The organism is Streptomyces sp. JJ36 (assembly GCF_021696945.1).
GTDB lineage: Bacteria > Actinomycetota > Actinomycetes > Streptomycetales > Streptomycetaceae > Streptomyces.
In genome coordinates this window covers 56864-114534 of sequence record NZ_JACYHE010000001.1, presented here as the reverse complement: position 1 = coordinate 114534, position 57671 = coordinate 56864, and the positions used below count along the sequence as shown (strand labels likewise).

Annotated in this window: 41 protein-coding genes and 1 tRNA gene (2 of these 42 running past the window's edge); 17 read left to right on the top strand and 25 right to left on the bottom strand. The window is 73.1% G+C overall.

Going from position 1 to position 57671, the window contains the following annotated elements; all coding sequences use genetic code 11:
• The 7 genes from HOY81_RS00450 to HOY81_RS00420 form a co-directional block, all read right to left on the bottom strand.
• A protein-coding gene (locus HOY81_RS00450; RefSeq protein WP_237316725.1) for an ABC transporter permease crosses the window boundary here: on the bottom strand, positions 1-200 show its beginning. It extends 766 nt beyond the left edge of the window; 200 of the gene's 966 nt are visible here — the first part of the coding sequence; the start codon lies at positions 198-200; its stop codon lies off the left edge, out of view.
• A gap of 189 nt (positions 201-389) precedes the next feature.
• Entirely contained in the window at positions 390-1850 is a 1461-nt protein-coding gene (locus HOY81_RS00445) for a cation acetate symporter (protein ID WP_237316723.1), read from the bottom strand.
• Positions 1847-2458, bottom strand: coding sequence for a hypothetical protein (locus tag HOY81_RS00440; RefSeq protein WP_237316721.1), 612 nt, complete (start codon positions 2456-2458; stop codon positions 1847-1849). Before HOY81_RS00440 ends, HOY81_RS00445 begins: the two co-directional genes overlap by 4 nt.
• Complete coding sequence (locus HOY81_RS00435; RefSeq protein ID WP_237316719.1) at positions 2455-3237, bottom strand: LytTR family DNA-binding domain-containing protein; 783 nt, start codon at positions 3235-3237, stop codon at positions 2455-2457. The genes HOY81_RS00440 and HOY81_RS00435 overlap by 4 nt, the downstream gene beginning before the upstream one ends.
• A complete protein-coding gene (locus tag HOY81_RS00430; RefSeq protein WP_237316718.1) occupies positions 3234-4328 on the bottom strand; it encodes a sensor histidine kinase in 1095 nt (364 codons plus the stop codon). Before HOY81_RS00430 ends, HOY81_RS00435 begins: the two co-directional genes overlap by 4 nt.
• 244 nt (positions 4329-4572) lie before the next feature.
• Positions 4573-6252: a cation acetate symporter gene (locus HOY81_RS00425; RefSeq protein WP_237316716.1), complete on the bottom strand. Its 1680-nt coding sequence runs from the start codon at positions 6250-6252 to the stop codon at positions 4573-4575.
• Complete coding sequence (locus tag HOY81_RS00420; RefSeq protein WP_237316714.1) at positions 6249-6623, bottom strand: DUF485 domain-containing protein; 375 nt, start codon at positions 6621-6623, stop codon at positions 6249-6251. The genes HOY81_RS00425 and HOY81_RS00420 overlap by 4 nt, the downstream gene beginning before the upstream one ends.
• Before the next feature lie 287 nt (positions 6624-6910).
• Between HOY81_RS00420 and HOY81_RS00415 the strand changes: the two genes are divergently transcribed.
• The 8 genes from HOY81_RS00415 to HOY81_RS00380 all read left to right on the top strand — a co-directional run bounded on the left by HOY81_RS00415 (position 6911) and on the right by HOY81_RS00380 (position 19638).
• Positions 6911-7663 (top strand): thioredoxin domain-containing protein, encoded by a 753-nt coding sequence (locus tag HOY81_RS00415; protein WP_237316712.1) that lies wholly within the window; start codon positions 6911-6913, stop codon positions 7661-7663.
• Between the two features lie 105 nt (positions 7664-7768).
• Positions 7769-8851 (top strand): prolipoprotein diacylglyceryl transferase, encoded by a 1083-nt coding sequence (lgt, locus tag HOY81_RS00410; protein WP_237316710.1) that lies wholly within the window; start codon positions 7769-7771, stop codon positions 8849-8851.
• Between the two features lie 554 nt (positions 8852-9405).
• Positions 9406-10137: a VIT1/CCC1 transporter family protein gene (locus HOY81_RS00405; protein WP_237316708.1), complete on the top strand. Its 732-nt coding sequence runs from the start codon at positions 9406-9408 to the stop codon at positions 10135-10137.
• A gap of 400 nt (positions 10138-10537) precedes the next feature.
• Positions 10538-15076 carry a glutamate synthase large subunit gene (gene gltB / locus HOY81_RS00400; RefSeq protein ID WP_237316908.1) on the top strand — a complete coding sequence of 1513 codons (4539 nt, stop codon included), beginning with the start codon at positions 10538-10540 and terminating at the stop codon, positions 15074-15076.
• Positions 15069-16529, top strand: a complete 1461-nt coding sequence (locus HOY81_RS00395) for a glutamate synthase subunit beta (protein WP_237316706.1) — start codon at positions 15069-15071, stop codon at positions 16527-16529. Before gltB ends, HOY81_RS00395 begins: the two co-directional genes overlap by 8 nt.
• Before the next feature lie 244 nt (positions 16530-16773).
• Positions 16774-17424 carry a sulfotransferase family protein gene (locus tag HOY81_RS00390; protein ID WP_237316703.1) on the top strand — a complete coding sequence of 217 codons (651 nt, stop codon included), beginning with the start codon at positions 16774-16776 and terminating at the stop codon, positions 17422-17424.
• Between the two features lie 293 nt (positions 17425-17717).
• Complete coding sequence (locus HOY81_RS00385) at positions 17718-18875, top strand: glutathione-independent formaldehyde dehydrogenase (RefSeq protein WP_237316701.1); 1158 nt, start codon at positions 17718-17720, stop codon at positions 18873-18875.
• A 355-nt stretch (positions 18876-19230) separates the two neighbouring features.
• Positions 19231-19638, top strand: coding sequence for a PPOX class F420-dependent oxidoreductase (locus tag HOY81_RS00380; RefSeq protein WP_237316699.1), 408 nt, complete (start codon positions 19231-19233; stop codon positions 19636-19638).
• A gap of 46 nt (positions 19639-19684) precedes the next feature.
• Here HOY81_RS00380 and HOY81_RS00375 read toward each other — a convergent pair whose 3' ends face one another.
• Positions 19685-20596 carry a hypothetical protein gene (locus tag HOY81_RS00375; RefSeq protein WP_237316697.1) on the bottom strand — a complete coding sequence of 304 codons (912 nt, stop codon included), beginning with the start codon at positions 20594-20596 and terminating at the stop codon, positions 19685-19687.
• 139 nt (positions 20597-20735) lie between these two features.
• Between HOY81_RS00375 and HOY81_RS00370 the strand changes: the two genes are divergently transcribed.
• Entirely contained in the window at positions 20736-21062 is a 327-nt protein-coding gene (locus HOY81_RS00370; protein ID WP_237316695.1) for a chorismate mutase, read from the top strand.
• Positions 21063-21146: 84 nt separating this feature from the next.
• Here HOY81_RS00370 and pyk read toward each other — a convergent pair whose 3' ends face one another.
• The 5 genes from pyk to HOY81_RS00345 all read right to left on the bottom strand — a co-directional run bounded on the left by pyk (position 21147) and on the right by HOY81_RS00345 (position 27312).
• Complete coding sequence (gene pyk / locus HOY81_RS00365; protein ID WP_237316693.1) at positions 21147-22574, bottom strand: pyruvate kinase; 1428 nt, start codon at positions 22572-22574, stop codon at positions 21147-21149.
• Positions 22575-22729: 155 nt separating this feature from the next.
• A complete protein-coding gene (locus tag HOY81_RS00360; protein ID WP_237316691.1) occupies positions 22730-23428 on the bottom strand; it encodes an SIMPL domain-containing protein in 699 nt (232 codons plus the stop codon).
• 256 nt (positions 23429-23684) lie between these two features.
• Positions 23685-26288 carry an aminopeptidase N gene (gene pepN, locus HOY81_RS00355; protein WP_237316906.1) on the bottom strand — a complete coding sequence of 868 codons (2604 nt, stop codon included), beginning with the start codon at positions 26286-26288 and terminating at the stop codon, positions 23685-23687.
• Between the two features lie 61 nt (positions 26289-26349).
• Positions 26350-27096, bottom strand: coding sequence for a helix-turn-helix domain-containing protein (locus tag HOY81_RS00350; RefSeq protein ID WP_237316904.1), 747 nt, complete (start codon positions 27094-27096; stop codon positions 26350-26352).
• Between the two features lie 141 nt (positions 27097-27237).
• Positions 27238-27312 (bottom strand) — tRNA-Leu (locus HOY81_RS00345).
• A gap of 93 nt (positions 27313-27405) precedes the next feature.
• On the opposite strand from HOY81_RS00345, the gene HOY81_RS00340 reads away from it, so the two are divergent.
• Positions 27406-28077, top strand: a complete 672-nt coding sequence (locus tag HOY81_RS00340) for an ANTAR domain-containing response regulator (protein ID WP_237316689.1) — start codon at positions 27406-27408, stop codon at positions 28075-28077.
• A 102-nt stretch (positions 28078-28179) separates the two neighbouring features.
• Here HOY81_RS00340 and HOY81_RS00335 read toward each other — a convergent pair whose 3' ends face one another.
• From HOY81_RS00335 to HOY81_RS00295, 9 genes are all read right to left on the bottom strand, one after another.
• Complete coding sequence (locus tag HOY81_RS00335; protein ID WP_237316687.1) at positions 28180-29400, bottom strand: LacI family DNA-binding transcriptional regulator; 1221 nt, start codon at positions 29398-29400, stop codon at positions 28180-28182.
• A 225-nt stretch (positions 29401-29625) separates the two neighbouring features.
• The gene (locus tag HOY81_RS00330; protein ID WP_237316685.1) at positions 29626-30342 is read right to left on the bottom strand and encodes an ABC transporter ATP-binding protein; all 717 of its coding nucleotides are present in this window, start codon (positions 30340-30342) and stop codon (positions 29626-29628) included.
• Positions 30339-31232 (bottom strand): ABC transporter ATP-binding protein, encoded by an 894-nt coding sequence (locus HOY81_RS00325; protein WP_237316683.1) that lies wholly within the window; start codon positions 31230-31232, stop codon positions 30339-30341. Before HOY81_RS00325 ends, HOY81_RS00330 begins: the two co-directional genes overlap by 4 nt.
• A gap of 5 nt (positions 31233-31237) precedes the next feature.
• Positions 31238-32992, bottom strand: coding sequence for a branched-chain amino acid ABC transporter permease (locus HOY81_RS00320; protein ID WP_237316681.1), 1755 nt, complete (start codon positions 32990-32992; stop codon positions 31238-31240).
• A gap of 5 nt (positions 32993-32997) precedes the next feature.
• Positions 32998-33927: a branched-chain amino acid ABC transporter permease gene (locus HOY81_RS00315; protein WP_237316679.1), complete on the bottom strand. Its 930-nt coding sequence runs from the start codon at positions 33925-33927 to the stop codon at positions 32998-33000.
• 105 nt (positions 33928-34032) lie between these two features.
• On the bottom strand, positions 34033-35271 hold the full coding sequence (locus tag HOY81_RS00310) for a branched-chain amino acid ABC transporter substrate-binding protein (RefSeq protein WP_237316676.1): 1239 nt from the start codon (positions 35269-35271) through the stop codon (positions 34033-34035).
• Between the two features lie 274 nt (positions 35272-35545).
• Entirely contained in the window at positions 35546-36169 is a 624-nt protein-coding gene (locus tag HOY81_RS00305) for a hypothetical protein (RefSeq protein WP_237316674.1), read from the bottom strand.
• Between the two features lie 58 nt (positions 36170-36227).
• Positions 36228-36692, bottom strand: a complete 465-nt coding sequence (locus HOY81_RS00300; RefSeq protein WP_237316672.1) for a PaaI family thioesterase — start codon at positions 36690-36692, stop codon at positions 36228-36230.
• 40 nt (positions 36693-36732) lie between these two features.
• On the bottom strand, positions 36733-39072 hold the full coding sequence (locus HOY81_RS00295) for an FdhF/YdeP family oxidoreductase (protein WP_237316670.1): 2340 nt from the start codon (positions 39070-39072) through the stop codon (positions 36733-36735).
• A gap of 145 nt (positions 39073-39217) precedes the next feature.
• Between HOY81_RS00295 and polA the strand changes: the two genes are divergently transcribed.
• Positions 39218-41878 carry a DNA polymerase I gene (polA, locus tag HOY81_RS00290; protein ID WP_237316902.1) on the top strand — a complete coding sequence of 887 codons (2661 nt, stop codon included), beginning with the start codon at positions 39218-39220 and terminating at the stop codon, positions 41876-41878.
• A gap of 238 nt (positions 41879-42116) precedes the next feature.
• The gene (locus HOY81_RS00285; RefSeq protein WP_308340936.1) at positions 42117-43895 is read left to right on the top strand and encodes a lytic transglycosylase domain-containing protein; all 1779 of its coding nucleotides are present in this window, start codon (positions 42117-42119) and stop codon (positions 43893-43895) included.
• Positions 43896-44105: 210 nt separating this feature from the next.
• On the opposite strand, the gene HOY81_RS00280 is transcribed toward HOY81_RS00285, so the two are convergent.
• Both HOY81_RS00280 and HOY81_RS00275 read right to left on the bottom strand, forming a co-directional pair.
• Positions 44106-46826, bottom strand: a complete 2721-nt coding sequence (locus tag HOY81_RS00280; RefSeq protein ID WP_237316900.1) for an ATP-dependent RNA helicase — start codon at positions 46824-46826, stop codon at positions 44106-44108.
• Between the two features lie 179 nt (positions 46827-47005).
• Positions 47006-47914, bottom strand: a complete 909-nt coding sequence (locus HOY81_RS00275; protein ID WP_237316666.1) for a class I SAM-dependent methyltransferase — start codon at positions 47912-47914, stop codon at positions 47006-47008.
• Positions 47915-48268: 354 nt separating this feature from the next.
• On the opposite strand from HOY81_RS00275, the gene rpsA reads away from it, so the two are divergent.
• From rpsA to HOY81_RS00250, 3 genes are all read left to right on the top strand, one after another.
• Positions 48269-49786, top strand: coding sequence for a 30S ribosomal protein S1 (rpsA, locus tag HOY81_RS00270; protein WP_237316664.1), 1518 nt, complete (start codon positions 48269-48271; stop codon positions 49784-49786).
• A 391-nt stretch (positions 49787-50177) separates the two neighbouring features.
• Positions 50178-55568, top strand: a complete 5391-nt coding sequence (locus HOY81_RS00255; protein WP_308340935.1) for a DUF6531 domain-containing protein — start codon at positions 50178-50180, stop codon at positions 55566-55568.
• Complete coding sequence (locus tag HOY81_RS00250; RefSeq protein WP_237316924.1) at positions 55565-55858, top strand: hypothetical protein; 294 nt, start codon at positions 55565-55567, stop codon at positions 55856-55858. The genes HOY81_RS00255 and HOY81_RS00250 overlap by 4 nt, the downstream gene beginning before the upstream one ends.
• A gap of 269 nt (positions 55859-56127) precedes the next feature.
• Here the strand turns inward: HOY81_RS00250 and HOY81_RS00245 are convergent, their stop codons facing one another.
• On the bottom strand, positions 56128-56568 hold the full coding sequence (locus tag HOY81_RS00245) for an ATP-binding protein (RefSeq protein ID WP_237316662.1): 441 nt from the start codon (positions 56566-56568) through the stop codon (positions 56128-56130).
• Between the two features lie 158 nt (positions 56569-56726).
• Here HOY81_RS00245 and HOY81_RS00240 point away from each other — a divergent pair, with 158 nt between their 5' ends.
• Both HOY81_RS00240 and HOY81_RS00235 read left to right on the top strand, forming a co-directional pair.
• Positions 56727-57557, top strand: a complete 831-nt coding sequence (locus HOY81_RS00240) for a helix-turn-helix transcriptional regulator (RefSeq protein WP_237316660.1) — start codon at positions 56727-56729, stop codon at positions 57555-57557.
• Positions 57554-57671: the start of a DUF397 domain-containing protein gene (locus tag HOY81_RS00235; protein ID WP_237316657.1), read on the top strand. It continues 125 nt past the right edge of the window; the window shows 118 of its 243 coding nt (coding positions 1-118); the start codon lies at positions 57554-57556; its stop codon lies off the right edge, out of view. Before HOY81_RS00240 ends, HOY81_RS00235 begins: the two co-directional genes overlap by 4 nt.

Genomic DNA, 57671 nt, shown 5'->3' with positions numbered 1-57671 from the left:
GTGGAGCGCACCGAGCGGATCTTGGTCCACTCGGAGGCGATGGCGTGGCCGAGGTGGGTACGGACCACCGGGATCGGCGAGGCGTAGCCGCCGCCGTCCCCCGGGCCGCCGGGCGGCCCCCACGCCTGCGGGGGCGGCGGCCCCTGCGGGGCGCCCGCCGCCGGCTGGGGTGGGCGGCCGGGCGGCCCGGTCCGGGGCACCCGGCTCCGGGGGTGACCCGGCCCGGGGCACGCGTCCCCCGGGCGGCGCCCCGGACCGTGGCACGGCGCGGTCGGGCCCGGTCCCGGGCACACGGCGCGGCGGGCAGAGCCGCCGCTGGTCCCAGGGGCCCGGCGCCGCCGGGCACGGCACCCGGCACCGCCCCGGGCGCGGACCGGGCCGGCCAGGGGTCAGGGAGCGTGCAGCCGCAGCGCTGCACGCTCCGCCCCCTCCGGGGGCACACCCCGCCGGGACACCACGATCATGGTGAGGAAGGCCAGCGGCACCGTCCAGGCGGCGGGCTGCGCCAGCAGCACGGTGAACACGCCGGAGTGCCAGTCGGTGGCCGCGGAGAGGAAGGCCGCGCCGGTCGCCGTCACCACGCCGGTCGCCAGCCCGCTCGCCGCCCCCGCCACCGTCAGCCGCGACCACCAGATGCCCAGCACCAGCAGCGGGCAGAAGGTGGACGCGGCCACCGCGAAGGCCCAGCCCACCAGGACGTTGATGTCCAGGTGCGAGGCGGGCAGCGAGAGCAGCACCGCCACCCCGGCGCCCGCGGCGACGGCCGCCCGCAGCCGGGACAGCCCGCTGCCGAACAGGTCGTGCGACAGACCGCCGGCCAGCGCCAGCAGCAGCCCCGAGGAGGTGGAGAGGAACGCCGCGAAGGCGCCCGCCGCCACCAGCGCCGTGAGCACGCTGCCCAGCACGCCCGGCACCGCCTGCCCGGGCAGCACCACCGTCACCGTGTCGGTGGCGTTGTCCCGCACCAGGTGCGGTGTGAGCACCCGGCCCAGCAGCCCGTAGACCACGGGGAAGAGATAGAAGACCCCCAGCAGCGCGATCACCCGCACCGCCACCCGCCGCGCGACCCGGGCACTGGAGCTGGTGTGGAAGCGCATGATCACGTGCGGCAGCCCGATGGCGCCCAGCGTCGTCGCCACCAGCACCGACCAGGTGGCCAGCAGTGGGTGACCCGCGCCGCCGATGTCCAGCAGCGGACGGCTCCACCCGTCCGGGGCGCTGACCGGCGTGAACGCCGCGGACCGGGTCTCCGCGCCGACGTGCACCATCAGATACACCGCGGGCACGGCGATGAACGCCAGCTTCACCAGGTAGTGGAACGCCTGCACATAGGTCGCCGACCGCATGCCGCCCAGCGCGATCGAGCCGCTGACGACCAGCCCGGCCAGCACCACCCCCACCCAGTAGGGCGTGCCGCTGACGAGCTGCAGCACCACCCCGGCGCCCTTGAACTGCGGCACCAGGTAGAGCCACATGATGACCAGCACGATCATCCCGCAGAGCCGGCGGATGCCCGGCGACCCCAGCCGGTACTCCGCGAAGTCCGGCACGGTGAACGCCCCGGAGCGCCGCATCGGCCCGGCGACCAGCGCCACCACGGCGACATAGCCCGCGGTGAACCCCACCGCGAACCACATGGTGCCGATCCCGTCCTTCAGCAGCAGCCCGGCCAGCCCCAGCACCGAGGCGGCCGAGACGTACTCCCCGGCGATGGCCATCGCGTTCCAGCCCGGCGCCACCCGGCGGGAGGCGACCAGGAAGTCCGGCGTGGTACGGGCGGCGCGCACCCCGTACAGGCCGATCGCCAGACTGACGGCCAGCAGGAACCCGATGGCCAGCAGGCCCGTCACCGCGCGCCGCCCCGCAGCCGCCCGCGTACCGGGACGGCCGCTCGCAGCCGGCCGGGTGCCCGGCCGGCGGCCCGCGCCCGGGAGGACAGCCGGGCCCGCAGCGGAGCACGCGACACCGCCGCCCGCCCGGTGCGCGCGGCCACCCCCGGCATCCGCTCCCGGCCCGGGACCGCCCCCGCGGGCGCCCCCGGGAACGCCCAGGGTCCGCCGGCCCGCTGCTCCGCGGCCGCGTCCTCCTCGCCGGGCCCGTCCCCGCCGCCCTCGGCCGCCTCCGTACGCTCCGCCGCCCGCACGTGCGCCACGGCGATCACCAGCAGCAGCGGATAGGTCGCGATGGCCAGCACCAGCCAGGACACCGGGACACCGCCCGCCGTGACCCGGTCCAGCACCGGGAGCGCCCCTATCACCCCGCTGGTACCGAGCAGCACCAGCGCGAGCAGCCCCATGGTGCGCAGCGCGGTGCGCCGCTGGGCCGCGAAGACCCGGCGCGCCCGCTCCGGGTCGCTGGGGCCGGGCAGCGGCAGCGGACGCGGCCGCACCCGGTGCCGGCGGGCCAGCGCGATCCGGGTCTGCGGGCTGGTCACCTTCACCCGGCGCGGGGCGGTCACTGTGCCGCCCGTCCCAGCCTGCCGCTGCGGGCCGCCTCCATCAGCTGCTCCCGCAGCGCACGGGCGTGCCGGCGACTGACCGGCACGTCACCGGCAGGGGTGCAGGCCACCAGCCCGGAGGAACTGGTGACGCGCAGGTCGTGCACCCAGCCCGCCGCCACCAGGTAGCCGCGGTGCGCCCGGACGAACCCGGCCGGCGCCCACACCTCCTCCAGGTAGGACAGCGACATCCGGATCAGGTGTGTGCCGTCCGCGGTGTGCAGCCGCACGTAGTCGCCCTGCGCCTCCGCGAACTGCACGTCGGCCCGGCGCACGAAGACGGTGCGCCGGCTGTGCTCGATCTGCACCACGTCCAGCCCGTCCGCCGGCGGCTCCTCCTCGGCCGCGCCCCGGCCCTGCCGCACGATGCGGGTGACCGATTCGGCCAGCCGTTCCGGGCGCACCGGCTTGAGCAGATAGTCGACGGCGCCGATGCCGAAAGCCTCGATGGCGTGCGACTCGGAGGCGGTGACGAAGACGATCGCGGGCGGCGCGGACAGCCTGCTCAGCACCCGGGCCAGATCCATCCCGTCCAGGCCGGGCATCGAGATGTCCAGGAACACGGCGTCGAACGCGGGCGTCCCCAGCAGCCGTACGGCGTCCTCGCCGCTCTCCGCCGACACCACCTCGGCGAGCTCCGGTATGCCGCCGAGCAGCGCGGCCAGCTCCTCGCGGGTGGAGGGCTCGTCCTCCACGACGAGGACCCGCAGGCCGGGGGACGCGTGGGTCGTGCCCGTCATTCCGCCACCACTCCTCGCTTGAACCGCGGCACCCGGACGACGACCCGGGTGCCGCTGCCGGGCGCGGTCTCGATGAGCAGGCCGTGCTCCGGCCCGTAGACCGCGCGCAGCCGCTGATCCACGTTGGCGAGGCCGACGCCGCGGGCCGGAGGTCCCGTACCGGCCAGGATCGCGCGGGCGAACTCTGGCTCCATGCCGACGCCGTCATCCTCGATCTCGATGACGCACAGCGGGCCCTCGCCGTAGCCGGAGACGCTGATGTGCCCCCGCCCCGAGCGGCGCTCCAGCCCGTGCCGCACGGCATTCTCCACGATGGGCTGCACCACCAGGAAGGGGATGGCGACGGGCAGGATCTCCGGGGCCATCCGCACGGTGATGTCGAAACGGTCGTCGAACCGGGCCCGTTGCAGCTCCAGATAGGTCTGGGTGGCCTGCAGCTCCGCGGCCACGGTCGCGTAGTCACCCTGGGTGGAGAAGCTGTAGCGCAGGTAGTCCGCGAAGTCGGTGAGCAGTCCCCGGGCCAGGTCCGGGTCGCTGTGCACGCGGGCCGCGATCACCGCCAGCGCGTTGTGCAGGAAGTGCGGCGAGATCTGGGCGCGCAGGGTGCGCAGGTCGGCGGCGGCGATCCGGGCCCGGGCGGTACGCAGCTCGGCGTGGTCCAGCGACTCCGCGACCAGCCCCGCGATCTCGGTGAGGTCCTCCTGGGCGACCTCGCCGGCGGCGAGCAGGCAGCCCGCGAGATCCCCGGCGACGAACAGCGGGGCCGCGGTCAGCGGCGGCCGGCGCAGTACCCGGCCCTCCTCGTACACCCGGGAGAGCAGCGCGTCCGGTTCGCTGCCCGGGGGCAGCGCGCCGTGCCGGGCGACCGGGCCGTCCAGATCCGCAAGCACCACCGCGTCGGCGTCCAGCAGCCGCCGCACCCGGCGGGCGGCGGCCGCCGTCCGTCCGCCGCGCAGGCCGTCCTGGAGATCGGTGCCGAGCAGCCGCACCTCGCGCAGCACACCCGTGGCCGCGGTGCGTGCCGCGGACGGCGCCGGTGCTCCCCGGCGGGTGGTGCGGCGGCCGAGGGCGGCCCAGGACGTCCTGTTCACGGGCTGACCGTAACGCAGTACGGGGCTCGCGGAACCGGTCCGGGAGGAAGGAACCCGCGGCGGGCCGGGCGGCCCGGCGCCTCCCGGCCGGCCGGCCGGGCGGGGCTCCCTGCGACGCACCGGACGCCGGGCCCGGACGTGAGAAGCCCGGGCCCGGCGGTGACCCGGCGCGCCGGCGTGGTGGGGGAGGCGCGGCCGGAGGGGGGCGTCACCGCCGGACCCGGGCGGGTCCGGGTGCGGTCCGTCAGTGGTCGGCGGCCCGCTCGGCTCCCGCGCCGGTGAGCGCCCGCACCTGGAGCTGGGCGTAGCGGCGCGGGTCGTTCTCCGGGGACATCAGGGTGCCGACGATCGCGCAGAGCAGGCCCAGCGGGATCGAGACCAGCCCCGGGTTGGACAGCGGGAACCAGCTGAAGTCGGCGCCCGTGACCAGTGCCTTCTCCGAGCCGGAGACCACCGGGGAGAAGACGACCAGCCCGACCGCGCTGATCAGGCCGCCGTAGATGCCGGCCACCGCGCCCTGGGTGTTGAACCGCTTCCAGAAGAGGCTCAGCAGCAGGGTGGGCAGGTTGGCCGAGGCCGCGATGGCGAACGCGAGGGCCACCAGGAAGGCCACGTTCAGGCTCTGCGCGAAGATCGCCAGCACGATCGCCGCGGCGCCCACGCCGAACGCGGCCAGCCGCGCCACCTTGACCTCCTCCTGGTCGCTCGCCTTACCCCCGCGGAGCACGCTGTTGTAGAAGTCGTGCGCCAGCGAGGACGAGGAGGCGATGGTCAGGCCGGCCACCGTGGAGAGGATCGCGGCGAAGGCCACCGCGGCGATCACCGCGAGCATCAGCGCGGCCAGCGCGGACCCGCCGAAGTGGTCGCCCGCCGCCTCGGCGAGTTGCGGGGCGGCCGTGTTGCCCGCCGGGTTCTGCGCGGTGATGGCGTCCTTGCCCACCATCGCCGCCGCGCCGAAGCCGAGCACCAGGGTCATCAGGTAGAAGGTGCCGATCAGGCCGATGCCCCAGTTCACGGACTTCCGCGCGGTCTTGGAGTCCGGCACCGTGTAGAAGCGGATGAGGATGTGCGGCAGGCCGGCGGTGCCCAGCACCAGGGCGAGGCCCAGGCTGATCATGTCCAGCTTGTTCCACATCGTCTGCCAGGCGTCCCCGGGCACCTCGGTGCCGAACCTGAGTCCCGGTTCCAGGAACGCCTGCCCGGAGCCGCTGGTGTTGGCCGCGTCGCTCATCAGCGAGCCGAAGTCGAAGTCGTAGACCGCCAGCACCATGAGCGTGAGCAGGAAGGCCCCGCCCATCAGCATTCCGGCCTTGATGATCTGCACCCAGGTGGTGCCCTTCATGCCGCCGAAGGTCACATAGACGATCATCAGGATGCCGACGATCACGATGCCCGCGATCTTGGCGGTGCCGGCGTCCATGCCGAGGTAGGTCTCGCCCTTCTGGATGCCCAGCAGCAGGGCGATCAGCGCGCCCGCGCCGACCATCTGGGCCAGCAGGTAGAAGACCGAGACCGTGATCGTGGAGACCGCGGCCGCCGTACGGACCGGGCGCTGCCGCATCCGGTACGAGAGCACGTCCGCCATGGTGAACCGGCCGGAGTTCCGCAGCAGCTCCGCCACCAGCAGCAGCGCCACCAGCCAGGCCACCAGGAAGCCGATCGAGTACAGGAAGCCGTCGTACCCGAAGAGCGCGATCATGCCGGCGATGCCCAGGAAGGACGCCGCGGACATGTAGTCGCTGCCGATGGCGAAGCCGTTCTGCATGCCGCTGAAGCCGCGGCCGCCGGAGTGGAAGTCGGTCGCCGAACGGGTCTGTCTGCTCGCCCACACCGTGACCCCCAGGGTCACGGCGATCATCGCGAGGAAGAGCACCACGGTCCAGGTGCGGCTGCTGGACTCGGCAGCCTGTGCGAGCACGTTCATTTGCGGACCTCCTCGCGGTCGCCGCCGGGACCGTCCAGCTCCGCACGCAGGCTGCCGGCCAGCGGGTCCAGCCGCCGGGCGGCGAAGCGCGAGTAGAGCACGGCGATGCCGAAGGTGGACACGAACTGCAGCAGCCCGAAGACCAGCGCCAGATTGACGCGGCCGAAGAGCTCGGTGGCCATGACGTCCCGCGCGTACGCGGACATCAGCACGTACAGCAGGTACCAGGCGAAGAAGGCGATGCTCATCGGGAAGACGAAGACCATCAGCCGGCGTTTGAGGTCCTGGAAGCGTGGATCGCCGTGCATCGCGACGGCGCGCTCCGCCGCATCCCCGGGGGAGTGCGAGGGAGCGGGGGGCTGGGTCGGCATGGACGTCTCCTCGTCGTCAATGGCCGGAATGGGCCCGTCGAATGGGGGAAACGTAGGCAGTGGCCTTCCCCCGGGAAAGCGGCACACCGGCTCGTGCGGCGAACGCGCCGGGTGCGCGGCGAACGGCCGGGGACCGTGCGACGGGCGGCCGGTTTTGTCGCTCAGCGGTCAACCGCGCAGGACGGGCGCACCCACTTTCGGGGGAAGGGCCCGGGCGGGGCCGCTGCACCGCGGCCTCCGGCTCGTTCCTGCAGGGCGTGACGAGTCAGACGGATCGCGAGAGTGTGATGAGCGACGACAGCCGCCCCGGCGTGCCCTCGGCACGCGAACGGCTACGTGTGGAACGGGAGCGGGACAGGCAGCGGGCCAAGCGGCTGCGCGCCCTGAAGGTCACCGGCGGTGCCGTCCTGGTGCTGGGCGTGGCCGCGCTGGTCGGGGTCGCCGTGGCCGTGACCGGCAAGGGCGGCAGCGAGTCCACCGACGCCCAGCCGGTGAGCACCGGGGCGTCGGACGCGCCCGTCACCATGACGGTCTACGAGGACTTCCGCTGCCCCGCGTGCGCGCAGTTCGAGAAGCAGTTCCGCGGCACGGTCAACGAGCTGCGGGACGCGGGCAAGCTCCGGGTCGACTACCACCTGGTCACCATCATCGACGGCAACCTCGGCGGCCAGGGCTCGGCCCGCGCGGCCGGGGCCGCGATGTGCGCCCACGACGAGAACGCGTTCGTGCCCTACCACGACGTGCTCTACGCCAACCAGCCGCCGGAGCAGAACGACGCCTTCGCCAGCAAGGACCGGCTGCTGAAGCTGGCCCGCGAGGTGCCCGGGCTGCGCACCGTGCAGTTCGAGAAGTGCGTGCGCGACGAGCTGAAGCGCGGCCGGGTCGAGCGCACCAACGCGGCCTTCCTCGACTCCGGCTACAACGCCACGCCGACCGTCCTGATCGACGGGAAGAACGTCTACGGCGACCAGAACGACCCCTTCACCCCGCAGGAGCTGCGGAAGCTGGTCGAGAGGAAGGCCGGGAACACGAGTGGCTGATGCGTGCCCGCATCCGCGGCGGCGGCAGGTGCCGCCCCGTTATGGAGCCGTAAGTCCGGGCGGAGTGCCCGGACGCCCGCCCGGCACGGTAGCGTCGGGGACGTCATGAACACCCTTGCCTTCATCCCCAGCCCCGCGGCCGGCGAGATCCACCTCGGTCCGGTGCCGCTGCGCGGTTACGCGTTCTGCATCATCATCGGCGTCTTCCTCGCCGTGTGGCTCGGCGGCCGCCGCTGGGTCGCCCGCGGGGGCCGGGTCGGCACCGTGGCCGACATCGCGGTCTGGGCGGTGCCCTTCGGACTGGTCGGCGGCCGGCTCTACCACGTGATCACCGACTACCAGCTCTACTTCGGCGAGGGGCGGAACTGGGTCGACGCCTTCCGGGTCTGGGACGGCGGGCTCGGCATCTGGGGCGCGATCGCCCTGGGTGCGCTCGGCGCCTGGATCGGCTGCCGGCGGCGCGGCATCCCGCTGCCCGCCTACGCCGACGCGGTGGCGCCCGGTGTGGCGCTCGCCCAGGCGATCGGCCGCTGGGGCAACTGGTTCAACCAGGAGCTGTACGGGCGGGCCACCGACCTGCCGTGGGCCGTGGAGATCGACCGGGAGAACCGGCCGGTCGACTCCCTGGACCTGGCCACCTACCACCCGACGTTCCTCTACGAGTCGCTGTGGTGCATCGGCGTCGCGCTGCTGGTGCTCTGGGCCGACCGCCGTTTCCGGATGGGCCACGGGCGCGCCTTCGCGCTGTATGTCGCCGCCTACACCGCCGGGCGCTTCTGGATCGAGTATCTGCGTATCGACGACGCTCACCACGTGTGGGGTCTCCGCCTCAACAACTGGACGGCGCTCGCCGTCTTCCTGGCGGCGGTGGCCTACATCGTGATCTCGCACCGGGTGTCGCCCGGCCGCGAGGAGATCGTGGAGCCGGGCGCCGGGGACTCCGGGGACGGTGAGGGCCCCGGGGACTCCGGGAGCGCCCGGAAGGGCGAGGACGGCGAGGCCGCCGGGGGCGCCGGCACCGCGAAGCCGGAGGACGGGGCCGCCTCCGCCGGGGAGGCCGGAGCGGACTCCGGCGCCTCCGGGGACGCGACGAAGGCGGGGGAGCCCGGCCGTGAGCCCGCCGCGGCCACGGCCGACTCCGAGCGCCCCGCCGGCGACTCCGCCCGCAAGGACGCCGGCCGGCCCTGACCAGGACCGCCCGCTGCTTCTCGCCGCGGCCCGGCCGCGGCGCCGGCCCGCAGGCCGGTGCCGCTGGGGTGACCTGCCGACGGCTGCTGACAGGGCCGTCCGCGGCGTCCCGCGGTTCGGCTCTTCCGGCGTCCCGCCGCGGGGAGCGGCGTCTGCCACGCAGGTCGGCGCCGCTGCGGCAGTGACTCCGCCGACGCGGGGGCTCCTGGGGTGGGCCGTGCGCGGCTTCTCGCCGGGCGGTTGCCCCCGCGCGGCTGCAGGGAGCGCGCTTGCCGCGCAGGCCGGCGCCGCGGCCGCGGCGACCCCGCCGATGCCGGGGCTCCCGGCGAGTACCGTCACTCGGTCCGGCGATGCGGCCCTCGCGGCGCCCGCCGCGTCCGCGCCCCCGGCGGCGGCCGCCTGCCATGGCCCGGCCTCCCCGTCGCCGGGCGCCCGCGCAGCGGAAACCCCTGGTCGGGGCGGTTAGTTCGGCCTTCCTTGCTGGCGCGGCCGGGCTCCCTGTGCCTACGGTCGAAGCGTCGGCCGAGCCGTGCGCAGCGAAGGAGGTCCCCGCCATGAGTCCCGTCGTCCCCGCCGAGCCCGGGACGGAGGAGCCGGAGATGCATCACGAGCACCGTGATGTGAACGGAGGCTGGCTCCGCCCGGCCGTCTTCGGTGCGATGGACGGGCTGGTGTCGAACCTGGGCCTGATGTCCGGCGTCGCGGGGAGCAACGCCTCCTCGCAGACGATCGTCATCGCCGGCCTGGCCGGCCTCGCCGCCGGGGCCTTCTCCATGGCGGCGGGGGAGTACACCTCCGTGGCCTCGCAGCGTGAGCTCGTCCAGGCCGAGCTGGAGGTCGAGCGTCGTGAGCTGCGCCGGCACCCGGGGGCCGAGCTGCACGAGCTGACACAGCTCTACCGGTCGCGGGGCGTGGACCCGGACCTCGCCGAGGAGGTGGCCCGGCAGCTCTCCGCAGACCCGGACCAGGCCCTGGAGATCCACGCGCGGGAGGAGCTCGGCGTCGACCCCGGCGAGCTGCCCTCGCCGACCGTGGCGGCCGTCTCCTCCTTCGGGGCGTTCGCGCTGGGCGCGGCGGTCCCCGTGCTGCCGTACGTGCTCGGAGCCACCGCGCTGTGGCCGGCGGTGCTGCTGGCGCTGCTCGGGCTCTTCGTGTGCGGTGTGCTGGTCAGCCGGGTGACCGCGCGGACCTGGTGGTTCAGCGGGCTGCGTCAGCTCGCGCTGGGTGCGGCGGCGGCCGCGGTCACGTACGGTCTGGGGGCGCTCTTCGGCGTCACGGTCGGTTAGCCTCGGCGGCGGCCAGGTCGGCGCCGCTCGTGGGGCCGCGTGTGGGGTGTGTCATGGCGTCTCCCCGCCCGGCCATGATCCCCTTGTTACCCGGCGGTTTCAGCCTCCCTCCCACGGGGCAGGAGCCGTAGCACGCCGCGGGCAACGACGCCCGCGCGACCTGGCGGTTTTCCCGGCCACCGGGCCCTCAGGGCCTGTCCCCGACTTTCGGCACTCCGATGCGCTGTCCGCATGCTGGAATGCCGCATCCGCGTTTCGGGAAGATGCGCCATCATGTAACCTGCACGAAAATTTGTTCCTGAGGGCCAACGTCGTCCCTCGGCGCCTGCTTATGCCACCGACGACGACGGGAGAGCCGATGCGCGCAGCATCCCTGGCGGCCCACCCTGCCAAGCAGGGGATGTACGACCCCCGGTACGAGCACGACGCGTGCGGCGTCGGCTTCGTCGCCACGCTCACCGGCGAGCCCAGCCACGAGCTGGTGGAGCAGGCCCTGACCGTGCTGCGCAACCTCGAGCACCGCGGCGCCACCGGCTCCGACCCGGACACCGGCGACGGCGCCGGCATCCTCCTCCAGGTCCCGGACGCCTTCCTCCGCGAGAACGTGCCCTTCCACCTGCCCGAGGCGGGCGCCTACGCCGTCGGCATGGCCTTCCTCCCCACCGACGGGGTCGAGGAGGCCGAGACCGCCGCGCAGATCGCCGCCCTCGCCGACGAGGAGGGCCTGCAGGTCCTCGGCTGGCGCGAGGTGCCCGTCGCCCCTCAGCTCCTGGGCGAGGGCGCCCGGGCCACGATGCCCTCCTTCCGTCAGCTCTTCGTCGCCGACGCCGACGAGACGAACCCCCGCACCGGCATCGACCTGGACCGGCTCGCCTTCGTGCTGCGCAAGCGCGCCGAGCGCGAGGCCGGGACGTACTTCCCGTCCCTCTCCGCCCGGACCCTCGTCTACAAGGGCATGCTCACCACGGGCCAGCTCGAGCCGTTCTTCCCGGACCTCTCCGACCGGCGGCTCGCCAGCGCCGTGGCGCTGGTCCACTCCCGCTTCTCCACCAACACCTTCCCGAGCTGGCCGCTGGCCCACCCCTACCGGTTCGTCGCCCACAACGGCGAGATCAACACCGTGCAGGGCAACCGGAACTGGATGCGCGCCCGCGAGTCCCAGCTCGTCTCCGACCTCTTCGGCGGCAAGGAGAAGGCCCTCGACCGGATCTTCCCGGTCTGCACTCCGGACGCCTCCGACTCCGCCACCTTCGACGAGGTACTCGAACTGCTGCACCTCGGCGGCCGCTCGCTGCCGCACTCGGTGCTGATGATGGTCCCGGAGGCGTGGGAGAACCACGACTCCATGGACCCGGCACGCCGCGCCTTCTACCGGTACCACTCCACGATGATGGAGCCCTGGGACGGCCCGGCCTGTGTCACCTTCACCGACGGCACCCAGGTCGGCGCCGTGCTGGACCGCAACGGTCTGCGCCCCGGCCGCTACTGGGTCACCGACGACGGCCTCGTCGTGCTGGGCTCCGAGGTCGGCGTGCTCGACATCGACCCGTCCCGGGTGGTGCGCAAGGGCCGCCTGCAGCCCGGCCGCATGTTCCTCGTGGACACCGCCGAGCACCGCATCATCGAGGACCACGAGATCAAGGCGGAGCTCGCCGCCGAGCACCCGTACGAGGAGTGGCTGGACGCCGGGCTCATCGGCCTCGCCGACCTGCCCGAGCGCGAGCACATCGTGCACACCCACGCCTCGGTCACCCGCCGCCAGCAGACCTTCGGCTACACCGAGGAGGAGCTGCGGGTCCTCCTCGCCCCCATGGCCGAGACCGGCGCGGAACCCATCGGCTCCATGGGCACCGACTCGCCCATCGCCGCCCTCTCCGACCGCCCGCGGCTGATCTTCGACTACTTCACCCAGCTCTTCGCGCAGGTCACCAACCCGCCGCTGGACGCGATCCGCGAGGAGCTGGTGACCTCGCTGCAGTCGCCGCTCGGCCCGAAGGGCAACCTGCTGGAGCCCACCGCGGCCTCCTGCCGCAGCGTCACCCTGCCCTTCCCGGTCATCGACAACGACGAGCTGGCCAAGCTCATCCACATCAACGCCGACGGCGACCTGCCCGGCTTCAAGGCCACCACTCTCTCCGGTCTCTACCGGGTGCAGGAGGGCGGCGCCGGGCTGGCCGAGCGCATCCGGCAGATCTGCGCCGAGGCCGACGAGGCCATCGCCTCCGGCGCCCGGCTCATCGTGCTCTCCGACCGGCACTCCGACGCCGAGCACGCGCCGATCCCGTCGCTGCTGCTCACCTCCGCCGTCCACCACCACCTCATCCGCACCAAGCAGCGCACCCAGGTGGGCCTGCTGGTGGAGGCCGGCGACGTCCGCGAGGTCCACCACGTCGCCCTGCTCATCGGCTACGGCGCCGCCGCGGTCAACCCCTACCTCGCCATGGAGACCGTCGAGGACCTGGTCCGCGCCGGCACCTTCCTCCCCGGCGACACGGAGCCCGAGGCCGCCATCCGCAACCTCATCAAGGCGCTCGGCAAGGGCGTGCTGAAGGTGATGTCCAAGATGGGCATCTCCACCGTCGCCTCCTACCGCGGCGCCCAGGTCTTCGAGGCCGTCGGCCTGGACCAGTCCTTCGTGGACACCTACTTCCACGGCACCACCACCAAGATCGGCGGCGCCGGCCTCGACGTGGTCGCCCGGGAGGTCGCCGCCCGGCACGCCAAGGCGTACCCGGCCTCCGGGATCGCCCCCGCCCACCGCGACCTCGACATCGGCGGCGAGTACCAGTGGCGCCGCGAGGGCGAGCCGCACCTCTTCGACCCGGACACCGTCTTCCGGCTCCAGCACTCCACCCGCACCCGCCGGTACGACATCTTCAAGCAGTACACCCAGCGCGTCGACGAGCAGTCCGAGCGGCTGATGACGCTGCGCGGCCTGTTCCGGCTGAAGAACGGCGAGCGGCAGCCGGTACCGCTGGACGAGGTCGAGCCCGTCTCCGAGATCGTCAAGCGCTTCTCCACCGGCGCCATGTCGTACGGCTCCATCTCCCAGGAGGCGCACGAGACCCTCGCCATCGCCATGAACCGGCTCGGCGGCAAGTCCAACACCGGTGAGGGCGGCGAGGACCCGGAGCGGCTCTACGACCCGGCGCGCCGCTCCTCGATCAAGCAGGTCGCCTCCGGCCGCTTCGGCGTGACCAGCGAGTACCTGGTCAACTCCGACGACATCCAGATCAAGATGGCGCAGGGCGCCAAGCCCGGTGAGGGCGGCCAGCTCCCCGGCCACAAGGTCTACCCGTGGGTGGCCAAGACCCGGCACTCCACACCCGGCGTCGGCCTCATCTCGCCGCCGCCGCACCACGACATCTACTCCATCGAGGACCTCGCACAGCTCATCCACGACCTGAAGAACGCCAACCCGCGGGCCCGCATCCACGTGAAGCTGGTCTCCGAGGTCGGCGTCGGCACCGTCGCCGCCGGCGTCTCCAAGGCGCACGCCGACGTGGTGCTCATCTCCGGGCACGACGGCGGCACCGGCGCCTCGCCGCTCACCTCACTCAAGCACGCGGGCGGACCCTGGGAGCTCGGCCTCGCCGAGACCCAGCAGACCCTGCTGCTCAACGGTCTGCGCGACCGGATCGTGGTGCAGACCGACGGCCAGCTCAAGACCGGCCGGGACGTGCTGATCGCCGCCCTCCTCGGCGCCGAGGAGTACGGCTTCGCGACCGCACCGCTGGTCGTCTCCGGCTGCGTCATGATGCGCGTCTGCCACCTGGACACCTGCCCGGTCGGCATCGCCACCCAGAACCCGGTGCTCCGCGAGCGCTACTCCGGCCAGGCCGACTTCGTGGTGAACTTCTTCGAGTTCGTCGCCGAGGAGGTCCGCGAACTCCTCGCCGAGCTGGGCTTCCGCACCCTCGACGAGGCCGTCGGCCACGCCGAGCTGCTCGACGTCAGCCGCGCCGTGGACCACTGGAAGGCCCAGGGCCTGGACCTCGAGCCGCTGCTGCACGTGCCCGGGCTTCCCGAGGGCGCCGCCCGGCACCAGGTGATCGAGCAGGACCACGGCCTCGCCAAGGCCCTCGACAACCAGCTCGTCAAGCTGTCCGCGGACGCGCTCTCCGTCGACACCCCGGAGGCCGCCGAGCCCGTACGGGCACAGCTCGCGATCCGGAACATCAACCGGACCGTCGGCACCATGCTGGGCCACGAGGTGACCCGGAAGTTCGGCGGCGCCGGACTGCCCGACGACACCATCGACATCACCTTCACCGGCTCCGCCGGCCAGTCCTTCGGCGCGTTCCTGCCGCGCGGCGTCACGCTCCGCCTGGAGGGCGACGCCAACGACTACGTCGGCAAGGGCCTCTCCGGCGGCCGCGTCGTGGTGCGCCCGGACCGCGGCGCCGACCACCTCGCCGAGTACTCCACCATCGCCGGGAACACCCTGGCGTACGGGGCGACCGGCGGCGAGATGTTCCTCCGCGGCCGCGTCGGCGAGCGCTTCTGCGTCCGGAACTCCGGCGCCGTCGTCGTCTCCGAAGGCGTGGGCGACCACGGCTGCGAGTACATGACCGGCGGCAAGGCCGTCATCCTCGGCGAGACCGGGCGCAACTTCGGCGCGGGCATGTCCGGCGGCATCGCCTACGTCGTCGACCTGGACCCGGACAACGTCAACACCGGGCTCCGGGGTGCCGTCGAGGAACTCGACGACGACGACCGGCAGTGGCTGCACGAGGCCGTGCGCCGCCACCGCGACGAGACCGGATCCACCGTCGCCGGCCGGATGCTGGAGGACTGGGACGCCGCCGTGCGCCGCTTCAGCAAGATCATTCCACCCACCTTCAAGGCAGTGCTCGCCGCCAAGGACGCCGCCGAGCGAGCCGGACTGACCGAGTCCGAGACCCACGAGAAGATGATGGAGGCGGCGATCGATGGCTGACCCCAAGGGCTTCCTGACCACCGACCGCGAGGTCGCCCGGATGCGCCCGGTCAGCGAGCGCGTCAAGGACTGGAACGAGGTCTACGAGCCGGGCTCGCTGCTGCCGATCATCAGCAAGCAGGCCGGGCGCTGCATGGACTGCGGCATCCCCTTCTGCCACAACGGCTGCCCGCTCGGGAACCTCATCCCGGAGTGGAACGACTACGCCTACCGCGAGGACTGGGCCGCCGCCAGCGAGCGGCTGCACGCCACCAACAACTTCCCGGAGTTCACCGGGCGGCTGTGCCCCGCGCCCTGCGAGTCCGCATGCGTGCTCGGTATCAACCAGCCCGCGGTGACCATCAAGAACGTCGAGGTCACCATCATCGACAAGGCGTGGGACGCGGGCATGGTCACCCCGCAGCCGCCCGAGCGGCTCTCCGGCAAGACCGTCGCCGTCATCGGCTCCGGCCCCGCCGGGCTCGCCGCCGCCCAGCAGCTCACCCGCGCCGGGCACACCGTCGCCGTCTACGAGCGCGCGGACCGCATCGGCGGCCTCCTCCGCTACGGCATCCCCGAGTTCAAGATGGAGAAGCGGCACATCAACCGGCGTATCGAGCAGATGCGCACGGAGGGCACCAAGTTCCGCACCGAGATCGAGATCGGCCGGGACATCACCGCCGGCCAGCTCCGCCGCCGCTACGACGCCGTGGTGATCGCCGCCGGCGCCACCACCGCGCGCGACCTGCCCGTCCCGGGCCGCGAGCTGAACGGCATCCACCAGGCCATGGAGTACCTGCCGCCAGCCAACAAGGTGCAGGAGGGCGACCTCACCGTCTCCCCGATCAGCGCCGAGGGCAAGCACGTCGTCGTCATCGGCGGCGGCGACACCGGCGCCGACTGCGTCGGCACCGCCCACCGGCAGGGCGCCGCCTCCGTCACCCAGCTCGAGATCATGCCGCAGCCGGGGGAGGAGCGCGCCCCCCACCAGCCCTGGCCGACCTTCCCGATGCTCTACAAGGTCACCTCCGCCCACGAGGAGGGCGGCGAGCGCGTCTACTCCGTCTCCACCACCCGCTTCGAGGGCGACGAGAACGGCGATGTGCAGTGGCTGCACCTCGTCGAGGTCGGGATGAAGGACGGCAAGCTCGAGCAGAAGCCCGGCACAGAGCGGAAGATCCCCGCGCAGCTCGTCACCCTCGCCATGGGCTTCACCGGCGTGGACCGGGAGAACGGCCTCGTCGAGCAGTTCGGCGTCGAACTCGACGAGCGCGGCAACATCGCCCGCGACGCGGACTACGCCACCAACGTCGACGGCGTCTTCGTCGCCGGCGACGCCGGCCGCGGCCAGTCCCTCATCGTCTGGGCCATCGCCGAGGGCCGCTCCGCCGCCCGCGGCGTCGACCGTTACCTCACCGGCGGCAGCTCGCTGCACGCCCCGATCAAGCCGACGGACCGCGCCCTGGCGGTGTGACCGGCGGGCCCGGACACCCGTGGCCGGGCCCCCGCCCCTCCCGCGACCGTCGCTCCGCTGTCCCGCACAGTGCCGTGCGGACATCCCGGCGCCCGCCCCTCACCCCCGACCGGGGGGCGGGCGCCGTCCTGTGCCCGGCCGACGCGATATGGCGCGTTCACGCGTGCGACGAGCCCCGCCGGTGGGTACGGATCTCCCCGTCACAGGGGCACCGACGCCCCACGCGCACCGGGGAGGGGCACCCATGCTGGAACTCATCGGCGCCGGATTCGGTCGCACCGGCACCCTGTCCATGAAGGCGGCACTGGAACGTCTCGGCCACGGCCCGGCGTACCACATGGCCGAGATCCTCGCGGAACCCCGGCGCTTACGGGACTGGAGCCGCGTACTCGGCGGTGCGGAGCCCGACTGGTACCGGATCTTCGACGGGTACCGGTCCACCGTGGACTGGCCGGGCGCGGCCTACTGGCGGGAACTCTGCGCCGCCTTCCCCCAGGCGAAGGTCCTGCTGACCGTCCGGGACCCCGAACGGTGGTACGACAGCACCCGCCGCACCATCCACCGGTTCTCCCGCGACCCCGCAGGCTTCCCGGGCGAGGAGGGCGCCGCCTTCCGGGCGGCCGTCCGCACCATGGTGTGGGAGGGCACCTTCGGCGGCCGCTTCGAGGACAAGGCGCACGCCATCCGGGTCTTCGAGGAGCACAACGCCGCCGTGCAGCGGGAGATACCCGCCGACCGGCTGCTGGTGTACCGGGCCGGCGACGGCTGGGAGCCGCTGTGCGCCTTCCTCGGCACCGACGTCCCCGACGAGGACTTCCCGCACCTCAACGACGCCGCCTCGATGCAGGAGGCGGTCGCACAGGCCACGGCGGAAGGCGGCTTCCCCCGCATCTGAGCGACCCGGGCCCCGGCGCGCCGCCCTCGCACGAGCGCGCCGGCGCCTCGTACGCACACGGCAGCGGCGACTACGCACCGCACGGTCCCGGCTCCCGCCGGGACCGGCGCGCGGAGTCGTGGTGTACGCCGGCCCGGCGGGGTACTCGCCCCGTGGCTCCGGGGGACCACCGGCCGAAGCGGCCCGGGGCTCTCCCACCGTCCCGGAGAACGCCTGCTCAGCGGTGTATCCGGAGCGGAGTGAGGGCCGGGCCCGCCGGGGCGTCACACCAGACGTACACGGAAGGAGTCGCCGTGAAAGCCGTCGTGTACAAGGAGCCGTTCAGCGTCGCCGTGGAGGACGTCCCGGAACCGCGGCTCGAAGCACCCACCGACGTCCTCGTCGAGATCACCACCTCCTGCATCTGCGGGTCCGACCTGCACATGTACGAAGGCCGCACCGGCGCCGAGCCGGGCATCGTCTTCGGCCACGAGAACATGGGGATCGTGCAGGAGGTCGGCTCCGGCGTCGTCAGCGTCCGCAAGGGCGACCGCGTGGTGATGCCGTTCAACGTCGCCTGCGGCTTCTGCAAGAACTGCCTGGCCGGCAAGACCGGCTTCTGCCTCACCGTGAACGAGGGCTTCGCCGGCGGTGCCTACGGCTATGTCTCCATGGGCCCCTACACGGGCGGCCAGGCCGAGTACCTGCGCGTACCGTTCGCGGACTTCAACTGTCTGCAACTGCCCCGGGGCGAAGAGCACGAGGACGACTTCGCGCTGCTCGCCGACATCTTCCCCACCGGCTACCACGCCACGGAACTCGCGCAGGTCTCCCCGGGCGAGACCGTGTGCGTGTTCGGCGCCGGACCGGTCGGCCTGATGGCGGCGTACTCGGCCATGCTCCGCGGTGCCTCCCGGGTCTTCGCCGTCGACCGGCAGCCGGACCGGCTGCGGCTCGCCGAGCGCATCGGCGCCACGGCCATCGACTACACGCAGGCGGACGCGGCGGAGCAGATCAAGGAACACACCGGCGGTGAGGGCACCGACAAGGGCATCGACGCCGTCGGCTACCAGGCAACCGTGCCCAGCGGCGAGGAGCAGCCCGCCATCGTCCTCAACACCCTCATCGAGTCGGTGCGTCCCACCGGCATGCTCGGCGTGGTCGGGCTCTACGTGCCCGCGGACCCCGGCGGCCCCACGGAGGCGGCGCAGCACGGGCAGCTGCTCTTCGACACCGGTCGCTTCTTCGAGAAGGGCCTGCGGATGGGCACCGGCCAGGCGAACGTCAAGGCCTACAACCGGCGGCTCCGGGACATGATCATCGCCGGACGGGCCGAACCGGGCTTCGTGGTCTCGCACCACGTACCGCTCGCCGAGGCGCCGGACGCCTACCGGCACTTCGACAAGCGCGACGAAGGCTGGACGAAGGTGCTCCTCAAGCCCCACACGAACGGGGCCAAGGTCCCCGCCTAGCGGCGAGCCGGATGGCGGGGGCCCGGACGGCCCCCGCTCTGCCCGGCGGGCCCCGCCGGGCAGAGGCCCGCTGCTCCGGTCTCCCACCCCCGGGTGCCCCGGCCCCGGCGGCGCCCGTGCTGCCGGCGTCCGGGGCGCCCGTGCACCCGGGCCCCGGCACCGGCTGTGCCCCCCGGACCCGGGGGCTACCGCCGGTGGCCGGAGCCGGGACGGCTGCTCCCTCCGGTGCACCGGGCACCCCGGCCCGGACGTCGGGCGGCCGCCGTCCGCCACCCGGCGGACCTCCCGGCCCGCCGCCCGCCCCATGTCACACCGCGCCGGTACCGTCCCGTCACAGGGGCAGGAGGTACACGCGATGACACCCGGAACCCAGAGCGGACTCGACCCCTTCACCCGGCAGAAGGCCGTGCTGCTGACCACCTACCGCCGGGACGGACGCCCCGGCGCCACGCCCGTCAGCATCGCCGTGGACGGCACCCACGCCTATATCCGCAGCTACCAGAAGTCCCTCAAGACCCGCCGGCTCCGCCGCAACCCCGCCGCCCTGATCGCCCCCTCGGACATGCGCGGAAACCCGCTGCCCGGCCCCGAGCTGCCCGTACGGCTCCGGCTCCTGGAACCCGGCGGCACCGAGGAACGCCACGCCCGCCGGCTCCTCCGCCGCAAGTACCCTCTGCTGCACGGAGCCGTGGTGCCGCTCACCCACCGGCTCCTGCGCCGCCGCACCGGCCGCACCGTCCACTTCCGCGCCGACCCCCGCTGACCCTGCGGGCCCCTGCCGCCACGGACCCCGGCGGCCCGTGCCCCGCTCAGGTGTCGCACTCCAGCACCGTCCGGCACAGCCCGCAGCGCGCCCGCACCCGGCCCCCGACCGGCACCCGGATCCGCTGGTGGCAGACCGGACACGCGAAGGACACCCGCAGCGGGGACCCCGGTTCGAACACGTAGTCACCCGGCCCGGACGGCCCCGGCCCGCCGCCCGGTCGTTCCAGCGCCCGGCGGCGCTCCCGGGCGTACCGGCGGCGCCCCGCCCAGCCCGCCGCCGCCAGCGGCGGCCGCGCCGTGTCCCGCCGGGCCGGCTCCCGGCCCCGCTCGTACGCCTCGTACGCCTGCGGACTGGTGAACCAGATCGCCGGGTCCTCGCCGAACAACACCGCCCGCTTGGCCAGCACGTACCCGAACTCCTCCGGGGTCAGATACCCCAGCTTCTGCGAGGTCAGCGCGTCCTGCCGGAACGCGTCCAGCAGCAGCCACCCCGTGCCCAGATACGCCGCCGCGGTGTCCGTGAGGATCTCGTTGGCCCGCTGCCCCGCGAACGACAGATCCAGCCGGTGCAGATAGACGTGCATCACCTCGTGGGCCAGCGCCGCCCCGATGTCCCGGCGGTGCCGCTTGAACCGGGTGTTCAGCTCCACGAAGTACTCCGGCCCCGCCGCCAGCTCCACGTTCGCCGCATGCTCCATCTCCCGGAACGAGACGATCACCCGGGCGTCCGGCAGCCGCAGATGCCGCACCATCGCACGCGCCACCCGCTGCGTACCCAGATAGAGATCATCGTCGTCCGCGAAGGCCACCTCACCCGCGGACACGCTGGTGTCGAACGTCCGGACGGTGTCCGGGGACAACCGCCGGTAGAGCGCGGTGATCGACGCCCGCACGGTCTCCAGATGCGGGAAACCACGCTCGACCGGATCCCCCGCACCACCCTGCCGCGCGCCCATGCACACCCCCGCGAGTCAGCCGTGCCCTTGCTCCATGGTCGCACCGGACACCGCGCCCCCACCTCCCGCACGCCCCGCACCGACCGCATCGCGGACACCGCCGCCCCGCCCCCGCCGTCCGCATAGGCTGGTCCGCACCATGAACGAGATCGACGGAATCGACGAATCCGTACGCGCCCAGCTCGCCGAGCTGCGGGACAGCATCGACAACATCGACGCCGCCGTCGTGCACATGCTCGCCGAGCGCTTCAAGTGCACCCAGCGCGTCGGCCAGCTCAAAGCCGAGCACCGGCTGCCCCCCGCCGACCCCGCCCGCGAAGCCCGCCAGATCGCCCGGCTCCGCGAACTGGCGGAGAACGCCAAACTGGACCCCGCCTTCGCGGAGAAGCTGCTGAACTTCATCATCGCCGAGGTCATCCGGCACCACGAGACCCTCGCCGGGGAGTCCGTCCCCCGGGACTCCTGACCGCACCCACCCCCGAAGCCCGCCCCGGGGCCCCCGGCGGCCACCACCCGCGACCGCCCCGGCCCCGCCCGGCAGCGGAGCGCCTCAGCGCAACGCGTCCCCGATGCGGTGCGCCCGCACCAGATTCGTCGACCCCGGCACCCCCGGCGGCGACCCCGCCGTGATCACCACCAGGTCACCCGGCGCACAGCGCCCGATCCGCAGCAGCTCCTCATCCACCTGGGCCACCATCTCGTCCGTGCTCTGCACCGTCGGACCCAGGAACGTCTCCACCCCCCAGGTCAGCGTGAGCTGCGCATACGTCCCCGGATCCGGGGTGAACGCCAGCACCGGGATCGGCGAGCGATACCGCGACAACCGCCGCACCGTGTCACCCGACTGGGTGAAGGCCACCAGGAACCGCGCCCCCAGGAAATCCCCGATCTCCGCAGCCGCACGCGCCACCGCACCACCCTGGGTGCGCGGCTTGCTGCGCTCGGTCAGCGGCGGCAGCCCCTTCGCCAGCAGGTCCTCCTCGGCCGCCGCCACGATCCGGCTCATCGTCCGCACCGTCTCCACCGGATACTTCCCCACGCTGGTCTCACCGGACAGCATCACCGCATCCGTGCCGTCCACCACCGCGTTCGCCACATCCGAGGCCTCCGCACGCGTCGGCCGCGAGGCGTCGACCATCGAGTCCAGCATCTGCGTCGCCACGATCACCGGCTTCGCGTTCCGCTTCGCCAGCTTCACCGCCCGCTTCTGCACCAGCGGCACCTGCTCCAGCGGCATCTCCACACCGAGATCACCCCGGGCCACCATGATCCCGTCGAACGCGTCCACGATCGACTCCAGCGCCGTCACCGCCTGCGGCTTCTCGATCTTGGCGATGACCGGGACCCGGCGCCCCTCCTCCGCCATCACCCGCCGCACCTCCGCCACATCGTCCCCGGAACGGACGAAGGACAACGCCACCACATCGGCGCCCATCCGCAGCGCCCAGCGCAGATCCTCCACGTCCTTCCCGCTCAGCGCCGGCACCGAGACCGCCACCCCCGGCAGATTCAGCCCCTTGTGGTCCGAGGCCAGGCCGCCCTCCACCACCGTCGTCCGCACCAGCGGCCCCTCGACCGCCGTCACCTCCAGCGAGACCCGGCCGTCGTCCACCAGAATCCGCTCACCCGGCGACACGTCCCCGGCCAGCCCCTCGTACGTGGTGCCGCAGCAGGTGTGGTCACCCACCATCTCCTCCACGGACAGCGTGAACGCGTCACCGCTTTCAAGGAGTACCGGCCCGTCACGGAAACGCCCCAGACGGATCTTCGGACCTTGAAGGTCGGCCAGAATCCCGACGCTCCGCCCCGCCTCCCGGGACGCCCGCCGCACCCGCTCGTGACGAGCCTCGTGCTCCACATGCGACCCATGGCTCAGGTTGAAGCGCGCAACGTCCATCCCCGCCTCGACAAGCGCTGTGATCTGCTCGTACGAGTCGGTGGCGGGTCCCAGCGTGCAGACGATCTTTGCTCGGCGCATGAACCGAGCCTATGACCTACCAGCGGGTAGAGAACCGGCGAAAGGCGACAGGCCAACAACAGGCTGATGAAAGCTCGTTGACAACTAATAAAGTGGGCGACCACCCGCTCCGATGAGCGGAAACCCCCTCGGAAAACCCCGGAGAACCCCCGCCCTCACAACGCCGGCGCACTCATCGTGAACCGCGCATTCACCTGCGCCTGCACCGTCTGCCGCTGCGGCTCGAGATCCAGCGCCGGAGCCTCCTCCGCCGCACCCCCGAACCCCACCGCCCGCATCCCCGCACCCGGCGGCGCCGGCCACACCGGACCACCCTCCTCAGCCCCCAGATCCGCCAACTCCACCAACGCCACCAGCTCAGCCCCCAACGCCCCCGCATACTCCCGCGCCCGCGTCACCGCCTCCCGCACCGCACGCTGCCGCGCCTCCCGGTGCACCGGCGAATCCGGCCGCAACGCCCACCACGGACCATCCACCCGCGTCAACTCCAGATCCGCCAACCGCGACGTCACCTCCCCCAGCACCGTGAAGTCCCCCACCGTCGCCTCCACCAGCACCCGCCCGTGATACGTCCGCACCCGCTCCCGGCGCCCCCGCTCCGGCAACTCCGGCGTCACCGTGAACGCACCCGTCTCCAGCCGCTCCACCGCCTCCCCGTACCCCCTCAGCAGCTCCAGCACCCGCGCATTACGCCGCGTCAGATCCTCCAGCGCACCCCGCCGGTCCCGGCCCCGCGCACTCACCGTCACCCCCAACCGCGCGATCTCCGGATCACACTCCAGCCGCGCCTCACCCCGCACCGCCACCCGCGGCACCTCCGGCGTACCGAACGACACAGGCTGCTCCACCGACATCACGACTCCCCAGCTCGACGAAGAAACGTTCCCCGCCCACTCTCCCGCACCCACCCGCCCCGCACGGACCCCCGCGCCGCACCCGCACCACCCCCGCACCCGGAACCCCCACCGCCCCGGCCGGACCGCGCGCCCAGCCGCGCACTCCCACACCGAGCCGGACCGCGCCCGGCCCGGCACGCCACACCCCCGCCGGACCACCCGCCCGGCCCGGGCCTCCCACCCCGAGCCGGACACACCGCGGCCCCCCACACCCTCAGCCGAACGCCGCCCGCACCGCCAGCACCCGCCGCAGATCATCCAGATGATCCGCCAGCGCCCGCCGCAACGCCGGCACCGGCGCCCCCGACGCCAGACACTCCTCACCCCACCGCAACACCCGCTCCTCCACCACCGACGACGGAAACGCCCACCGGCCCGCAGCCTCCGCAATCGACGCCCCCCGCCGCTCCGCCACCGCCACCGCCGCACCGAAGTACCGCTCCGCATACCCCGCCAGCAACCCACCCTGCTCCGGCTGCCAGAACCCCTGCGCCGTCGCCGTGAACACGTGGTTCGACAACACATCCGCCTCCCCGAACAACGCCTCCCACGCCGCCGCCTTCGCCCCCGCATCCGGCAACGCCGCCCGGCACCGCGCCGCGCCCCGCTCACCCGTCGCACTCGGATCCCCCGCCAGCGCCCCCGCGATCTCCCCCTCACCCACCGCACCCAGCACCGCAAGCCGGTGCAGCAACCGCCACCGCAACTCCGGATCCAGCACCGGCCCACCCGGCACCGTCCCCGCCGACCACCACGACAGCAACTCCTCCGCGTCCACTGCCGCGTCCAGAAACCCCCGCACCGCCGTCAGCCGCACCGCCGGCACCCCCGGCGCATCCGCCGTACGCTCCAGCAGCTCCCGGCACACCCCCGTCAGCAGCCGCAACCCCCGCTCCCGCGCATCCCCCGCCAGGAAACGCTCCACCACCTGACCCCGCGCGAACGACAACACCCCCTGCACCAGCGCGTCGTCCCCCTCCCGCGCCAGATGCCCCCGCACCGCCTCCAGATACTCCTCCGGACCCAGCAGCCCGTCCCGCACCATGTCCCGCGCCGCGTTCCACACCACACCCCGCGACAACGCCTCCGGCAGACCCGACAACGCCCCCCGCACCGTCTCCCACGACCCCGGATCCAGCCGCACCTTCACATACGACAGATCACCGTCGTTCAGCAGCAGCAGATCCGGCCGCGGCCCCGCACCCGACCACACCACCGAGCCGTCGCCGCCCTCACCCCCGGCAGCCCCGACGGTGCCCACGGTCCCGCCACTCCCCGGGCCCTCCGCACCACCCGCAGCCGGCAACTCACGCTCCCACCGCTCCCGCAACACCAGCCGCCCCGCATCCCCCGGCGCCCGGTCGTACAACCCCACCCCCAACCGGTGCGGCCGCCCACCCGCATGCGCCACCACCGCACGCCAGCCACCGCCCGGCTCCTCCGACACCACCGGCGACAACGCATCCACCCCCGACGTCCGCAACCAGCGCGCCGCCCACCCGTGCACATCCCGTTCCCCCGACACCCGCCCCAGCGAATCCAGAAAATCCGCCAGCGTCGCATTCCCGAAACGATGCCGCGCGAAATGCTCGTTGATCCCCGCCAGAAACGCCTTCTCACCCAGCCACGCCACCAGCTGCCGCAGCGCACTGGCCCCCTTCGCATAACTGATCCCGTCGAAGTTCAGCCGCGCCGCCGCCGTGTCCGGAACACCCTCCGGATCCGGCGCCACCGGATGCGTCGACGACCGCTGGTCCGCGTCGTACCCCCAACTCTTCCGCGCCGCCGCGAAATCCGTCCACGTCCCCGTGAACTCCGTCGCCTCCGCCAGCGTCTGGAACCCCATGTACTCCGCGAACGACTCGTTCAGCCAGATGTCGTCCCACCAGCGCAACGTCACCAGATCCCCGAACCACATGTGCGCCATCTCGTGCGCCACCACCATCCCCCGGGTCTGCCGCTCCGTCTCCGTCACCGCCGACCGGAACACGAACTCGTCCCGGAACGTCACCAGCCCCGGATTCTCCATCGCCCCCGCATTGAACTCCGGGACGAACGCCTGGTCGTACGAATCGAACGGATACGGCTCATCGAAGATCTCGTGATACCGGTCGAAACACCGCCGCGTGATCCCGAACAGCTCCTCCGCGTCCGCGTCCAGGAACTCCGCCAGCGACCGCCGCACATGCAACCCGAACGGCAACCCCGCATGCTCCGTACGCACCGAGTGATACGGCCCCGCCGCCACCGCCACCAGATACGTACTGACCGGCGGCGTCGGCGCACACACCCAACGACCCGCGCCGACCCGCTCCGCCACCCCGTTCCCCAGCACCGTCCACTCCGGCGGCGCCGCCACCGACACCCGGAACACCGCCTTCAGATCCGGCTGGTCGAAACACGCGAACACCAGCGGCGCATCGTCCATGCAGCACTGCGTGTACAGATACACCCGCCCGTCCGCCGGATCGGTGAAGCGATGCATCCCCTCACCCACCCGCGAGTACGGCATGTCCCCCTCGACCCGCAGCTCGTGCTCCCCGGCCCCCAGCCCCCGCAGCGGGAACCGCCCCGCCGCCAGCGCCCCCGGATCCAGCTCCACCCCGTCCAGCACCACCCGGCGCAACACCACCGGCCGCACCTGCACGAACGTGTCCACCCCGCCCTCCCCGGCGGCGTCCTCCCGCACGGAGAACCGCACCGCCGAGACCGAACCGAACACCTCCCCGCCCCGCGTCAGGTCGAGATCGACCGCGTACTCGTGGACGTCGAGGAGCCGGGCACGGAGCTGCGCTTCGTCGCGCGTCAATACGGACATGCGCACATGCTGCCCCACCGCCGGTGCTCAGCACACCGCGATACCCACCCGGCCGCCCGCGTCAGTACTTCGGCCCCACATGCGCGTCCATCAACGCCACCGAAGCCTTGCGCGCCACGGAGACGTTGAACGGATCGCTGCCCCGGGCCAGCGTGGTCCACTGCACCCCGACCGAGGTGAGGGCGTCGGTGCAGATGCGCCGGATGTCGTCGGACTTGTTGGCAAAGAAGTACCGCGGATACTCGTAACGCTTGCGAACACCGCCGACCATCCGTGTCGTCCAGTTGGTGATCCGGCATCCGTCCGAGTGGAACAGCCCCCGGATCAGCGCCCACGGGTGCGCATCCACGATCTCCCGCTGCCACGCCTCCAGCGCGATGCGCCGCTGGTGCTTCTTGCCGGGGCCGTGCTGCGGGAAGAGGCACCACAAGTGGCGTGAGGAGACCTTCACGTTGCGGCAGCCTTCCTTGCGCACGCGGCAGACCGAGTTCTGTGGAAAGACTTCGGTCATTGCAGCCGCGCATTCATCCATGAGGCCGGGCCACGTCTCGGTGCACGTGATCATGAGGCTCGGTACACGGTGGCCTGAGTACTGAATGATGTGGCCGTCGCCCAGGTAGAGCCCCAAGAGGTAGGAATAGGCTGCCGCTGCCAGCGGCGTACCTCCGTGGCGCGGACAAGGGGCTGTGCTCCGCCCCGGAAGCTCTCCGTGCCTTGCGCGGTCCATGTGGACCCAGTAGCTGACGGTGCCTGCAGGTACCCCGAATCTTCGGGCTGCTACGGCGTTCCCTGCGCCGCTGCGGACCATGGCAAGGACTTTGCTGCGGACCTCGATGCTGTGCATCGTCTCAGCATCGGTGCCTGGCCAGCCTGTGTAGTGGGGTCCGTGGCTCGATCACCCGATCGAGCGAGGAAGAGTGGACGACGACCCTTCGTTTCGAAGGCAAAGTGCCCCGGGTGGGATTCGAACCCACACTGTCGGTGGTTTGAGCACCGTTTCTCTGGCCATTTGGAATACCGGGGCCTAAGATTCGAAGGTCTACTGCCTCCCGCCTGACACCACCATACAGGACCTAGGTAGGCTCGGAGTCCCACCTGTGCGGAAACGAGGAGCCCAGTGAGCACCGCGGACGTCCCCGAGCCGACCACCCCCGCCGAGAACGACGGTGCCGCCGAGGAGGCGCGCGCCCATGTCCCGCCGCAGACGACCCGGGTCGTCATCGCCGAGGACGAGGCCCTGATCCGGATGGATCTGAAGGAGATGCTGGAGGAGGAGGGGTACACGGTCGTCGGTGAGGCCGGCGACGGCCAGGCGGCGGTCGAGCTGGCCCGCGAGCACCGCCCGGACCTGTGCATCCTCGATGTGAAGATGCCGGTGCTGGACGGCATCTCCGCGGCGGAGAAGATCGCCGAGGAGAGCATCGCGCCGGTGCTGATGCTGACCGCGTTCTCGCAGCGTGAGCTGGTGGAGCGGGCGCGGGACGCGGGGGCGATGGCGTATCTGGTGAAGCCGTTCAGCAAGTCGGACATCGTGCCGGCGATCGAGATGGCGGTGAGCCGCTTCACCCAGTTGCGGATGCTGACGCGGGAGGTCGCCGACCTGGAGCAGCGGCTGGAGACGCGGAAGCTGGTGGACCGGGCGAAGAGCGTGCTGCAGACGGAGTACGGGCTGACGGAGCCGGCGGCGTTCCGGTGGATCCAGAAGACGTCGATGGACCGGCGGCTGTTGATGCGGGAGGTCGCGGAGGCCGTGATCGAGGACGGCGAGGAGCGGAGGCAGAAGGGGTAGCCCGCCGGGCGGTTCCCTGCCGGGGCCGGTGCGTGCCGTGTGTGGCGCGTACCGGCCCCGTGTGCGTGGTGCCCGGGGGCACGCTGGCGGTGTCCCGTGTGGTCAGCGGTCGTGTGCGGGGGGTGGGGGTGCGGTGGAGGCGCGGACGATCAGTCGGGTGGGCAGGGTGACCGTGGCGCCGGGGGGTGTGGGGCTGCGGCCGAGGGCGAGGCGTCCGGCGAGGGTGCCGGCCTCGGTGAGGGGGAGGCGGACGGTGGTGAGGGGCGGCCAGGCGTCGGCGCTGCAGGGGAGGTCGTCGAAGCCGGCGACGGAGACGTCGTGGGGGATGCGGAGGCCCTGGTCGCGGAGGGCGGCGCAGGCGCCGAGGGCGGCGGTGTCGTTGGGGGCGATGACGGCGGTGAGGTGGGGGTCGCGGCGGAGGAGTTCGAGGGTGCCGTGGTAGCCGGAGGTGCGGTCGTAGGCGGCGTGCACGGTGAGCCGGCCGGGGTCGGCGGCGGGGTCGGGGCCGGGGTGGCGGGCGGTGAGGGCGTCGCGGTGGCCGGCGAGGCGTTGGGTGGTGGTGGTGCGGCCGGGTGGTCCGGTGAGGCAGCCGATGCGGCGGTGGCCGAGGTCGGTGAGGTGTTCGGTGAGGCGTCGGGCGCCGTTGCGGTGGGCGAAGTCGACGGTGAGGATGCCCGTTCCGTCGTGTCCGGTTCTGTCATGGCTGGTTCCGTCGTGTCCGGTGCCGGGGTGGGAGCGGTGGTGGTGGTCCGTGCCGGTCCGGGCGTTGTTCCCGGGCCGGTCGTCGTCGTCGTGTTCCGGGGGGAGGGGTGGCCGGCCGCACTGGACGATGCGGGTGCCGGTGGCGGCCAGGCGGTGGAGGTGGGTGGCGAGGGCGGTGCGGAGGGTGTCGGCTTCGGTGGTGCCGCCGGTGAGGACGACGGCGGTGGCGCGTTGGCGGTGCAGGAGGGTGAGGTATTCGAGTTCGCGTTCGGGCGCGCCGGCGGTGTTGCAGACGACGGCGAGTTTGCGGTCGGGGCCGGTGCCGGTCTCCTGCTGGACGGCGCCGGCGAGGAGGCCGAAGAAGGGGTCGGCGATGTCGTTGACGAGGACGCCGAGGAGGTCGCTGGAGGAGGCGGCGAGGGCGGCGGCGGGGCCGTGGGTGACGTATCCGAGGTCCTGGACGGAGCGGAGGACGCGGTGGCGGGTGGTTTCGGCGACGGGGTAGTTGCCGTTGAGGACGCGGGAGACGGTGGCGGGGGAGACGCCGGCGTGGGTGGCGACGTCGGCGAGTCGTACCGGGCCGGGTCCGGTGTGTCTGGTGCCGTTCCGGGCGGTGGTCATGTGTGTCGTCCCCCGTTTCCGTCGCCGTGCGTGGTCGCGCGGTGCGGCTGCCGTGTCGTAGGCAGGCTAGCGTGCGCCGGGGCGGAAGGGGTTCTCCCAGGCAGGGGAGGCCCGGTGGTACGCGGAGTCGCCGGATCGGCGGTGGACGGGTGGTGGACGCGCGGCGGCCCCGTCCGCGCCGGTGGGTCCGGCGTGGGCGGGGCCGCGGTGTGCGGGGTGTGGTGGTCAGTCCTCGCCGAGGTAGGCCTTGCGGACCGACTCGTCGTGCATCAGGTCCTCGCCGGTGCCGGAGAGCACGATCTCGCCGACCTCCATCACATGGCCGTGGTCGGCCAGGGAGAGCGCGGCCTGGGCGTTCTGCTCGACGAGCAGGATGGTGGTGCCCTGGCTTTTGAGCTCGGTGATGGTTTCCATGATCTTCTGCATCATGATGGGGGAGAGGCCCATGGAGGGTTCGTCGAGCATGAGCAGCTTCGGGCGGGACATCAGGGCCCGTCCCATGGCGAGCATCTGCTGCTCGCCGCCGGACAGGGTTCCGGCGGCCTGCCTGCGGCGTTCCCCGAGGATGGGGAAGAGTTCGTAGATGCGGTCGGCGTCCTCCTGGACGGCTTTGGCGTCCCGGCGCAGGAAGGCGCCGAGGTCGAGGTTCTCGGCGACGGAGAGCCGGGGGAAGAGCCGCCGTCCTTCGGGTGAGTGGGCCAGGCCGAGGGTGACGATCTTGTGGGCGGGCATGCCGTCCAGGGACTGCCCGTCGAAGAGGATCTTGCCGCCGACGGGCTTGAGCAGGCCGGAGAGGGTGCGCAGGGTGGTGGTCTTGCCGGCGCCGTTGGTGCCGATGAGGGTGACCACCTGGCCTGCCTCGACGCTGAACGAGATGCCCTTGACGGCCACGATCTTGCCGTAGGCGACCCGCAGGTCCTCGACTTCGAGTAGTGCGGTCACTTGCTCTCTCCTTCTGTGCGCTGCTCGCGGGCGGCGTTCTCCGCGGCCTCCACCTCGGCGGAGTGCTCGTCCTCCGGGGCCCCTTCGAAGGGGGTGCCGAGGTAGGCGGCGACCACGCGCTCGTCGCTCTGCACGACGGAGGGCGGGCCCTCGACGAGTTTCTCGCCCTGCACGAGGACGGCGACCCGGTCGCACATGTTGAAGATGAAGCGCATGTCGTGCTCGATGACGAGCACGGCGATGCCCTCGTCGCGGACGGACCGCACCAGATCCTGGGTGGCCTGGGTCTCCTGCGGGTTCATGCCGGCGGTCGGCTCGTCGAGGAGGAGCAGGCCGGGGTCGGAGGCCAGGGCGCGGGCGATCTCCAGTTTGCGCTGGTCGCCGTAGGGGAGGTTGCGGGCCAGGTGGTTGCGCTTGGTGGCCAGCCCGGTGAACTCCAGCAGGTCCATGGCGCGTCGTTCGGAGGCGTCCTCGGCTTTGCGGAAGCCGGGGCCGCGCAGCAGGGCGGACCACAGGCCTTCGCGGGTGCGGGTGTGGCGGCCGACGAGCACGTTCTCCAGGACGGTCATGTTGGCGAAGAGCCGGATGTTCTGGAAGGTGCGGGCGACGCCGGCCTGGGTGACCTGGTGGGGGCGGCGGGGGAGCACCTTGTCCTTGTAGCGGACGCTGCCTTCGGTCGGCACGTAGAGGCCGGTGAGGCAGTTGAAGAAGGTGGTCTTGCCGGCGCCGTTGGGGCCGATGAGGCCGACGATCTCGCCGCTGTCGACGGTGAGGTCGACGTCGTGCACGGCGGTGAGGCCGCCGAACCGCTTGGTGACGCCGCGGGCGTCCAGGACGGTGGTGCCGGTGGCGGCGGTGTCCTTGGTGGTGGTCGTGGTGTCGGTGGTCATGGCGGTCACGCACCTGCCTTGCGGAGACTCGAGCCGTTCTCCGGTACGTCCGTCTGCTCGTTCTCGTGGAACTCGAGCTGGTTACGGCGGTCGGCGAGCAGTCCTTCGGGGCGGAAGCGCATCAGCAGCACCAGTGCGATGCCGAAGAAGAGCAGCTGGTAGTCGCCGACGAACTGGAGCTTGTTGGGGATGAGGTAGAGCAGCGCGGCGCCGATGAGGGGTCCGCTGATGGTGCCCATGCCGCCGAGGATGACGGCGACGAGGAGGAAGGCGGAGTTCGGCGGCACCTGGTGCACGAACTTGTAGCCCTCGGGGTGGACGCCGCTCTCGACGTGGGCGAGGACGGTGCCGGCGAGGCCGGCGAGGGTGGCGCCGAGGGCGAAGGCCATCAGTTTGAGGCGGAAGGTGTTGATGCCCATGGCGCCGGCTGCGGTCTCGTCCTCGCGGATCGCGACCCAGGCCCGCCCGATGCGGGAGCGGTCGGAGCGGTGGAAGACGGTCACGATGATCGCGGTGAACAGCAGCATGAGGAGCAGGTAGTTGGAGAACTTGCCCAGTTCGAAGCCGAGGATGGTGTGTTCCTCGCCGAGGTTGAAGCCGAGCAGTTCGATCTCGGGGATGCCGGGGATGCCGTTGGGGCCGTTGGTGACGTCGGGGCCGGAGGCGCCGTCGAGGTTCTGCATGCCGATGCGGAAGATCTCGCCGAAGCCGAGGGTGACGATGGCGAGGTAGTCGCCGCGGACCCGGAGGGTGGGGGCGCCGATGATGACGCCGAAGATCATGGAGACCACGGCGCCGGTGAGGACGGCGGCCCAGAAGGGGAACTTGACGTCGAAGGCGGCGGTGGGGGCGCCGGAGACCAGGGCGGCGGTGTAGGCGCCGACGCCGAGGAAGGCGACGTAGCCGAGGTCCAGCAGGCCGGCGAGGCCGACGACGACGTTGAGGCCGATGGCGGCCGTGCCGAAGATCAGGATGCTGGTGCCGACCGAGGTGTAGGTCTCGCTGGTCTGGGTGAAGGGGAAGAGCGCGGCGGCGACGAACGCGGCGGCGACGGCGATGTTGCGGTGCTTGCGGGTCAGCGTGCGGAACTGGACGAGCAGCCCGGCGCGGCTGAGTGCGAGGCCGCCGGCGATGGTGAGCAGCAGGAAGCCGATGAAGGCTTCGCTGTACTCGGTGCCGATGCCGTACGAGAAGACGGTGAGGCCGATGCCGGCGCCGGCGGCGATGAGCAGGATCTCCACGGTGGAGGAGAGCCCGGCGGGCGGCGGCGGGGTGTCGCCGGGGGCGAGGAGCGTACGCCGGTTCAGGGGGAGCCCGAGGGCGCCGGCGAGCAGCACCAGGGTGGCGAGTGCGGCGATGTAGCCGCCGGGCTCGAGGTTGACCAGGCCGCCGAGGTCCACGGCGATGGCGAGGACGGTGTACCAGGTGACGGCGAAGGTGCCGGCGGCGAGGAAGAAGGTGGCTTTGTCCGCGCCGCTCGGGGCGGCCCAGCGGGTGCCGCGGATGCCGTGGCCGGCGGCGACGTACAGCGCGGTGAGCACCGACCCGACGAGGGTGAGGATCTGGAGTCCGCCGGGGTAGCCGTAGACGGTGAGGTTTCCGGGGAAGGCCTCGGTCCAGGTCCAGGCGAGGAAGGTGCTGGCGAAGGCGGCGACCGCGCCGGCTGCGGTGAGCAGGCGGGCGGCGGAGGCCGGGAGCGGGAGCACGGGGGTCGTCTCGTGCGTCTCCGGTGCGGTGGTCTGTGGTGTCTGCGTCGTCATCTCTCTCACGCCCGATCCGAGACTCGCTCGCCGAGGATGCCCTGCGGACGGAGCAGGAGGACGACGATGAGGAGCGCGAAGGCCCACACGTCCTTCCAGGCGCCGCCGCCGAGCTGTTCCATGCCGGGGATGTTCTCCACGTATGCGGTGGCCATGGCCTCGGTCATGCCGAGTACGAGGCCGCCGATCATGGCCCCGTAGACGTTGCCGATGCCGCCGAGGACGGCGGCGGTGAAGGCCTTGAGGCCGGCGATGAATCCCATCTTGAAGCCGACCTGACCGAACTTCAGCCCGTGGGCGACGGCCGCGATGGCGGCGAAGGCGGCGCCGATGGCGAAGGCGGTGACGATGATCCGGTCGGTGTTGATGCCCATCAGCTTGGCGGTGTCCGGGTCCTGGCTGGTGGCCTGCATGGCGCGGCCGGTGCGGGTCTTGGAGACGAACCAGGCGAGGGCGATCATGCAGAGCGGGGCGGCGATGAGCAGGAAGATCTCGCCGCGCTGGAAGGAGACGCCGCCGAACTCCACCGGGCCGCCCTCCAGCCGGGGGAAGGCGCGGTCCTTCTTGGCGCCGGGGTAGAACGCCCAGATGGCGTACTGGAGGGCGAGCGACAGGCCGATCGCGGTGATGAGCGGGGCGAGTCGCGGGCCGCCGCGCAGCGGCCGGTAGGCGAACCGTTCCGTGCCGATGCCGACGAGGACGGACCAGGCCATCGCCATGAGGATCATGACGGGAAGGGCGACGGCGAGGGAGGTGCCGTCGGGCAGCCAGAGCCACGCGGTGAGCGCGCCGAAGCCGCCGATCATGAATATCTCGCCATGGGCGAAGTTGATGAGCTGAACTATGCCGTACACCATGGTGTACCCGATCGCGATGAGTCCGTACATCGCTCCGAGCACCAGGCCGTTGGCAAGCTGCGCCGGCAGATCTTGCACCGGGGGGCCTCCGAGGGAGTGTCAGATACGGCTGCGCGGGGGCGCTGTTTGCGCCCCCGCGCAGCAGCAGGATGTGAGCGGGTGGGCCGGTCGGCCCGGTGGGTTCTACTCTCCGAACGTGCCGGTCTTGACGGGCACGTGCTCGCCGTTCTTGACCTTGTAGAGGGAGAGCTGCTTGTTGGTGGTGTCACCGAACTCGTCGAAGGAGACGTCGCCCGTCACGCCCTTGAAGGACACGTCCTGGGTGGCCTCGGAGATCTGCTTGCGGGCCTCGTCGATGTCCTCCGGCAGCTTGCCGTCGTTCTTCTCGACGACGGCCTTGACGGCCTGGATGATCGCCCAGGTGCTGTCGTAGGCGTAGCCGCCGTAGGCCTCGTAGGGCTCGCTGTACCCCTCCGCCTTGTAGTTCTTCTTGAACTCCTTGGCGGTGTCCAGGGTGTCCAGCGGGGCGCCGACGGAGGTGGCCATGTCGCCCTCGGCGTTCTTCTTGGCGAGCTTGATGTACTCGCCGGAGAAGAGGGCGTCGCCGCCGACGACGGGGATCTTGGCGCCGGTCTTCTTGATCTGGTCGGTCAGCGGGGCGCCGGCCGGGTACTCGCCGCCGAAGTAGACGAAGTCGGCGCCGGAGTTCTTGATCTTGGTGGCGATGGCGGAGAAGTCGCGGTCCTCCGGGTTGACGTGGTCGGTGCCCACGACCTTGCCACCGAGCTTCTTGAACTCCGCCTTGAAGGTGGCCGCGAGGCCGGCGCCGTACGTCTTCTTGTCGTCGAGGATGAAGCCCTTCTTCAGGCCCTCCTCGTTGTAGATGTACTGGGCGGCGTAGGGGCCCTGGATGGCGTCCGTGGTGGAGGTGCGGAAGTAGCTGTCGAACGGCCGCTTCTTGTCGCCCTCCTTCCAGTTCGGGCCCTGGGTGAGCTGCGGCGCGGTGTTCGCGGGCGAGACCTGCACCAGTTCCGCGTTGGCGAGGACCTTCTGCATGGCCTCGCCGACGTGTGAGTTGAGGGGGCCGACGACGCCGTAGACGTCCTCGTCGCCGACGAACTTGGTGGCGTTCTGCTGGCCGGTGCCGGCCTGGGCGGCGTCGTCCACCGCCTCCAGCTTGAAGGTGACCCCTTCGACCTCGTTGTTCTTGTTGGCGACCTTGGTGGCGAGTTCGGCCGAGTTCTGGATGCCCTTGCCGAGGGCGGAGAGGTCGCCGGTCAGCGGGGCGTCGAGACCGATGACGACGGTGGTCTTGCCGCTGTCGCCGCCTCCGTTGTCGTCGTCACGGGATCCGCAGGCGGACAGCGCGAGTGCCCCCACGGTGACCCCGGTGGTGAGTATGAGCAAGGATCGCTGACGCACGATCAGTCCTTTCCCAATGGGCGCGGCGCACTCTGGTCGGTGGCCGTGTGGCGCGCCGGGCCGTACTGGGTACTGAACCGTGCTTGGCAGGGTGCGCCCGGCGGCGCGGTGACTGGCGGTGACTCTATGGCGAGGGGATGCGGTCCGGCAGAGGTGAAGGGGATGATGTGACTTTCTTGTTATGACGCTGTTCGGAGTCCGGATGCTTTCGCCGGGGTCCGGAGGTTTCCGCCGGGAAACGCACGCGTATCGGACGGCGAAAGCCGCAGTTCCCTCAGGCGGCGGGGGACGCGCCGGGTGCGGACGGTCCGCATAGCGTACGCAGCCGGCGGGCGAGGGCCCGGGCGTAGCGCCGCCCGGGGATCACGCTCAGCTCCTGGTCGGCCCGGGCGTTACGCAGCGTGAAATCGAGAAAGGGCATTCCGGCGTCGGCCGACACCTCGCGACAGGAGGTCACCTGCGCCCGTACGAGCAGTTTCTGCGGCCGGTGTTCGGCCACCACCAGGGGCGGAGGCGGGTCGAGCCGCAGGTCCAGGCCCCGGTAGCCCTGGCGCACGTCCAGGACGGTGACCTGGGAGCCGCCGTCCACGGTGGCGCGGAGTTCGATGGTGAACGCGTGCGTGTCCTCGTCGCCTGTACCCGGAGTGATCTTCACGAAGTCGACGGTCGTGATCTGTGCGGGGTAGGGGACGGGCGGCTGCGGCACCGGATCGGGCCGGGCGGAGACGAGATAGACGGACCCGGCCGCCACCAGGGCCGCGGCGGCGGCGACCACGGCGCCCCGGCGGAGCCGGGGCGGCAGCGCGGCCCAGCGTTCGGCGGGCCGGGGGCCGCCGCCTCCGCCGGTCAGCAGGTCCGGTCTGCGGTCGTCGCTCTCCCCGGTCGGTGGCTCCCCCATGCGGGGGAAAGCTAGTCGCTGTGCCGGGCTCCGGGCCAGGGTGCGGCGGCGATGCGGGTCAGCCGGCCGGTTCGGCGTCCCGCAGCAGGCAGGTCAGCCGCGCCGTGCACACCCGCTTGCCGGACTCCTCGGTGATCACGACCTCGTAGGTGGCGGTGGTGCGGCCGCGGTGCACCGGTGTGGCCGTCCCGGTGACCAGTCCGGCGCGCAGGCCCCGGTGGTGCGTGCAGTTCAGGTCGACGCCGACGGCGACCTTGTGCGGGCCGCCGTGCAGCATGGCGCCGACCGAGCCCAGGGTCTCCGCGAGCACCGCCGAGGCGCCGCCGTGCAGCAGCCCGTACGGCTGGGTGTTCCCCTCGACGGGGAGGGTGCCGACCACCTTCTCCGGGGAGGCCTCCAGCACCGTCAGGCCCATGCGTTCGCCGAGGTGCCCGGCGGAGAACAGCGCGGGCAGGTCGATGCCCAGGCCGCTCCACTGGTCGAGGATCTCCTGCGGGAAGTGTGTGGTGCTGTGGTCACCCATGGTGCGGTGTGCTCCGATCGCCCGTGGCCGGGCCGTGCGGTCACGGCCGGTCGTTGTCCTCTGCACCGTTCCTATCATCAGCGTGCGGCACCGTCGCGGACCGGGTGAGGCGTACCACCAGGGACTTGCTGGCGGGAGTGTTGCTGGTGTCGGCCGTGGCGTCCAGCGGCACCAGCACGTTGGTCTCCGGGTAGTAGGCGGCTGCGCAGCCGCGGGCGGTGGGATAGTGCACCACCCGGAAGCCGGGGGCAGTCCGCCGCACGCCGTCCCGCCACTCGCTGGTCAGGTCGGCGTGACAGCCGTCGGGCAGACCGAGGCGGGCGGCGTCCTCCGGGTGCACCAGGACCACCCGGCGGCCGTTCCGGATGCCGCGGTAGCGGTCGTCCAGGCCGTAGACCGTGGTGTTGTACTGGTCGTGCGAGCGCAGCGTCTGCAGCAGCAGCCGGCCCTCGGGCAGCTCGGGGAACTCCACCGGGGCGGCCGTGAACTGCGCCCGGCCGGTGGCCGTGGGGAAGCGGCGCTCGTCCCGCGGGGCGTGCGGGAGGGTGAAGCCGCCGGGCCGCGCGGCCCGGGCGCCGAAGTCCTCGAACCCGGGCACGACCCGGGCGATCCGGTCCCGCACCAGGCCGTAGTCCCGCTCGAACTCCTCCCACGGGGTGTGCGACCGGGCGCCGAGCACCCGCCGGGCCAGCCGGCACACGATCGCGGTCTCGGAGAGCAGATGCGGGCTCGCGGGCGCCAGCCGGCCGCGCGAGGCGTGCACCATGCCCATGGAGTCCTCCACGGTGACGAACTGCTCCGCCGGCCGCCCCGCGGCGTCGTACCGCACATCGCGCTCGGTACGGCCCAGGGTGGGCAGGATCAGCGCCCGTGCCCCGGTGACGCAGTGCGAGCGGTTCAGCTTGGTGGACACGTGGACGGTGAGCCGGGCCCGCCGCACCGCGTCCTCGGTGACCGCGGTGTCCGGGGAGGCGGCGACGAAGTTCCCGCCCATGGCGAAGAAGACCTTGGCGGCGCCGTCCCGCAGCGCCCGGATCGACCGCACCACGTCCAGGCCGTGCTCGCGCGGCGGGGCGAAGCCGAACTCCCGCTCCAGGGCGTCCAGGAAGGCCGGGGCCGGGCGCTCCACGATGCCCATGGTGCGGTCGCCCTGCACGTTGCTGTGCCCGCGGACCGGGCACACGCCGGCGCCGGGCCGGCCCACGGCGCCGCGGAGCAGCAGCAGGTTCACCACCTCGCGGATGGTGGCCACCGCGTGCTTGTGCTGGGTGAGGCCCATGGCCCAGCACACCACCGTGCGCCGGGAGGCGAGCACCATCCGCAGGGCCCGCTCGATCGCTGCCCGCTCCAGGCCCGTCGCCCGCAGCGTCTCCTCCCAGCCGGCACGCCGCGCGGCCGCGGCGAACTCCTCGAAGCCGTGCGTGTGCGCCCGTACGAACTCCTCGTCGGCGCCGCCGGCCTCCAGCACCAGCCGGCACAGCATCCGGAAGAGGGCCTGGTCGCCGCCGATGCGGATCTGCAGGAAGAGGTCGGTCAGCGGGGTGCCGCGGCCGGACAGGCCCCGCACGGTCTGCGGGTTGCGGAAGCGCTCCAGGCCCGCCTCCGGCAGCGGATTGACCGTGATGATCCGCGCGCCCGCCTGCTTCGCCCGCTCCAGTGCGGAGAGCATCCGCGGGTGGTTGGTGCCCGGGTTCTGCCCGGCGACGATGATCAGGTCGGCCTGGTGCAGATCCTCCAGCAGCACGCTGCCCTTGCCCACGCCCAGCGTCTCGGTGAGCGCCGCGCCGGACGACTCGTGGCACATGTTCGAGCAGTCCGGCAGGTTGTTGGTGCCGAACTCGCGGGCGAAGAGCTGGTAGAGGAAGGCCGCCTCGTTGCTGGTGCGGCCCGAGGTGTAGAACACCGCCTCGTCGGGCGAGCCGAGGGCGTGCAGTTCCTCCGCCACGATGTCGAAGGCCCGCTCCCAGGACACCGGCTCGTACCGCTCGGCGCCCTCGGCCAGGTACACCGGCTCCGTCAGCCGCCCCTGCCGGCCCAGCCAGTACCCGGAGCGCGCGGCGAGCCCGGCGACCGGGTGCGCGGCGAAGAAGTCCGGGGTGACCCGGCGCACCGTGGCCTCCTCGGCCACCGCCTTGGCGCCGTTCTCGCAGAACTCCGCGGTGTGCCGGCGCTCCGGCTCCGGCCAGGCGCAGCCGGGGCAGTCGAAGCCGTCCTTCTGGTTGACCCGGAGCAGGGTGCGGGCGGTGCGGGCGGCGCCCATCTGCCGGTGCGCCGCGCGCAGCCCGTGCGCCACGGCCGGCAGCCCGGCGGCGGACCGCTGCGGGGCGCCGACCTGGGGGGAGTCCTGCGCGGGGTCCTCGGCGGGCGGCTGTCGCGTCATGCCCCGATGCTCCCATGCGGCACCGGCGGCCGGGACCCCGCGCGGCGCGGCCGGGCGGCCCCGGCGGGGGTTGTCGGCGGCGCGTGGCAGGATCGGGTGCGTGGCCAAGACAGCATCGCACGACACCGCACCGCGCCTGCTCCTCATGGACGGGCACTCCCTCGCCTACCGGGCGTTCTTCGCCCTGCCCGCGGAGAACTTCTCCACCACCACGGGCCAGCCGACGAACGCGATCTACGGCTTCACGTCGATGCTGGCCAACACCCTGCGTGACGAGGCGCCCACGCACTTCGCGGTGGCGTTCGACGTCTCCCGCAAGACCTGGCGGTCGGAGGAGTTCGCGGACTACAAGGCGAACCGCTCCACCACGCCGGACGAGTTCCGGGGGCAGGTCGAGCTGATCGGCGAGCTGCTCGACGCGATGCGGGTGCGGCGTTTCGCGGTGGACGGCTTCGAGGCCGACGACGTGATCGCCACCCTGGCCACCCGGGCCGAGGCCGAGGGCTTTGAGGTCTCCATCGTCACCGGCGACCGGGACTGCTTCCAGCTCGTCACCGACCGCACCACGGTGCTGTACCCCACCAAGGGCGTCTCCGAGCTCACCCGCTACACCCCGGAGAAGGTCCGCGAGCGGTACGGACTGTCACCGGAGCAGTACCCGGACTTCGCCGCGCTCCGCGGTGACCCCTCGGACAACCTCCCGGGCATCCCCGGCGTCGGCGAGAAGACCGCCGCGAAGTGGATCAACCAGTTCGGCAGCTTCGCCGAGCTGGTCGAGCGGGTGGCGGAGGTGAAGGGCAAGGCCGGGCAGAATCTCCGCGACCACCTGCCGGCCGTCCGGCTCAACCGCCGGCTCACCGAGATGGTGCGGGACGTGGAGCTGCCCGTGGGCCCGGCCGACCTGAAGCGGGAGCCGTACGACCGGGACACCCTGGCGGTCGTCATGGACGCCCTGGAGTTCCGCAACCCGAACTTCCGCGAGCGGCTCTTCGCCGTCGACCCGGGCGCCGCGGAGGAGGAGACAGCGCCGGCGGACAGCGTCAGCGTGGACGGCACGGTCCTCGCCGACGGCGAGCTGGCGCCCTGGCTGGAGCGGCACGGCACGGACGGCCCCGTCGGCCTGGCCACGGTCGACGTGTGGAAGCTGGGCCGCGGCAGCATCAGCGAGATCGCCCTCGCCACCGCCGAGGGGCCCGCCGCCTGGTTCGACCCGGCCCAGCTCGGCGAGGCCGACGAGCGTGCCTTCGCCGGCTGGATCGCCGACCCCTCCCGTCCGAAGGTGCTGCACGACGCCAAGGCGGCGCTGCGGGTCTTCGCCGAGCACGGCTGGACGATCGACGGCATCGCCATGGACACCGCGCTGGCCGCCTATCTGGTCAAGCCCGGCCGCCGTTCCTTCGCGCTGGACGCGCTCTCCGTGGAACACCTCGGCCGGGAGCTGGGCCCGGCCGTGACCGAGGGCGGCGGGCAGCTCGCCTTCGGCACGGACGAGCAGGCGGAGGCCGACGCCCTGATGGCCCGGGCGCGCACCGTCGTCGATCTCGGCGCGGTGCTGAAGGACCGGCTGGACGAGGTCGGCGCCACGGACCTGCTGCACGACCTGGAGCTGCCGACCTCCGCCCTGCTGGCCCGCATGGAGCGGGCCGGTGTCGCCGCCGACCGGGAGTGGCTCGCGGACATGGAGCAGCGCTTCGCCGACGCCGTGCAGCAGGCGGTGGCGGACGCGCACACCGCGGTGGGCCACGAGTTCAACCTCGGCTCGCCCAAGCAGCTCCAGGAGGTGCTCTTCGGCGAGCTCGGCCTGCCGAAGACGAAGAAGACCAAGACGGGCTACACCACCGACGCGGACGCCCTGGCCTGGCTGGCCGCCCAGACCGAGCACGAGCTGCCGGTGCTGATGCTGCGCTACCGCGAGCAGCAGAAGCTGCGCTCCACGGTCGAGGGCCTGATCAAGACCATCGCCGCGGACGGCCGTATCCACACCACCTACAACCAGACGGTCGCGGCCACCGGCCGGCTCTCCTCCACCGACCCGAACCTGCAGAACATCCCGGTCCGCACCGACGAGGGGCGCGCCATCCGCCGCGGCTTCCGCGTCGGCGAGGGGTACGAGGCGCTGCTCACCGCGGACTACAGCCAGATCGAGCTGCGGGTGATGGCCCATCTCTCCGAGGACGCGGGCCTGATCGAGGCGTTCACCTCCGGCGAGGACCTGCACGACACCGTCGCCTCGCAGGTGTTCCGGGTCGGCACCGGTGAGGTCGACCCGGAGATGCGGCGCAAGATCAAGGCGATGTCCTACGGCCTGGCGTACGGCCTCTCCGCCTTCGGCCTCTCCCAGCAGCTCGCCGTCTCCGCGGAGGAGGCGCGCGGCCTGATGGACACCTATTTCGAGCGGTTCGGGGGCGTACGCGACTATCTGCGCCGGGTCGTGGAGGATGCCCGCGCCACCGGCTACACCCAGACCATCATGGGGCGGCGCCGCTATCTGCCCGACCTCAACAGCGACAACCGGCAGCGCCGGGAGATGGCCGAGCGGATGGCGCTCAACGCCCCCATCCAGGGCACCGCGGCGGACATCGTGAAGGTCGCCATGCTCCGGGTCGACGAGGCGCTGCGCCGGGAGCGGCTCCGGTCCCGGCTGCTGCTCCAGGTGCACGACGAGATCGTGCTCGAAGTGGCGCCCGGCGAACGCGAGGCCGCGGAGGAGCTGGTGCGCCGGGAGATGGCCGGCGCGGTCGGGCTGGACGCGCCGCTGGACGTGTCGGTCGGATTCGGCACGGACTGGGAGTCCGCGGCGCACTGACCGGCGGCCGGCGGGGACGGCCCCCGGCGGCGGGAAGCAGCCGGAAACCCGCCCGATCCGGCCGGAACGGCCCGGCGTCACGGGCCTCCCCGCTGACGCCGGGCCATGTGGTGTCGTAAGGTCACGGGTTGACGGTCTCAGCAGGGGAGAGGGGGCGGTCGGTCCCATGGCGCGATACCGCGGCAGGCACGCGGCGGCGAAGCACACGGAGCACTCCAGCGGCAGACTCCGCAGAGGCGTGAGTACCGCAGCCGTGGCGGCTGCGGCGATGGCCGCGCTCACCGCCTCGCAGGCACCCGGCATCGACCTGCGCCCGACCGGGGACGACGACGGCGGCGGCGCCCGCGGCGGAGGCATACCCCGGGACGACACCCCCGGCGACGACTCCTACTACACCGAGTTGCCCCCGCTGGAGAGCCCGCAGCCCGAGGAGCAGCAGGAGCAGCCCGAGGACGCACCGGCCGAGTCCGGGATACCCGCGACCGTGCTCGCCGCCTACAAGAAGGCCGAGCGCTCCGTGTCCGGTTCGGACCCCGGGTGCGGCCTGCCCTGGGAACTGCTCGCGGCCATCGGCAAGGTGGAGTCGGGCCAGGCCCGCGGTGGCAAGGTGGACGCCGACGGCACCACCCTGGAGCCCATACTCGGCCCCGTCCTGAACGGCGACGGCTTCGCCCGCATCACCGACACCGACAGCGGCGTCTACGACGGCGACACCACCTACGACCGCGCCGTCGGGCCCATGCAGTTCATCCCCTCCACCTGGGCCACCTGGGGCGCCGACGGCAACGGCGACGGCCGCCGCGACCCGAACAACATCTACGACGCCGCACTCGCCGCCGGCGAGTACCTCTGCGCGGGCGACCGGAACCTCGCCCTCAAGGGCGACCTGGACGCGGCCGTGCTCAGCTACAACGACTCGCGGGCCTATCTGAACACCGTCCTGGCCTGGCTGGAGTTCTACCGCAACGGCGTCCACGAGGTCCCCGACGGCGAGGGCGTGCCCCCCTCCGGCCCGGTCGGCGACAGCGACCGGCAGGACCGCCGGGACCCGGCCCGCGACCGCCGGAACGGCGGGAACGACACCGGAGGCGCCGGAGACCGGGAGCAGGAGGGCGGCAAGGAGCCCGGCGCCACGGACGACACGCCGGACGACCCCGCCACGCCAACCAGCCCCACGCCGACCCCGACGAAGCCCACCCCGACGCCCTCCCAGCCCACCCCCGGCCCCGTCGTCCCGGACCGGGTGCAGCGCCTCGGCGACGCCGAGATCGCCGCGACGGCCGGCACCGACTTCGCCGGCCCGCTCACCGTCCGCGTCACCACCGCCGGGGGCGCGCCCGTGCCGGGCGCCCGGGTGCGCTTCACCGTCGCCGGCGACACCGGTGCGCGTTTCGGCTCCGGCGTCCGCGAGGCCACCGTCACCACCGGCACGAACGGCACCGCCACCGCCCCCGCGCTCCACGCCGGCCTGCGGCTCGGCTCCTTCACCGTCCGCGCCGCCGTCGTCGGGACGGAGCTGGCACCGGCCGAGTACCGCGCCATGGTGCGGCCCGCGCCCGCCGACACCCTGACCCGCACCTCCGGCACCCCGCTGGAGGCCACCACGGGGACGGCCTTCGCCGACCGCGTCGAGGTGACGGCCACCCACCAGGGCCGGGCCGCGGTCTGCGCCGTGGTGACCGCCGAGCTCCGCGCGGCCGACGGCACGGCTCTGGAGCCGGGCCAGGGCCCGTACTTCACGGACGCCGCCGGGCAGCGGGTGCACCGCCTGACCGGGCTCACCACGGGCGAGGCCGGCCGGCTCCGGCTGCCCGAGCTGCACGCCGGCGGGCAGGGCGGCGCGTACGAGCTGGTGCTGACCCCCTCGGACGGCGACCCGCTGATCGTCGAGCTCACCGTCCGCGAGCCGGCGGCCACGCCCACCCCGTCCCCCAGCCCCGAGCCCACCGGCACCTCCACCGGCACGCCGACCGGAACCCCCACGGGCACGCCGACCGGCACCTCCAGCGGCGGCTGACGGCCCGGCGCGCGTGCACCGCCGTGGGCGCGAGCGTCCCCGGGGGCGTCCGCGCCGTCCGGCACGGGCCTGCCGTGCCGCTGCCGTGGCCTCCGTCCGCCCCGGCGTGCGGGAGGTGGGCGCCGGGGCGTGCGGGCCTTCCCGCACACCGCGGGCAGCGCCTGGCCCGGGTGTGGGGCGTGCTCCGCCGGCCGGCGACCGCCGGCCGGGTCAGCGGCGGCGGGTGTTCGTCCGCCGGGTCGGCTCGGCCGTCGCCGGGTCCTCCGGCCACGGGTGCCGCGGGTACCGCCCGCGCAGCTCCGCCCGCACGGCGCGGTACCCGTCCCGCCAGAACGACGCCAGGTCGGCCGTGACCGCCGCCGGGCGCCCGGCCGGGGAGAGCAGGTGCACCAGCAGCGGCACCCGCCCGCCGGCCACCCGCGGCCCCTCGTCCCAGCCGAACAGCTCCTGGAGCTTGACCGCCAGTACCGGCTGCTCCGGCGCGTAGTCCACCCGCACCCGCGAGCCGGACGGCACCTCGATCCGCTCCGGCGCCAGCTCGTCCAGGCGCGCGGCCTCTCCGCCCGCCCAGGGCAGCAGCCCGCGCAGCACCTCGCCCGCGTCCACCCGGGACAGCTCCGCCCGGGACCGCGCCGGGCCCAGCCACGCGCCGGCGGACGCCAGCAGCGCCGCGTCCGAGACGTCCGGCCACGGCGCGCCCAGCGTGCGGTGCAGGAAGTCCATCCGCTGCCGCAGCGAGACGGCCCCGGCCGGCCAGTGCAGCAACGACAGCCCCTCGCGCCGCAGCCCCTCCAGCGCCGCGGCCCGCAGCTCCGCCGGGTCCGGCGCGTCCAGCGGCCGGGACGCCAGCTCGACCGCACCGAGCAGTGCGGCCTCCCGGGCCACCACATCGCCCCGTCCCGGGTCCCAGCGGATCTCCGTACGCCGTGCGCGCAGCGCCGCCGCGGCCCGGCACGCCGTCTCCTCGTCCACGGCGGCGGCCAGCCGGACCCGGGCGGAGGGCGACCCGGCGGGCCGGTCGGCCACCGCCGCCACCACCCACCCGGCGCCCCGCAGCGGGGACTCCGCGGCGAGCTCGGCACGCGTCCCGGAGACCATCAGATACGTGCCCTCCCCGCGCGCCCGGCCGATCCGCTCCGGATGCGCCAGCGCAGCCACGACACCGACGGCCCACCTGTCCGCGCCGTGCCCGGTGCCGCCTGTCCGGGCGCCGGTACGGCTCTCCGCGCCCCGGGGGTCCGCGTCGCCCGGCTCTGCGGGGGCTCCGCCGGCCGGGCCCGGGACCCCGGTGCCCTCGCCGGTTCCCGGCCGTCCCGCCGGCCCGGCCCCCGCCGTGCGCAGCGCGCCCCGCAGCCTCCGGACCTCCCGGGCCCAGCGGTCGGCATAGGCGTCGGCGCCCCGCCGGGCGGCGCGCAGCACCTCCGCCAGATCGTCCCCGTACGCCCGCGGCGGTTCCTCGCTCAGCAGGGCCACCGCCTCCGCCGCCGCCCGTTCGCCCACCAGCGGCGCGCCGTCCAGCAGCGCCCGGGCCAGCCGCGGATGCACGCCCATCCGGGCCATCCGGGTGCCGCGCCCGGTGAGCCGCCCGTCGCTGTCCACGGCCCCGACCGCCCGCAGCACGTCCCGCGCCGCCGCCAGCGCGCCCTCGGGGGGCGGGTCGAGCAGCGCCAGCGACCGCGCGTGCGGGTCGCCCCAGCAGGCGGTCTGCAGGGCGAAGGCCGTCAGGTCCGCGACCGTGATCTCCGGCGACGGCCACCGCGGCCGGGCGGCGTCCTCCGCCTCCGACCAGCAGCGGAGCACCACCCCGGGCGCCTCCCGGCCCGCCCGGCCCCGGCGCTGCTCGGCGGCGGCCTGCGAGACCCGCACGGTGGTCAGCGAGCCCAGGCCCCGCGCGTGGTCCGTGCGCGGCTCCCGGGCCAGCCCGGAGTCCACCACGGTGCGGACGCCCGGCACGGTCAGGCTGGACTCGGCCACCGCGGTGGAGAGGATCACCCGGCGCGGGCCGCCGGGTGATCCGCCCCGCAGCACCGCCTCCTGCACCGCGCGCGGCGCCCGCCCGTGGAGCTGCAGGACCTCGGCGCCGCAGCCCTCCAGCAGCCCGGCCACCCGGGTGATCTCCCCGGCGCCCGGCAGGAAGCAGAGCACGTCGCCCGCCGGCTCCCCGTGGTCCTCGTCGAGGGCGCGCCGCACGGTGGCGGCCACATGACGCAGCAGCGCCGGGTCCACCCGGGTGCCGTGCGGCGGGCGTACGGCACCGGGCGGCGGCACATGACGCACGGCGACGGGGTGGGCGCCCCCGGAGCCGTGGACGACGGGCGCGGGGGTGCCCGCACTGCTCCCACCGTCCGCGCCGTCCGCCGCTCCGTCGTCCCCGGCGGCCAGCAGCCGGGCCCAGGCGTCGCTGTCCTGCGTGGCGGAGGCCGCCACCAGGCGCAGCCCGGGCCGCAGGGCGGCGCGGACGTCGAGCAGGAAGGCCAGCGCGGTGTCGGCGTCCAGGTGCCGTTCGTGGCACTCGTCCAGCAGCACCACGTCCACCCCGCTCAGCTCCTCGTCGCGCTGGAGGCGCTGCAGCAGTACGCCGGTGGTGACCACCTCCACCCGGGTGTCCGGGCCGGCCGTACGCTCGCCGCGGACCGTCAGCCCGACCGCGCCCCCGGGCTCCTCGCCGAGCAGCCAGGCCATCCGGCGGGCGGCCGAGCGGGCGGCCATCCGCCGCGGCTCGGCGACCAGCACCCGCGCCGGTGCCGCGCCGGCCTCCACCCGCGCCGGTGCCGCGGCCTCCGGCAGTGCGCCGTCCAGCAGCCCGGCGAGGGCGAGCGGCACCAGCGTCGTCTTGCCGGAGCCGGGCCGGGCGCAGAGCACGGCCGTCCCGCGCCGCTCCAGCGCCGCGTGGAGCGCGGGCAGCGCGGTGCGGACGGGCAGCCGCTCCAGTGCGCCGGTGCGGAGCCGGCCGCCGCGGGCGCCGGACGGGTGCGGGGCGTGCGTGCGGGGCCCGTCGGTGCGGGCCGGTCGGGTCGGGGACACCGGCCCAGTCTCGCAGCCCGCGCCCGGCGCCCCGGGCGCACATCGCCCCGCGCCCGCCCGCGGTCGCCCGCCCGTGGGGCGCCCGCTCAGCGGTCGCAGACGAAGATCGCGGTGCCCGGGATCAGCCGTCCGCGGAGCGGGGACCAGCCGCCCCACTCGCGGTCGTTCCACTCCGGCCACTCCGGCTCGACCAGGTCGGTGAGCCGAAAGCCGGCGGCCGTGAGCTCCCGCACCCGGTCGCCCAGGGTCCGGTGGTGCTCGACGTACACGGCCTCGCCGCGTTCGTCCTGCTCCACGTACGGGGTGCGGTCGAAGTAGGAGGCGGCGACCGTCAGGCCCTCCGGCCCCGGCTCGTCGGGGAGTGCCCAGCGCACCGGATGGGTGACGGAGAAGACGAACCGGCCGCCGGGCCGCAGCACCCGCCACACCTCGCGCAGCACCCGCTCCGGGTCCGCGGTGAACGGCAGCGCGCCGTAGGCGGAACAGGCCAGGTCGAAGGCGCCGTCCGGGAACGGCAGCGCCCCGGCGTCCGCCTGGACCAGCGGGAAGCCCGGCCCGCCCTGCTCCGTGCCGTCCGCGGAGATCCGCCGGGCGTGCCGGAGCTGCCGGTGCGAGAGGTCGAGCGCGACCGGGCGGGCGCCCTGCCGGGCCAGCCAGCGGGAGCACTGGGCGGCGCCGGCGCCGATCTCCAGCACGCTGCGGCCGGGCAGCGCCTCCGCCGGGGCGAGCAGCCGGGCGTCCGCCTCGTCCAGTCCCTCCGGGCCCCACACGAAGCGCCGGTCGCCGAGGAAGGGGCCGTGCTCCCGCTGGTACGCGTCGGCGTTCCGGTCCCACCAGCCCCGGCTGGCCCGGCTGCTCTCCGCCGCCGACGCGGGCCGGCGGACGGCCTCCGCGTCCTCGTCGGGGTCGGCGCCAAGGGGAGCGTGCGGGGACGCCTGCGGGGTCGGGTGCGGGGTGTCGTACGCCGTGCGGTGCGGCCTGTGGTCTTGGCTCATCGTGCCCGTCGTCGTAATGTGCGGGGATCGTGCCCGTCCGTGGTCCGCGCAGCCGCCGTACCGTCCGGCCGGGCGGTGACGCTCGGTGAGACGTGCGGTGAGTGGTGCCGGGATTGGGTGTTAAGCCCCTGGTGTGCTCGTTCGCGCATTGACCATGCCCGGCGGCCCCCGTATGCTACAAGTTGCGCTGCGGGCCTGCGCACCTCGGACGGAGCAGGTCGCGCTCGCATCTCTGGTATGTCCCCTCGGGTAAAGGCTTTTCGAGGCTTTCCGGCTGGCTTGCATGGGTGCGATCACGGGCTCTCGGCGTAGCAGTACCTACGACTCAATGTCCGTACCGGAGCCCTTTTCCACATGACGAGCAGCACCGAAGCCACCGTGACCACTCCGCAGGTTGCGGTTAACGACATCGGTTCCGAGGAAGCCTTCCTCGCCGCGATCGACGAGACGATCAAGTACTTCAACGACGGCGACATCGTCGACGGCGTCATCGTGAAGGTCGACCGGGACGAGGTCCTGCTCGACATCGGCTACAAGACCGAGGGCGTCATCCCCTCCCGTGAGCTGTCGATCAAGCACGACGTCGACCCGAACGAGGTCGTGGCCGTCGGTGACGAGATCGAGGCCCTTGTCCTGCAGAAGGAGGACAAGGAGGGTCGCCTGATCCTCTCGAAGAAGCGCGCCCAGTACGAGCGTGCCTGGGGCACCATCGAGAAGATCAAGGACGAGGACGGGATCGTCACCGGTACCGTCATCGAGGTCGTCAAGGGTGGTCTCATCCTCGACATCGGCCTCCGCGGCTTCCTCCCGGCCTCGCTGGTCGAGATGCGCCGCGTCCGCGACCTCCAGCCGTATGTCGGCAAGGAGCTCGAGGCCAAGATCATCGAGCTGGACAAGAACCGCAACAACGTGGTCCTGTCCCGCCGTGCCTGGCTGGAGCAGACCCAGAGCGAGGTCCGCCAGACCTTCCTCACCACCCTGCAGAAGGGCCAGGTGCGCTCCGGCGTCGTCTCCTCCATCGTCAACTTCGGCGCCTTCGTGGACCTGGGCGGCGTGGACGGTCTGGTCCACGTCTCCGAGCTGTCCTGGAAGCACATCGACCACCCGTCCGAGGTCGTCGAGGTCGGCCAGGAGGTCACGGTCGAGGTCCTGGACGTCGACATGGACCGCGAGCGCGTCTCCCTGTCGCTGAAGGCGACCCAGGAAGACCCGTGGCAGCAGTTCGCCCGGACCCACCAGATCGGCCAGGTCGTCCCGGGCAAGGTCACCAAGCTGGTGCCGTTCGGTGCGTTCGTCCGGGTGGACGAGGGCATCGAGGGCCTGGTCCACATCTCCGAGCTGGCCGAGCGCCACGTGGAGATCCCGGAGCAGGTCGTCCAGGTCAACGACGAGATCTTCGTCAAGGTCATCGACATCGACCTCGAGCGTCGCCGCATCAGCCTCTCGCTGAAGCAGGCCAACGAGGCGTTCGGCGGCGACCCGACGGTGGTCGAGTTCGACCCGACCCTGTACGGCATGGCCGCGTCCTACGACGACCAGGGCAACTACATCTACCCCGAGGGCTTCGACCCGGAGGCCAACGACTGGCTGCCGGGGTACGAGAAGCAGCGCGAGGAGTGGGAGCGCCAGTACGCCGAGGCGCAGGCCCGCTTCGAGCAGCACCAGGCCCAGGTCATCAAGTCACGCGAGGCCGACGCCGAGGCCGCGGCGGAGGCCGCGGTCGGCGGTGGCGGCGCCTCGCAGGGCGGCGGTGGCGGCGGCCAGGGCGGCGGCGGCTCGTACTCCTCGGACTCCGGGGAGGACTCCGGCGCCCTCGCCTCGGACGAGGCCCTGGCGGCGCTCCGGGAGAAGCTGGCCGGCGGCCAGAGCTGACCCTCCGGCCACCCGGGCGCCCGCCCGGACGGCAGAGCCACGGAAGGCCCGCACCCTCGGGGGTGCGGGCCTTCCGCATGTCCGGGGCCGGGCACAGCCCTGCCCCCCGGTGCGGGCCGTTCCGTCGCCCACCCGCGCTCCGGGCGGCCGCCGGTCGCGGCCCGTCCGCACGCGGTGATCCGGCCCCCGCCCGGACGGCCGCCGGGGCGCCCGCCCGGCTCCGCGACCGACGACCCCCGCCCCCGTCGGTGCGCGGTCACGGTGTCCGCCCGACGGGGCGGCCCACCGGCGAAGATCGAATTCCGGCCAAACCTGCCGCGGCCGGTTTCGCACACCGCCATCTGTTCGAAGATCCCTTTGGAAGATTTTCGGCAGAGACGGGGGAGACGCGGTGTCCGAACGCGCCCGGCACGCGATCGTGATGGTTCTGACGATGACCCTGCTGGCGGTGCCGGGCCTCGCCCCGTCGTGGGCGGCGCCCTCGGAGGACCCGCCGGAGAGACGGGCGGGACCCGCGGCAGAGGCCAGAACGGCGGCGGACCTCCCGGAGCCGCCCGACCCGATGACGCTCACCGACCGGCGTAAGCAGCTCGACCGCAGCCGCGGCGAGGCCTCGCCCCGCGGCGCCTATCAGGACTCCCCGCGGCGGAAGCCGGCCAGGAAGCACGACCCGGCTGAGCCGCCCGCCCCCGCAGCGAAGCCGGAGCGCGGCCCCGCCGCCACGGACGACCGCTCCACCGCCCCGTCCGCGCCCTCCGCGACCGCCGTCACCGCCGACCCGGCCTGGGTGACCGCCTGGGCCACGGCCTACCCCGCCACGCTCTCCATCGGCGGGCAGCTCAAGTTCTCCTCGGGCACCGCCGACGCGTACACCGGCGCCTGGCTCTACATCCTCGACGAGGCCGGCAACTTCGTCTTCGACAAGGAGATCACGCGGTCGACCGGCGACCCGACCGGCCGCTACCTGGACAACGGCCTGTGGTGCTACGGCTGGTGGGGTGAGAACTCCTACCCCGACGACCAGTGCTTCTGGTGGTCCGGCGGCGGCCTCGACAGCCACCTGAAGGACGGCGAGCAGTACTACGCCTGGATCTTCCTCAAGGGCACCGACGGCAGCTGGAGCCCGAACGGTCAGACGTCCAACCTGGTCGAGGCCTTCTACACCCCGGACATCCCCGGCGCCCAGGCCGGGATCTGCTCCTGCTACGGCCAGGCCCACCGCGCGGACCCGGTCAACACGGCCACCGGCATGTTCTACGAGGACGTCACCGACGCCCGGCTGGCCGGCGCCGGCATCCCCCTCTCGCTCGACCGCCACTACCGCTCCGACTCCACCGCGGACGGTCTGCTCGGCACTGGCTGGTCCACCCCGTTCGACGCCGCCCTCACCCTGGAGGACGGCAGCGCCACCTACCGGGCGAGCGACGGGGCCCGGTTCGTCTTCACCGAGCAGAGCGACGGCGGATACGCCACCCCGCCCGGCGCCGCCGCGACGCTCGCCGCGGACGACAGCGGGTACGTCCTCACCGCCCCGGACCGCACCCGCCGCACCTTCGACTCCTCCGGACGGCTCACCGCCTGGCTCGACCGCAGCGGCCACGGCCTCACGCTGCACTACGACTCCTCCGGACGGCTCGCCTCCGTCGAGGACGCCGCCGGCCGCAGCACCGGCCTCACCCTGGACTCCGGCGGCCGCCTCACCGAGGTCGCCCTCCCGGACGGCTCCACCGTCACCTACGCGTACACGGACGGGCTGCTGACCTCCGTGACCGACGCGGCAGGGGAGACCCAGACCTACGGCTACGACACGCAGCAGCGGCTGACCCGCTTCACCGGCCCCGAAGGCGGCGAGGTCGTCAACACCTACGACGACACCGGCCGGATCACCTCCCAGACCGACAGCTCCGGCGAGACCACCACCTTCGCCTGGGAGCACGGCCGCGAGTCCCACATGACCGACCCGTCCGGCGGGGTCTGGACGGACATCTACTCCGGCAACGTCCTGGTCGAGAGCATCGACCCGTTCGGCGAGCGGGTGAGCTACGACTACGACCGGAACCTCAACCCGGTGGGGATCACCGACCGCCGCGGCCACACCACCACGATGACCTACGACGACGCGGGCCGGATGCTCACCCGGTCCTCGCCGTCCTCCCTCGGCTACACCGAGAGCTGGAGCTACGACGCCCAGGGCCGGATCGCCGAGCACACCGACGGCCGCGGCCACACCACCACGTACACCTACACCGCCGACGGGCAGCTCGCCTCCGCCACCGACCCCGAGGGCGGCACGGTGCGCTACACCTACACCGCGCTCGGCGCGCTGGAGAGCGTCACCACCCCGCGCGGCAACACCACCACCTACGGCTACGACGCCGACGGCAACCGCACCTCGGTGACCACCCCCCTCGGCGCGACGACGACCTTCCGCCACGACCAGGCCGGGCGGATCACCGCCAGGACCGGCCCGCTCGGCAACGCCGAGGGCGCCGACCCGGCCGACCACACCACCACCTACGCCTACGACGCCCGCGGCCTGCTCGCCTCCGCCACCGACCCGCTGGGACGCACCACCCGCTACGGCTACGACGGGCGGGGCCTGCTGACCTCCGTCACCAACCCGGCCGGCGCCCGCACCACCTACGCCTACGACGCGGCCGGCCGGCTCACCCTCACCACCGGCCCCGACGGCGCGACCACCCGCCGCACCTACGACGCCGCGGGCAACCTCACCTCCGAGACCGACCCGCTCGGCAACACCACCACCCACCGCTACGACACGGCCAACCGGCTGGTCGCCACCGTCTCCCCACGCGGCAACGCCGACGGCGCCGACCCGGCCGACCACACCACCACCTACGGCTACGACGCCAACGGCAACCGCACCTCGGTGACCGGCCCCACCGGCGCCGTCACCACCACCGCCTACGACGACGTCGACCGCGCCGTACGGGTGACCGACCCGCTCGGCAACGTCACCCGGTACGCCTACGACGCGGAGGACAACCTCACCCGCGTCACCGACGCCCTGGGCCACGAGACCACCTCGGCCTACGACGCCGTCAACCGGCTGACCAGCACCACCGACCCGCTCGGCGACACCACCCGCTTCACCTACGACGCCGACGGCAACCAGCTCAGCCGCACCACCCCGCTCGGCCACACCACCACCTGGACCTACGACGCCGCCGGGCGCCAGACCGGCACCACCGGCCCGCTCGGCAACGCCGACGGCGCCGACCCGGCCGGCTTCACCACCACCTACGAGTACGACCTCGCCGGCCGGCAGACCGCCGTCACCGACCCGCTCGGCGGCACCACCGCCACCCGCTACGACGCCGCCGGCAACCTCCTGCAGCGCACCGACCCCGACGGCCGCACCACCTCCTACGCCTACGACGAGCTGGACCGGCTCACCCGCGTCACCGCACCCGACGGCGGGACCACCGACTACACCTACGACACCGCCGGCAACCTCGTCACGCGCACCGACGCCAACGGCCACACCACCTCCTACGACCACGACGCCGCCGGCCGGACCACCGCGGTCACCGACCCGCTGGAGCGCGTCACCCGTTACTCCTACGACCCCGACGGCAACACCACCGCCCGGACCACCCCGCGCGGCACGACCGCCTACTCCCACGACCCGCGCGGCCTGCTCACCGGGATCGACCACTCCGACGCCACCCCGGACGTCAGCTACACCTACGACGCCGCCGGCCGGATGACCTCCCGGGTCAACGCCCACCTCTCCGAGGACTTCACCTACGACGCCGCCGGCAACCTCACCGGGACCCGCGGCTTCTCCTACACCTACGACGCCGCCGGGCAGCTCCTCACCCGCAGCTACCCCGACGGCACCACCATCGGCCACACCTACGACGCCGACGGCCGCATCACCGCGATGACGGCCGACTCCACCACCACCCGCTACGACTGGGACCCGGCCGGCCACCTCGTCCGCACCACCCTGCCCAGCTCCGCCACCGAGAGCCGCAGCTACGACGCCGCCGGCCGGCTGACCGCCGTCACCGCCACCCGCGACGGGGAGACCGTCACCGGGACGGAGCTGACGCTCTCCCCGGCCGGGCTGCCCACCCGGGTGGACCGCACCCGCGCCGGGGGCGTCACCGGCAGCTGGGACCTGACGTACGACGAGGCCGGCAGGCTCGCCTCCGGCTGCTTCCCCCAGCCGTGGGCCTCCGGCTGCCCCTCCGGCCGCGACACCACCTACACCTACGACCAGGCCGGCAACCGGATCCTCTCCACCCAGGGGTCCACGCTCACCAGCTACGCCTACGACGCGGCCGACCAGCTCACCTCGTCCACCACCGACGGCGAGACCACCACCTACGGCTACGACGCCGAGGGGAACCAGACCGCCGCCGGGGACGACCGCTACACCTACGACCTCGCCGGCCGGGTCTCCGCGGCCACCGTCGACGGCACCGGCTACACCTACCAGCACGACGCGAGCGGCAACCAGCTCCTCGCCGCAACCGGCGGCCAGGTCCTCGAACGCACCCAGTGGGACCCGAACGCGCCGCTGCCGGCCCTCGCCACCGCGTACGACGCCGACGGGAACGTCCGGCAGTCCTACCGCTACGACCCCCTCGGGCAGCCCGCCGCCACCAAAACCGGCTCCGGCTCCCTCTTCTACTACCACCACGACCCGCAGGGCTCCCCGCTCGACGTCACCGGCGCCAACGGCACGGTGCACCAGCGGTGGGCGTACGACCCCTACGGCACCCGCATCCTCAACACCCGGCAGAGCGGCGCGCCGGCGAGCACCCCCTCCTTCACCGGCGCGCGCTTCGAGAAGACCACCGGCCGGCTCGACCTGCACGCGCGCCGGTACACCCCGGAACGCGGGCGCTTCGACCGGCCCGACCCGGTCACCCCGGCACGCACCACCCCGTACGTCTCCGCCTACGCCTACGCCCACAACGTGCCCACGCTGCTGACCGACCGCAGCGGGCTCACCCCGGAGAACCCGAACGACGACAAGGTGGAGTCCTTCGGCGAGGTGCTCGGCATCTTCGGCGGCGCCTTCCGGGACGTCGCCAAGTCGCCCTTCGTCTTCGCCGGCGACCTCTACGACGCCGTCACCGGTCAGAACGGCGGCGCCGGGGCCTTCGCGGACAAGTACTTCCCCGTCCGCCCCGCCTACCGGCTCTACCGCGCCGCCCACATGCTCCGCGAACAGGGCTGCGGTGCGCTCGCCGACAGCTACGACGAGGCCGGCGACCAGCTCGTCCAGCAGCTCGCGCTCACCGGGCTGGCCGGGCTCAACGGCTGGCAGCGGGCCGCGGTCAACCCCGCCGGAGGCGGCCGCGCCTACTACGGCGGCGCGCACAGCACCCGCTTCGGGCTGACCTACTACACGCCCGAGACGCCCAGCTCGACGAACCGGATCAACCCCGAGGGCGGCCGGATGAACTGCGGCCTCTGCGCCACCGCGGGCGACGACCTGATGGCGGGGAAGAACCCGAACTCCGTCCCCGGTGCGGACCGCCCCATGACGCGGCCCGAGGTCGAGGCGGTCACCGGGCGCTCCTTCCGGTCGAAGGGCGGACTCAACGGCGTGGTGGCCGACCTCCAGCGCTGGGGGCCCGGCGCCCGTGCCATCGTCGGAGCCTGGCCGCGAAAGGGCATGGGGCACTATTTCAATGTCGTCAACAACAACGGGAAGATCGTGTTCCTCGACTTCCAGACCGGCAGGGCCAACCCCGCCGATCCCCGCTACACCTCGTACTACCTCATGAGGACCGACACATGATCGACCACGACACGGCACGGCAGCGGGCCGCCGCGTTCCTCGCCGAGCGCAGCAGGACGTGGGGCGCCTCATCGCGCGTACGGATCGTCCCCGAGGAGTGCGTCGTCGACGGCGGCCGCCTCATCGCCCCGTACGATCACGTCGGCTACCTCGACGAGGGCCGGGAGGAGCTGCGGCTGGCCGGGAACCTGCCCGTCCGGGTGGACCTCGCCACGGGGGAGTGCTCCTTCGCGGACCCCGGGGAGGTCGACGACCTGGTCGGGCGCGGGGTCCTCTGGCCCGACGACTGACCGTGCCGCCGACACCGCTCACCGGTGCCGCGGATCCCGCTCCGTGCGGGACCCGCGGCACCGGGGTCCCGAAGGAGAGGCTGCCCCGATGGTCGGCGTGGCGGAGCTGATCTTCTCCGTGCTCCGGCCCGGGAACCTCGCCGTCGCGGACTACCTCACCGTCACTGTGTGGGGCGACTCGGAGCTCTGACGCGCTCGGGACGGACCGGCGCGGACCGGGGGACCGGGCGCGGCCCGGGCCGGGGACCGGGCCCGGGCCGGCGGGCGGCTCAGGAGGAGGCGTCCAGCTCCGCCCACACCGTCTTCCGGGGCGGGGCCTCCCCGGCCACACCCCAGCAGGTGGCCAGGGCCTCCACCAGCAGCAGGCCACGTCCCGACTCGTCGTCAGGGCCCGGCGCGCGCGGCCGCGAGGCGGGACGGCGGTCGGCCCGGGTGTCCGTGACCTCGACCCGGAGCACGTCCCCGCCCAGAGCGAGCGCCAGCAGGAAGTCGCGTCCCGGGACGCGCCCGTGCAGCACGGCGTTCGCGGTCAGCTCCGCGACCACCGAGGCGGCGGCCTCGGACAGCCGGCTGCCGTAGGGCACGCCCCAGACGTCGAGTTGCCGCACCGCCAGCAGGCGGGCGAGCCGGGCACCGCGCCGCGTCGCGCTCAGCCGCTGACTGAACACACGTACGGTGACCGGCCGTTGAGGAGAAGTACCGATGTGCATGCGTTCACGATGACCCCGCCGGACGGCCGTGAGCAGCCATTCCGCACGTACGCCGGGTGAGCGTACGCACGCGGAGGGTGGACGTACACGACCCGCATCCCGTAACTCTGGGTGAGTCGGCGTACGGGAGGAGTGCACATGCGGGAGGTACCCGGTAGATGACCGACCACACGGAGAACAGCGAACCGGAGGCGTCGGACAGCCTCAAGGCATTCGGGGAGGTGGTCAAATCCTTCCGGGAGCACGCGGGACTGACCCGGGAGGAGCTGGGGGCCCGGGTGTGCTGCTCCAGGCACACGGTCGCCTCGATCGAACTCGGCCGCCGCTTCCCTCCGCCCCACTTCGCGGAGAAGGCCGACGAGGCGCTGCACGCCTTCGGCACCCTCGCGAAGGCGGCCCGGCACCTGTCGCGGAACCCGGGGCTCGCGGCGTGGGTCCGCCTCTGGGCGAGGCTGGAGCGTGATGCCCTGAGCCTGGACACCTACGAGTGCCGCGTCGTCCCGGGGCTGTTGCAGAGTGAGGCTTATGCGCGGACTGTGTTCCACAGCAGGGTTCCGCCGCTGGAGGACGAGCAGATCGAAGCGCAGGTCGTCGCCCGGCTCGATCGGCAGTCGCTGCTGTGCGAGAAGCCGAACACCGGGTTCAGCTTCATCATCGAGGAATCGGTTTTCCAGCGGTGCAGCGGGGGAGTGGAGGTGGCCCGGGGGGTCGTCGACCGCGTGCTGGAGTGTGCGACATTGCGTAACGTCGCTGTCCAGCTCATGCCGCTGAGGCGGGAGGACCACGCCGGTCTGGAGGGCGCCGTCCAACTGCTGGAGTCGCCGGACAACCGGTGGTTCGGCTACTGCGAGGGCCAGCGTGGCGGGCAGTTCTTCTCTGACCCGAAAGAGGTCAGTGTGCTGCGGATGCGGTATGCAAAACTGCGCTCGCAGGCTCTCACCCCCGAGGACTCCGTGAGCCTGCTGGAGCGAATCCGAGGAGACCTATGAGCACCCGTGAGCTGGAATGGTTCAAGAGCAGCTACAGCGGAGGCGATGGCGACAGCTGCGTCGAGGTCGCGCTGTCCTGGCGGAAGTCGAGCTACAGCGGCACCGACGGGGACG

Excerpts from the sequence above, each read along its gene's own strand:
- HOY81_RS00435 (WP_237316719.1), bottom strand. The coding sequence starts at position 3,237 with ATGACGGGCACGACCCACGCGTCCCCCGGCCTGCGGGTCCTCGTCGTG.
- HOY81_RS00425 (WP_237316716.1), bottom strand. The coding sequence starts at position 6,252 with ATGAACGTGCTCGCACAGGCTGCCGAGTCCAGCAGCCGCACCTGGACC.
- HOY81_RS00420 (WP_237316714.1), bottom strand. The coding sequence starts at position 6,623 with ATGCCGACCCAGCCCCCCGCTCCCTCGCACTCCCCCGGGGATGCGGCG.
- HOY81_RS00415 (WP_237316712.1), top strand. The coding sequence starts at position 6,911 with ATGAGCGACGACAGCCGCCCCGGCGTGCCCTCGGCACGCGAACGGCTA.
- lgt (WP_237316710.1), top strand. The coding sequence starts at position 7,769 with ATGAACACCCTTGCCTTCATCCCCAGCCCCGCGGCCGGCGAGATCCAC.
- HOY81_RS00405 (WP_237316708.1), top strand. The coding sequence starts at position 9,406 with ATGAGTCCCGTCGTCCCCGCCGAGCCCGGGACGGAGGAGCCGGAGATG.
- gltB (WP_237316908.1), top strand. The coding sequence starts at position 10,538 with ATGTACGACCCCCGGTACGAGCACGACGCGTGCGGCGTCGGCTTCGTC.
- HOY81_RS00395 (WP_237316706.1), top strand. The coding sequence starts at position 15,069 with ATGGCTGACCCCAAGGGCTTCCTGACCACCGACCGCGAGGTCGCCCGG.
- HOY81_RS00390 (WP_237316703.1), top strand. The coding sequence starts at position 16,774 with ATGCTGGAACTCATCGGCGCCGGATTCGGTCGCACCGGCACCCTGTCC.
- HOY81_RS00380 (WP_237316699.1), top strand. The coding sequence starts at position 19,231 with ATGACACCCGGAACCCAGAGCGGACTCGACCCCTTCACCCGGCAGAAG.
- HOY81_RS00375 (WP_237316697.1), bottom strand. The coding sequence starts at position 20,596 with ATGGGCGCGCGGCAGGGTGGTGCGGGGGATCCGGTCGAGCGTGGTTTC.
- HOY81_RS00370 (WP_237316695.1), top strand. The coding sequence starts at position 20,736 with ATGAACGAGATCGACGGAATCGACGAATCCGTACGCGCCCAGCTCGCC.
- pyk (WP_237316693.1), bottom strand. The coding sequence starts at position 22,574 with ATGCGCCGAGCAAAGATCGTCTGCACGCTGGGACCCGCCACCGACTCG.
- HOY81_RS00360 (WP_237316691.1), bottom strand. The coding sequence starts at position 23,428 with ATGTCGGTGGAGCAGCCTGTGTCGTTCGGTACGCCGGAGGTGCCGCGG.
- pepN (WP_237316906.1), bottom strand. The coding sequence starts at position 26,288 with ATGTCCGTATTGACGCGCGACGAAGCGCAGCTCCGTGCCCGGCTCCTC.
- HOY81_RS00350 (WP_237316904.1), bottom strand. The coding sequence starts at position 27,096 with ATGGTCCGCAGCGGCGCAGGGAACGCCGTAGCAGCCCGAAGATTCGGG.
- HOY81_RS00335 (WP_237316687.1), bottom strand. The coding sequence starts at position 29,400 with ATGACCACCGCCCGGAACGGCACCAGACACACCGGACCCGGCCCGGTA.
- HOY81_RS00325 (WP_237316683.1), bottom strand. The coding sequence starts at position 31,232 with ATGACCACCGACACCACGACCACCACCAAGGACACCGCCGCCACCGGC.
- HOY81_RS00320 (WP_237316681.1), bottom strand. The coding sequence starts at position 32,992 with ATGACGACGCAGACACCACAGACCACCGCACCGGAGACGCACGAGACG.
- HOY81_RS00305 (WP_237316674.1), bottom strand. The coding sequence starts at position 36,169 with ATGGGGGAGCCACCGACCGGGGAGAGCGACGACCGCAGACCGGACCTG.
- HOY81_RS00300 (WP_237316672.1), bottom strand. The coding sequence starts at position 36,692 with ATGGGTGACCACAGCACCACACACTTCCCGCAGGAGATCCTCGACCAG.
- HOY81_RS00295 (WP_237316670.1), bottom strand. The coding sequence starts at position 39,072 with ATGACGCGACAGCCGCCCGCCGAGGACCCCGCGCAGGACTCCCCCCAG.
- polA (WP_237316902.1), top strand. The coding sequence starts at position 39,218 with ATGGACGGGCACTCCCTCGCCTACCGGGCGTTCTTCGCCCTGCCCGCG.
- HOY81_RS00275 (WP_237316666.1), bottom strand. The coding sequence starts at position 47,914 with ATGAGCCAAGACCACAGGCCGCACCGCACGGCGTACGACACCCCGCAC.
- rpsA (WP_237316664.1), top strand. The coding sequence starts at position 48,269 with ATGACGAGCAGCACCGAAGCCACCGTGACCACTCCGCAGGTTGCGGTT.
- HOY81_RS00250 (WP_237316924.1), top strand. The coding sequence starts at position 55,565 with ATGATCGACCACGACACGGCACGGCAGCGGGCCGCCGCGTTCCTCGCC.
- HOY81_RS00245 (WP_237316662.1), bottom strand. The coding sequence starts at position 56,568 with ATGCACATCGGTACTTCTCCTCAACGGCCGGTCACCGTACGTGTGTTC.
- HOY81_RS00240 (WP_237316660.1), top strand. The coding sequence starts at position 56,727 with ATGACCGACCACACGGAGAACAGCGAACCGGAGGCGTCGGACAGCCTC.